Annotated in this window: 55 protein-coding genes and 1 pseudogene (1 of these 56 only partly in view); 22 read left to right on the top strand and 34 right to left on the bottom strand. The window is 70.5% G+C overall.

Annotation, left to right across the window (positions count from 1 at the left end; genetic code table 11):
* Nucleotides 1-147 precede the first annotated feature (147 nt).
* Nucleotides 148-1,068 (top strand): cytochrome P450, encoded by a 921-nt coding sequence (locus AB0M73_RS26385; RefSeq protein WP_363895378.1) that lies wholly within the window; start codon nucleotides 148-150, stop codon nucleotides 1,066-1,068.
* Here AB0M73_RS26385 and AB0M73_RS26380 read toward each other — a convergent pair.
* The gene (locus AB0M73_RS26380) at nucleotides 1,065-1,949 is read right to left on the bottom strand and encodes a sigma-70 family RNA polymerase sigma factor (protein ID WP_363895375.1); all 885 of its coding nucleotides are present in this window, start codon (nucleotides 1,947-1,949) and stop codon (nucleotides 1,065-1,067) included. The genes AB0M73_RS26385 and AB0M73_RS26380 overlap by 4 nt on opposite strands.
* Nucleotides 1,950-2,023: 74 nt before the next feature.
* Here AB0M73_RS26380 and AB0M73_RS26375 point away from each other — a divergent pair, with 74 nt between their 5' ends.
* The gene (locus tag AB0M73_RS26375) at nucleotides 2,024-2,353 is read left to right on the top strand and encodes a VOC family protein (RefSeq protein ID WP_043727821.1); all 330 of its coding nucleotides are present in this window, start codon (nucleotides 2,024-2,026) and stop codon (nucleotides 2,351-2,353) included.
* Here the strand turns inward: AB0M73_RS26375 and AB0M73_RS26370 are convergent.
* Together AB0M73_RS26370 and AB0M73_RS26365 are read right to left on the bottom strand one after the other, a co-directional pair.
* Nucleotides 2,334-2,990 carry an HAD-IA family hydrolase gene (locus AB0M73_RS26370; protein ID WP_363895371.1) on the bottom strand — a complete coding sequence of 219 codons (657 nt, stop codon included), beginning with the start codon at nucleotides 2,988-2,990 and terminating at the stop codon, nucleotides 2,334-2,336. The two genes, AB0M73_RS26375 and AB0M73_RS26370, sit on opposite strands and share 20 nt — an antisense overlap.
* Complete coding sequence (locus AB0M73_RS26365; RefSeq protein ID WP_363895368.1) at nucleotides 2,987-3,409, bottom strand: PPOX class F420-dependent oxidoreductase; 423 nt, start codon at nucleotides 3,407-3,409, stop codon at nucleotides 2,987-2,989. The genes AB0M73_RS26370 and AB0M73_RS26365 overlap by 4 nt, the downstream gene beginning before the upstream one ends.
* A 134-nt stretch (nucleotides 3,410-3,543) precedes the next feature.
* Between AB0M73_RS26365 and AB0M73_RS26360 the strand changes: the two genes are divergently transcribed.
* Nucleotides 3,544-4,713 carry an MFS transporter gene (locus AB0M73_RS26360; protein WP_363895365.1) on the top strand — a complete coding sequence of 390 codons (1,170 nt, stop codon included), beginning with the start codon at nucleotides 3,544-3,546 and terminating at the stop codon, nucleotides 4,711-4,713.
* Here AB0M73_RS26360 and AB0M73_RS26355 read toward each other — a convergent pair.
* On the bottom strand, nucleotides 4,700-5,857 hold the full coding sequence (locus AB0M73_RS26355) for a tyrosine-type recombinase/integrase (RefSeq protein WP_363895362.1): 1,158 nt from the start codon (nucleotides 5,855-5,857) through the stop codon (nucleotides 4,700-4,702). The genes AB0M73_RS26360 and AB0M73_RS26355 overlap by 14 nt on opposite strands.
* A 175-nt stretch (nucleotides 5,858-6,032) precedes the next feature.
* Here AB0M73_RS26355 and rox point away from each other — a divergent pair, with 175 nt between their 5' ends.
* Nucleotides 6,033-7,463, top strand: a complete 1,431-nt coding sequence (gene rox, locus AB0M73_RS26350) for a rifampin monooxygenase (protein WP_363895397.1) — start codon at nucleotides 6,033-6,035, stop codon at nucleotides 7,461-7,463.
* A gap of 194 nt (nucleotides 7,464-7,657) precedes the next feature.
* Here the strand turns inward: rox and AB0M73_RS26345 are convergent, their stop codons facing one another.
* Nucleotides 7,658-7,891: a hypothetical protein gene (locus AB0M73_RS26345; protein WP_363895359.1), complete on the bottom strand. Its 234-nt coding sequence runs from the start codon at nucleotides 7,889-7,891 to the stop codon at nucleotides 7,658-7,660.
* A 56-nt stretch (nucleotides 7,892-7,947) separates the two neighbouring features.
* Here AB0M73_RS26345 and AB0M73_RS26340 point away from each other — a divergent pair, with 56 nt between their 5' ends.
* On the top strand, nucleotides 7,948-8,502 hold the full coding sequence (locus AB0M73_RS26340) for a PadR family transcriptional regulator (RefSeq protein ID WP_363895356.1): 555 nt from the start codon (nucleotides 7,948-7,950) through the stop codon (nucleotides 8,500-8,502).
* 22 nt (nucleotides 8,503-8,524) lie between these two features.
* Nucleotides 8,525-9,505: an NADPH:quinone reductase gene (locus tag AB0M73_RS26335; protein WP_363895353.1), complete on the top strand. Its 981-nt coding sequence runs from the start codon at nucleotides 8,525-8,527 to the stop codon at nucleotides 9,503-9,505.
* A gap of 127 nt (nucleotides 9,506-9,632) precedes the next feature.
* On the opposite strand, the gene AB0M73_RS26330 is transcribed toward AB0M73_RS26335, so the two are convergent.
* Nucleotides 9,633-9,749, bottom strand: a complete 117-nt coding sequence (locus AB0M73_RS26330; RefSeq protein ID WP_363895350.1) for a hypothetical protein — start codon at nucleotides 9,747-9,749, stop codon at nucleotides 9,633-9,635.
* Between the two features lie 377 nt (nucleotides 9,750-10,126).
* Between AB0M73_RS26330 and AB0M73_RS26325 the strand changes: the two genes are divergently transcribed.
* The gene (locus AB0M73_RS26325; RefSeq protein ID WP_363895347.1) at nucleotides 10,127-11,257 is read left to right on the top strand and encodes a hypothetical protein; all 1,131 of its coding nucleotides are present in this window, start codon (nucleotides 10,127-10,129) and stop codon (nucleotides 11,255-11,257) included.
* Here the strand turns inward: AB0M73_RS26325 and AB0M73_RS26320 are convergent.
* Complete coding sequence (locus AB0M73_RS26320; RefSeq protein WP_363895344.1) at nucleotides 11,245-11,649, bottom strand: hypothetical protein; 405 nt, start codon at nucleotides 11,647-11,649, stop codon at nucleotides 11,245-11,247. The two genes, AB0M73_RS26325 and AB0M73_RS26320, sit on opposite strands and share 13 nt — an antisense overlap.
* A gap of 35 nt (nucleotides 11,650-11,684) precedes the next feature.
* Nucleotides 11,685-11,825, bottom strand: a pseudogene (locus AB0M73_RS26315) (hypothetical protein); the annotation flags it as partial.
* A gap of 116 nt (nucleotides 11,826-11,941) precedes the next feature.
* Between AB0M73_RS26315 and AB0M73_RS26310 the strand changes: the two are divergent.
* Together AB0M73_RS26310 and AB0M73_RS26305 are read left to right on the top strand one after the other, a co-directional pair.
* Entirely contained in the window at nucleotides 11,942-12,172 is a 231-nt protein-coding gene (locus AB0M73_RS26310) for a hypothetical protein (RefSeq protein WP_363895394.1), read from the top strand.
* Between the two features lie 44 nt (nucleotides 12,173-12,216).
* Nucleotides 12,217-13,170, top strand: coding sequence for an aminoglycoside phosphotransferase family protein (locus tag AB0M73_RS26305; protein WP_363895341.1), 954 nt, complete (start codon nucleotides 12,217-12,219; stop codon nucleotides 13,168-13,170).
* Between the two features lie 43 nt (nucleotides 13,171-13,213).
* Here AB0M73_RS26305 and AB0M73_RS26300 read toward each other — a convergent pair whose 3' ends face one another.
* From AB0M73_RS26300 to AB0M73_RS26285, 4 genes are all read right to left on the bottom strand, one after another.
* On the bottom strand, nucleotides 13,214-13,690 hold the full coding sequence (locus AB0M73_RS26300) for a DinB family protein (RefSeq protein ID WP_363895338.1): 477 nt from the start codon (nucleotides 13,688-13,690) through the stop codon (nucleotides 13,214-13,216).
* 52 nt (nucleotides 13,691-13,742) lie between these two features.
* A complete protein-coding gene (locus AB0M73_RS26295; protein WP_363895335.1) occupies nucleotides 13,743-14,111 on the bottom strand; it encodes a hypothetical protein in 369 nt (122 codons plus the stop codon).
* Between the two features lie 113 nt (nucleotides 14,112-14,224).
* The gene (locus tag AB0M73_RS26290) at nucleotides 14,225-15,040 is read right to left on the bottom strand and encodes an SDR family oxidoreductase (RefSeq protein ID WP_363895332.1); all 816 of its coding nucleotides are present in this window, start codon (nucleotides 15,038-15,040) and stop codon (nucleotides 14,225-14,227) included.
* An 18-nt stretch (nucleotides 15,041-15,058) separates the two neighbouring features.
* Nucleotides 15,059-15,643 (bottom strand): helix-turn-helix domain-containing protein, encoded by a 585-nt coding sequence (locus AB0M73_RS26285; RefSeq protein ID WP_363895329.1) that lies wholly within the window; start codon nucleotides 15,641-15,643, stop codon nucleotides 15,059-15,061.
* Nucleotides 15,644-15,704: 61 nt separating this feature from the next.
* Here AB0M73_RS26285 and AB0M73_RS26280 point away from each other — a divergent pair, with 61 nt between their 5' ends.
* Nucleotides 15,705-16,184, top strand: coding sequence for an AAA family ATPase (locus AB0M73_RS26280; RefSeq protein ID WP_363895326.1), 480 nt, complete (start codon nucleotides 15,705-15,707; stop codon nucleotides 16,182-16,184).
* A gap of 64 nt (nucleotides 16,185-16,248) precedes the next feature.
* On the opposite strand, the gene AB0M73_RS26275 is transcribed toward AB0M73_RS26280, so the two are convergent.
* Nucleotides 16,249-17,154 carry a GNAT family N-acetyltransferase gene (locus tag AB0M73_RS26275; protein WP_363895324.1) on the bottom strand — a complete coding sequence of 302 codons (906 nt, stop codon included), beginning with the start codon at nucleotides 17,152-17,154 and terminating at the stop codon, nucleotides 16,249-16,251.
* Between the two features lie 36 nt (nucleotides 17,155-17,190).
* The gene (locus AB0M73_RS26270; protein ID WP_043714273.1) at nucleotides 17,191-17,628 is read right to left on the bottom strand and encodes a nitroreductase family deazaflavin-dependent oxidoreductase; all 438 of its coding nucleotides are present in this window, start codon (nucleotides 17,626-17,628) and stop codon (nucleotides 17,191-17,193) included.
* A gap of 126 nt (nucleotides 17,629-17,754) precedes the next feature.
* Between AB0M73_RS26270 and AB0M73_RS26265 the strand changes: the two genes are divergently transcribed.
* Complete coding sequence (locus tag AB0M73_RS26265) at nucleotides 17,755-18,312, top strand: helix-turn-helix domain-containing protein (protein ID WP_363895319.1); 558 nt, start codon at nucleotides 17,755-17,757, stop codon at nucleotides 18,310-18,312.
* An 88-nt stretch (nucleotides 18,313-18,400) separates the two neighbouring features.
* Here AB0M73_RS26265 and AB0M73_RS26260 read toward each other — a convergent pair whose 3' ends face one another.
* From AB0M73_RS26260 to AB0M73_RS26225, 8 genes are all read right to left on the bottom strand, one after another.
* Complete coding sequence (locus tag AB0M73_RS26260) at nucleotides 18,401-19,216, bottom strand: pentapeptide repeat-containing protein (RefSeq protein WP_363895317.1); 816 nt, start codon at nucleotides 19,214-19,216, stop codon at nucleotides 18,401-18,403.
* A gap of 35 nt (nucleotides 19,217-19,251) precedes the next feature.
* The gene (locus AB0M73_RS26255) at nucleotides 19,252-20,163 is read right to left on the bottom strand and encodes a hypothetical protein (RefSeq protein ID WP_363895314.1); all 912 of its coding nucleotides are present in this window, start codon (nucleotides 20,161-20,163) and stop codon (nucleotides 19,252-19,254) included.
* A 73-nt stretch (nucleotides 20,164-20,236) separates the two neighbouring features.
* Nucleotides 20,237-21,142 (bottom strand): methyltransferase domain-containing protein, encoded by a 906-nt coding sequence (locus AB0M73_RS26250; RefSeq protein WP_363895311.1) that lies wholly within the window; start codon nucleotides 21,140-21,142, stop codon nucleotides 20,237-20,239.
* A gap of 96 nt (nucleotides 21,143-21,238) precedes the next feature.
* Entirely contained in the window at nucleotides 21,239-21,808 is a 570-nt protein-coding gene (locus tag AB0M73_RS26245) for a hypothetical protein (protein ID WP_363895308.1), read from the bottom strand.
* Nucleotides 21,809-21,865: 57 nt separating this feature from the next.
* Nucleotides 21,866-22,972: a macrolide family glycosyltransferase gene (locus tag AB0M73_RS26240; protein ID WP_363895305.1), complete on the bottom strand. Its 1,107-nt coding sequence runs from the start codon at nucleotides 22,970-22,972 to the stop codon at nucleotides 21,866-21,868.
* 1 nt (nucleotide 22,973) lies between these two features.
* A complete protein-coding gene (locus tag AB0M73_RS26235; protein WP_363895302.1) occupies nucleotides 22,974-24,170 on the bottom strand; it encodes a macrolide family glycosyltransferase in 1,197 nt (398 codons plus the stop codon).
* Nucleotides 24,171-24,188: 18 nt separating this feature from the next.
* Nucleotides 24,189-25,490, bottom strand: coding sequence for an amidohydrolase family protein (locus AB0M73_RS26230; RefSeq protein WP_363895299.1), 1,302 nt, complete (start codon nucleotides 25,488-25,490; stop codon nucleotides 24,189-24,191).
* Nucleotides 25,487-26,224, bottom strand: coding sequence for an alpha/beta hydrolase (locus AB0M73_RS26225; RefSeq protein WP_363895296.1), 738 nt, complete (start codon nucleotides 26,222-26,224; stop codon nucleotides 25,487-25,489). Before AB0M73_RS26225 ends, AB0M73_RS26230 begins: the two co-directional genes overlap by 4 nt.
* A 188-nt stretch (nucleotides 26,225-26,412) precedes the next feature.
* On the opposite strand from AB0M73_RS26225, the gene AB0M73_RS26220 reads away from it, so the two are divergent.
* Nucleotides 26,413-27,987, top strand: a complete 1,575-nt coding sequence (locus AB0M73_RS26220; RefSeq protein ID WP_363895293.1) for a M4 family metallopeptidase — start codon at nucleotides 26,413-26,415, stop codon at nucleotides 27,985-27,987.
* A 56-nt stretch (nucleotides 27,988-28,043) separates the two neighbouring features.
* Here AB0M73_RS26220 and AB0M73_RS26215 read toward each other — a convergent pair whose 3' ends face one another.
* From AB0M73_RS26215 to AB0M73_RS26205, 3 genes are all read right to left on the bottom strand, one after another.
* Entirely contained in the window at nucleotides 28,044-28,421 is a 378-nt protein-coding gene (locus AB0M73_RS26215; RefSeq protein ID WP_363895290.1) for a nuclear transport factor 2 family protein, read from the bottom strand.
* 96 nt (nucleotides 28,422-28,517) lie between these two features.
* Entirely contained in the window at nucleotides 28,518-29,219 is a 702-nt protein-coding gene (locus AB0M73_RS26210) for a histidine phosphatase family protein (RefSeq protein ID WP_043714284.1), read from the bottom strand.
* A 16-nt stretch (nucleotides 29,220-29,235) separates the two neighbouring features.
* Nucleotides 29,236-30,282 carry an LLM class F420-dependent oxidoreductase gene (locus AB0M73_RS26205; protein WP_363895286.1) on the bottom strand — a complete coding sequence of 349 codons (1,047 nt, stop codon included), beginning with the start codon at nucleotides 30,280-30,282 and terminating at the stop codon, nucleotides 29,236-29,238.
* A 73-nt stretch (nucleotides 30,283-30,355) separates the two neighbouring features.
* Here AB0M73_RS26205 and AB0M73_RS26200 point away from each other — a divergent pair, with 73 nt between their 5' ends.
* The 3 genes from AB0M73_RS26200 (at nucleotide 30,356) to AB0M73_RS26190 (ending at nucleotide 32,628) form a co-directional block, all read left to right on the top strand.
* Nucleotides 30,356-31,312 carry an aldo/keto reductase gene (locus AB0M73_RS26200; RefSeq protein WP_363895283.1) on the top strand — a complete coding sequence of 319 codons (957 nt, stop codon included), beginning with the start codon at nucleotides 30,356-30,358 and terminating at the stop codon, nucleotides 31,310-31,312.
* A gap of 93 nt (nucleotides 31,313-31,405) precedes the next feature.
* Nucleotides 31,406-32,407 carry a hypothetical protein gene (locus AB0M73_RS26195; protein WP_363895280.1) on the top strand — a complete coding sequence of 334 codons (1,002 nt, stop codon included), beginning with the start codon at nucleotides 31,406-31,408 and terminating at the stop codon, nucleotides 32,405-32,407.
* On the top strand, nucleotides 32,404-32,628 hold the full coding sequence (locus AB0M73_RS26190) for a DUF5703 family protein (RefSeq protein ID WP_363895277.1): 225 nt from the start codon (nucleotides 32,404-32,406) through the stop codon (nucleotides 32,626-32,628). Before AB0M73_RS26195 ends, AB0M73_RS26190 begins: the two co-directional genes overlap by 4 nt.
* On the opposite strand, the gene AB0M73_RS26185 is transcribed toward AB0M73_RS26190, so the two are convergent.
* Nucleotides 32,621-33,475, bottom strand: coding sequence for an alpha/beta fold hydrolase (locus AB0M73_RS26185; RefSeq protein WP_363895274.1), 855 nt, complete (start codon nucleotides 33,473-33,475; stop codon nucleotides 32,621-32,623). The genes AB0M73_RS26190 and AB0M73_RS26185 overlap by 8 nt on opposite strands.
* Before the next feature lie 84 nt (nucleotides 33,476-33,559).
* Between AB0M73_RS26185 and AB0M73_RS26180 the strand changes: the two genes are divergently transcribed.
* From AB0M73_RS26180 to AB0M73_RS26170, 3 genes are read left to right on the top strand one after another with little or no spacing between them, the layout of a single operon-like run.
* Entirely contained in the window at nucleotides 33,560-33,811 is a 252-nt protein-coding gene (locus tag AB0M73_RS26180; RefSeq protein ID WP_363895271.1) for a DUF6412 domain-containing protein, read from the top strand.
* A gap of 48 nt (nucleotides 33,812-33,859) precedes the next feature.
* Entirely contained in the window at nucleotides 33,860-34,459 is a 600-nt protein-coding gene (yidC, locus tag AB0M73_RS26175) for a membrane protein insertase YidC (RefSeq protein WP_363895268.1), read from the top strand.
* Nucleotides 34,456-34,947: a tetratricopeptide repeat protein gene (locus AB0M73_RS26170; RefSeq protein WP_363895265.1), complete on the top strand. Its 492-nt coding sequence runs from the start codon at nucleotides 34,456-34,458 to the stop codon at nucleotides 34,945-34,947. Before yidC ends, AB0M73_RS26170 begins: the two co-directional genes overlap by 4 nt.
* 16 nt (nucleotides 34,948-34,963) lie before the next feature.
* On the opposite strand, the gene AB0M73_RS26165 is transcribed toward AB0M73_RS26170, so the two are convergent.
* The 3 genes from AB0M73_RS26165 to AB0M73_RS26155 all read right to left on the bottom strand — a co-directional run bounded on the left by AB0M73_RS26165 (nucleotide 34,964) and on the right by AB0M73_RS26155 (nucleotide 37,344).
* Nucleotides 34,964-35,554 carry an AAA family ATPase gene (locus AB0M73_RS26165; RefSeq protein ID WP_363895262.1) on the bottom strand — a complete coding sequence of 197 codons (591 nt, stop codon included), beginning with the start codon at nucleotides 35,552-35,554 and terminating at the stop codon, nucleotides 34,964-34,966.
* Nucleotides 35,555-35,613: 59 nt separating this feature from the next.
* Nucleotides 35,614-35,835 carry a hypothetical protein gene (locus AB0M73_RS26160; RefSeq protein WP_363895259.1) on the bottom strand — a complete coding sequence of 74 codons (222 nt, stop codon included), beginning with the start codon at nucleotides 35,833-35,835 and terminating at the stop codon, nucleotides 35,614-35,616.
* Between the two features lie 189 nt (nucleotides 35,836-36,024).
* A complete protein-coding gene (locus AB0M73_RS26155) occupies nucleotides 36,025-37,344 on the bottom strand; it encodes a M20/M25/M40 family metallo-hydrolase (RefSeq protein WP_363895391.1) in 1,320 nt (439 codons plus the stop codon).
* A gap of 269 nt (nucleotides 37,345-37,613) precedes the next feature.
* Here AB0M73_RS26155 and AB0M73_RS26150 point away from each other — a divergent pair, with 269 nt between their 5' ends.
* On the top strand, nucleotides 37,614-38,366 hold the full coding sequence (locus AB0M73_RS26150; protein WP_363895256.1) for a hypothetical protein: 753 nt from the start codon (nucleotides 37,614-37,616) through the stop codon (nucleotides 38,364-38,366).
* A 156-nt stretch (nucleotides 38,367-38,522) separates the two neighbouring features.
* Nucleotides 38,523-41,639 carry a TIM-barrel domain-containing protein gene (locus AB0M73_RS26145; RefSeq protein ID WP_363895253.1) on the top strand — a complete coding sequence of 1,039 codons (3,117 nt, stop codon included), beginning with the start codon at nucleotides 38,523-38,525 and terminating at the stop codon, nucleotides 41,637-41,639.
* Nucleotides 41,640-41,881: 242 nt separating this feature from the next.
* Here AB0M73_RS26145 and AB0M73_RS26140 read toward each other — a convergent pair whose 3' ends face one another.
* Together AB0M73_RS26140 and AB0M73_RS26135 are read right to left on the bottom strand one after the other, a co-directional pair.
* Nucleotides 41,882-44,077 carry a hypothetical protein gene (locus tag AB0M73_RS26140; protein WP_363895250.1) on the bottom strand — a complete coding sequence of 732 codons (2,196 nt, stop codon included), beginning with the start codon at nucleotides 44,075-44,077 and terminating at the stop codon, nucleotides 41,882-41,884.
* Between the two features lie 121 nt (nucleotides 44,078-44,198).
* On the bottom strand, nucleotides 44,199-44,942 hold the full coding sequence (locus tag AB0M73_RS26135) for a TetR/AcrR family transcriptional regulator (protein ID WP_363895247.1): 744 nt from the start codon (nucleotides 44,940-44,942) through the stop codon (nucleotides 44,199-44,201).
* Between the two features lie 70 nt (nucleotides 44,943-45,012).
* On the opposite strand from AB0M73_RS26135, the gene AB0M73_RS26130 reads away from it, so the two are divergent.
* Together AB0M73_RS26130 and AB0M73_RS26125 are read left to right on the top strand one after the other, a co-directional pair.
* Nucleotides 45,013-45,699, top strand: a complete 687-nt coding sequence (locus AB0M73_RS26130; RefSeq protein ID WP_363895244.1) for a DUF2306 domain-containing protein — start codon at nucleotides 45,013-45,015, stop codon at nucleotides 45,697-45,699.
* Nucleotides 45,653-46,360 (top strand): SDR family NAD(P)-dependent oxidoreductase, encoded by a 708-nt coding sequence (locus AB0M73_RS26125; RefSeq protein ID WP_363895241.1) that lies wholly within the window; start codon nucleotides 45,653-45,655, stop codon nucleotides 46,358-46,360. The genes AB0M73_RS26130 and AB0M73_RS26125 overlap by 47 nt, the downstream gene beginning before the upstream one ends.
* 171 nt (nucleotides 46,361-46,531) lie before the next feature.
* Here the strand turns inward: AB0M73_RS26125 and AB0M73_RS26120 are convergent, their stop codons facing one another.
* The 3 genes from AB0M73_RS26120 to AB0M73_RS26110 all read right to left on the bottom strand — a co-directional run.
* Entirely contained in the window at nucleotides 46,532-46,795 is a 264-nt protein-coding gene (locus AB0M73_RS26120; RefSeq protein ID WP_363895388.1) for an SEC-C metal-binding domain-containing protein, read from the bottom strand.
* 162 nt (nucleotides 46,796-46,957) lie between these two features.
* Nucleotides 46,958-47,800 carry an aminoglycoside phosphotransferase family protein gene (locus AB0M73_RS26115; RefSeq protein WP_363895239.1) on the bottom strand — a complete coding sequence of 281 codons (843 nt, stop codon included), beginning with the start codon at nucleotides 47,798-47,800 and terminating at the stop codon, nucleotides 46,958-46,960.
* A protein-coding gene (locus AB0M73_RS26110; protein WP_363895236.1) for a BTAD domain-containing putative transcriptional regulator crosses the window boundary here: on the bottom strand, nucleotides 47,797-49,934 show its 3' portion. Its footprint extends 1,162 nt past the window's final position; the window shows 2,138 of its 3,300 coding nt (coding positions 1,163-3,300); its start codon lies off the right edge, out of view; it ends in the stop codon at nucleotides 47,797-47,799. The genes AB0M73_RS26115 and AB0M73_RS26110 overlap by 4 nt, the downstream gene beginning before the upstream one ends.

Genomic DNA, 49,934 nt, shown 5'->3' with positions numbered 1-49,934 from the left:
CCCGCCCTCGCGCGGGCGCCGGCCCCCGGCCTGGAGGGGACGGCTATCAGCACTTCCCGGGTGACGGTGTTCGCACCGCGAATCGACGCCGTGTTACAGAAACATGTCGGATCGGGTGTTTTCCGCCTCGAAAAGGACACGGTAGGCGTGGCCGATCCGGTGTTGATGGACGAGGTGCTCGGCGCCCGTTCCGCCACCGAATTCGAACGGCCGACGTTCAAGCCGCTCACGGGCCGGTCGATACCTCGCGGCGAGGCGTCCGCGCTGATGCAGGCGGTAGGACAGGACGTTCGCGTCGCATTGCGCACACCGATGGAGGAACGGGTCGACTTCTCGGGACAATGGCCCCAGGTCGGCCACTACTACTTGCGTGATCTGGTGTTCGGCGGCGATCCGCGGCGGATGACCGCGATGGTGCACCGCAGCCTGGAGCTGACGCCCAAGCTGACCTGGGCCGTCGTTGCCGCCGGCGCGGGGCTGCCCGGCTGGCCCTCGGTCGACACGGGCTCCGCCCTCGCCCGTCGCACCGCCGCCGCGTCGACCTATGAGGACCGCCGCCGCGCGCTCGGCCTCTACCGACGCGTCGCCGCGCCCATCTGCTTCACTGTCGCCGCCATGGTCACCGGCGCGCTCTGGCTCGGCTCGCCGTTCGACGACGAGGTGTCCAACGAGCACATCCTGCTGGAGACGTTGCGGCTGCTGCCGGTGTCGTGGAACCTGCTGCGCCGCGCCTCCCCCGAGTTCACCGCCCTGGACGACCGGTTCGGCGCGGCCGACGACCTCCTGCTGCTGCCGCTGCTCTCGCACCGTGATCCGGCGTTGTGGGAGGCCCCGGCCGAGTTCCGCCCGCAGCGCTGGCGGGACCTCGACCCCGACACCCACCCCGGCTACCTGCCGTTCGGCCACAGCAACGAACGCTGCTGGGGCCGGCACATGGTGATGCCGCTGGCGTCCCGCATGCTCGACCTGCTGCGCCGCGACGGATACGTCGTCTCGGCGCAGCAGACCAAGGCCCACGTGCCGCTGGCCGGGTTGCTGGAGGTGGTCGACGTGCGAGTCCGCCGCTAGCGCGACGGCAGCACCTCGACCTCAGCGGCCCGCACCCGATCCTGGTCGTTGACCAGCTCCAGGCCGACGACCAGGTCGTCCTCGACGGTGAACACGAACAGGCCCATGACCTGGCCCTTGTACATCCACACCGCGCCGACGTTGCCGTCGATGAGGGCGGGCAGCGCGCCACGGGCCTTGCCGGAGAACGCCGTCGCGACGGTGCGGGCCCCGGACATGCGGGCCGACAGCAGCGGCGCGCCCTTGTCCTGGTTGGCGATCGATCCGGCCACGGTCGTCTCGTCGGCGCGCAGCTCGACCTCGGGGTCGAGCAGCTCCAGCAGGGCGTCGAAGTTGCCGTCACGCGAAGCCGCGAGGAAGGCGTCGACCACACGGCGCTGGCGGCCCACGTCCGAGTCGGGCCGGTCCGCGCCCTGGACCCGCCGCCGCGCCCGGCTGGCCAGCTGCCGGGTCGCCGCCGGCGTGCGGCCGACGATCGGGGCGATCTCGTCGAACGGCACCGCGAACAGGTCGTGCAGCACGAACGCCAGCCGCTCGGCCGGGGCCAGGGTCTCCAGCACCACCAGCAGCGCGGGGCCGACCGAGTCGGCCAGCAGCGCCTCCTGCTCGGGGCCGGCCACCGCCGCGTCTGGTGCCTCGTCGATGGGGTCCTCGCGCCGTGACTTGCGGGACCGGAGCATGTCCAGGCACACCCGGGCGGTGACCGTGGTCAGCCAGCCGCCGAGGTTCTCCACCTCGCTGGTGTCCGTGCGGGACAGTCGCAGCCACGACTCCTGCACCGCGTCCTCGGCGTCGCTGGTCGAGCCGAGCATGCGGTAGGCCACCGCCCGCAGGTGGTCGCGATTGGCCTCGAACTCTCCGGCCAGCAGTTCTTCGTTCACCGTCACATCCTCCGTCCGCGCTCCGTCATAGCAGTGACGGGCCGGAGGCGCCCGATGTGACCGAGGAGGAAGCCATGCTGTCGACCATCCTGTTCCCCGTGAAGGACGTGGAGAAGGCCAAGGCCGTCTACACCGCGCTGCTGGGCGTCGCCCCGAGCGTCGAATCGCCGTACTACGTGGGCTACGACACCGACGGCCAGCACGTCGGGCTGGTGCCCAACGGCAGCACCAACGGGCCCGCCTGCTACCGGCACGTGGACGACATGGAGAAGGGCCTGGCCGCGCTGGTGGAGGCCGGCGCCTCGATCGCACAGGAGCCCAAGGAGGTCGGCAACGGCCGCACCGTCGCCAGCGTGCTCGACGCCGACGGCAACGAGGTCGGCCTCATTCAGGACCGGCACTGACCGTGACGACCAGGCCGTCCCCGACGCGGTCGACCCGGCACGACGTGAGGTCCTCGACCACCGCGTCCGCCGTGAGCTCGGCCGCGTCGTGGGAGGTCGCTACGGCCAGCGTGCGGGCGCCCGCGTCGTGGCCGGCCCGCAGCCCGGCGGGCGCGTCCTCGACGACGAGGCAGTCCTCGATGTCGTAGCCCAGCGCCGCGGCCGCCTTGAGGTAGCCCTCGGGATCGGGCTTGCCGGCGCTCACGTCGTCGGCCGCGACCAGCACCTCCGGCACCGGCAGCCCCGCGGCGGCCAGGCGGGCCCGCATCAGCTCCTGCGAGCCGGAAGTCACCGCCGCCCAACGCCCTTGCGGCAGCGCCGGCAGGAGGGTCTTGGTCGCCGGCAGCGCCACCACGTCGTCGAGGTCGTTGAGCTCCATCCAGGCCAGTTCCGCCACCGCGGCGTCCCGTTCGGCCGGCGGCAGCAGGTCGGCGATCGTGTCCTCGCTGCGCCGGCCGTGGCACACCCGGAGGATCTTTTCCGCGTCCAGGCCCCGCTCGGCCGCGAACGCCCGCCAGGTCCGCTCCACCACGCCGGTGGAGTCGACCAGCGTGCCGTCGATGTCGAACAGGATCGCCTGGACGTGGAAGGTTGTCACGCCCAAGGACCCACGCCGCCGATGCGCTCGATCTTGTACCGCACGATGAACCCGGGCCGCCGCTCCACCGGGAACGTCGCCTCCGGGCCGATGTACACCTTCGCCAGCCGGTCGAGCAGGTCCCAGGCGTTGTCCGTCGGCTCCACCACCGCCCGCGCCCGCAGCACCGCGTTCTCGTCCAGGAACGTGCCCGGCACCCTCGGCGCGTCGAACGACAGCACCACCCTCGGGTCCCGCTCCATGTTCCGGATCTTCACCCCGGTGTGCTGGTGCCCGCTGACCAGGTCGTGGCCGTCCAGCCCGATCCAGATCACCGACACCTGCGGGCTGCCGTCCGCGTTCACGGTGCTCAGGTGGGCCATCGGCCCGCTCTCGACCAGGGCGCGCAGCGACGCGGGAAGCATGATCGTTTCAGACACTCCGCCACCGTACCAACCGCCCCGCCCCGCCACCCGGGAAACGGACCCTGCCCCGAACCGGCTTTCGCCCTGACGCCGGGCGGGACTCGCGGGGGTCTGACCGCACCCCGTGACATGGTCGGTACGTTCGGCGCATGACGACCCTCGCGCGGCACCCGGCGTTCGTGCGGCTGTGGTTGTCGGGGCTGTTCGCGGAGACCGCGGAGTGGATGCTCCAGGTGGCGCTGCCGGTGTACGTCTACCGGGCGACCGGCTCGGCGGGATCGACGGCGCTGGTGATGGTGACGGGCATCCTGCCGATGCTGCTGGTGAGCCCGGCGGCCGGGGTGATCGCGGACCGGTTCGACCGGCGGCGGGTGCTGGTCGTGGTGTGCCTGGCGCAGGCGGTGGTGTCGGTGCCGCTGCTGGCGGCGGGCGGGCACCAGGCGCTGATCTACGTGGTGATGGCGGCCCAGTCGGCGCTGGCGTCGCTGTTCGAGCCGACCCGCAACGCCCTGGTGCCGGCGCTGGTGGGGGCGGAGCGGCTGGCGTCGGCCAACGGGCTGATGGGCTTCAACAGCAGCATTTCCCGCCTGGCCGGAAGTTCGCTCGGCGGGCTGGTGCTCGGGGTGTGGGGCCTGGGCTGGGTGATCGTCGGCTACCTGGCGGCGCTGGTCATCGCCGCCCTGCTGCTGGTCCCCCGGTTCGGCGTGCACGTGGAGCCGTCCGGCGGCGAGGCGGGCTCGTGGCTGGACGGCGTCAGGGCGTTTCGGGATCCCTCGCTGCGGGCCACGGCCGTGACGTTGGGGCTGATCGCGCTGGGGCAGGGCATGTTCCTGGTCCTGTTCGTGGTGTTCGTGACGGGCCCGCTGCGCGGCGGGGACGCGGATGTCGGTCTGCTGCGTGGAATCCAGGCCGTCGGCGGGGTCGGGGCCGGGTTGCTGATCGCGGCCGTGGCCAACCGGGTCAGCGCGGTGCGGATGATGGGTCTGGGCATTCTCACGCTGGGCCTGTGCTCGGCGCTGATCTGGAACCTGCCCAGCGTGACCACGGAGTTTTGGCTCTACGTGGTGCTTTTCGCCCTAGTCGGGGCCCCGGCCGTGGTGGCGAGCTCGTCCGCGCTGACCGCAGTACAGCTGCGGGTGCCGGATGAACAGGCCGGGCGGGTGCTGGCCACCGTGTACGCCGGCTTCGCCGGGCTGAACACCGTCGGCACCTTGGTCGCCGGTTTCCTGGTCGGCACGGTCGGTCTGGACGTGCTGCTGGACGTGCAGGCGGGAATGCTGGTGCTGGCCGGGATCGCGGCGTTGCTCAGGAGGAAGTAGCCAGCCAGCCGCGGTGCAGGGCCGGGGCCAGCTCGTGGGCGGCGGAGTTGCGGACGTTGTCCTCGTCGTGCAGGTAGCCCTCGGTCGTGGCCAGCACGGAGTGGCCTAGGTCGCGCTGCACCTGCCGCGGCGGCACGCCCCGTTCGACGGCGTGGGTGGCGTAGGAGTGGCGGGCCGAGTGGGGGTGGATCGCGTCGCGCAGCGGGCCCAGGTGGGTGGCGATGAACTCCGCGTCCGGGGTGGCCAGCAGGTCCCGCATCCACTGCTGCCTGGACGACGTCTCGGTGAACGCCTTGCACAGCCTCGTCAGCACGGCCTGGAGATGCGAGTTGTGGACGCGTTTTCCGGCGCTGGTGATGAAGATCGGCCGGGTGCCGTTGCCGACCTGGCCCAGCAGAGCCGGCACCGCGGGCTCGACCCGGACGCGCAGGTAGTCCTCCAGCGCGTCGGCCACGGGCGGCGCGAGCGCCACTTCCCGGTCCTTGCCGCCTTTGCCGTGCACGCGCAGGATCCCGATGTCGTGGGCGGCCGCCCGCCGGTAGTCGTCGAGGTTCACGCCGGTGAGCTCGTCGGCCCGGATGCCGGTGCCGATCAGGATCTCGACCATGGCCCGGTCCCGCAGCCCGTCCCGGCGGTGGTCCTTGAGCAGGTAAGCCGCCATCAGCAGCGCCCGGCAGGCCTGGAACGACCAGCGTTTGGTCGTCGACGGCGTGCCGGACGGCTTGTTCAGGTGCTGGGCCCGGCGGTCCACAAGGGACACCGGGTTCTGCGTGGCGAGGCCTTCGCGCAGCAGGTACTTGGCGTAGAAGGCCGAGACGGCCGACAGCATCCGGCCGCGGGTGGCGTCGCTGTAGCCGGCCTCGGCCAGCTCGTCCAGCCAGCGCTCCACGTGCTCCACCCGGACCTCGGCGAACCGCATTCCGTTGCTGGAGCACCAGTTCAGCCACTCCAGCCCGGTCGGCCGGGCCCGTTTGCGGCCGCGACGGCGGCTCGGATCGGGCGCGACGTAGCCCGGCACCCAGTCCAGGGGAATGCCCAGATCCGTAGCGTAGGCCAGGCGTGTGTTGACGGAGGTGTAGATCCGCAGGAACTCCCGCAGCCGCTCACGGGCGGTCTTGTCCTCGCCGACCAGCGCCAGCGTCACGCGCGACTCCCCTCGTCTTGATCAAGGGAAAGTCTGCCACGTCGGCGGTCATCGGGGGCGCGAGCCATCCCCCTCCACTTTCAACTTATAGCGGACAGGGGGTCTTGCGGCAAGGCCCCCTCCATGCCGCAGAATGGCCGGCCGACGTCAGGACCAGCCGAAACAGGGGGAACTTTTGTACGACGTGATCATCGTCGGGGCCGGGCCCGCCGGCCTGGCGCTGGCCGGCGAACTGCGGCTGCACGACGTGGACGTGGTCGTGCTGGAGCGCGACACGGAACCGACGAAGGTGGTCCGCGCGCTGGGCATGCACGCCCGCTCCATCGAGCTGATGGACCAGCGCGGCCTGCTGGACCGGTTCCTCGAGGTCGGCACGAAGCACCCGGTCGGGGGATTTTTCGCCGGCATCCAGAAGCCCGTGCCGGAGCGGTTGGACACCGCGCACAACTTCGTCCTCGGCCTCCAGCAGCCGGTGATCGACCGCCTGCTGGAGGAGCGAGCCGTCGAGGTCGGGACCGAGATCCGGCGTGGCGCCGAGGTTGTCGGGCTTGAGCAGGACGAGGACGGGGTGACCGTCACGCTGGCCGACGGCGCCCAGCTGCGTTCGCGGTACGCCGTGGGCTGCGACGGCGGCCGCAGCACCGTGCGGAAGCTGCTGGGCATCGGCTTTCCCGGCGAGCCCTCCACCGTGGACACGCTCGTCGGCGAGATGGAGGTGACGATGCCTCAGGATGAGCTGACCGCCGTGATGATGAGGGTCCGGGAGACCCAGAAGCGCTTCGGCATCGGGCCGGTCGGCAACGAGGGGCTGTACCGGGCGGTGGTGCCGGCGGCGGGCGTGGCCGAGGATCGCGGCACCCCGCCGACGTTCGAGGAGTTCCGGCAGCAGCTGTCGGCCACCGCCGGCACCGACTTCGGCGCGCACTCGCCACGGTGGCTGTCCCGGTTCGGCGACGCCACCCGTCAGGCCGAGCGGTACCGGGAGGGGCGGGTGTTCTTGGCCGGCGACGCCGCGCACGTCCACCCGCCGATGGGCGGCCAGGGCCTCAACTTGGGCGTGCAGGACGCCTTCAACCTGGGCTGGAAGCTCGCCGCCGCCCTCGCCGGCTGGGCGCCGGCGGATCTGCTGGACACCTACCAGACCGAGCGCCATCCCGTCGGCGACGACGTCCTCAACAACACCCGGGCGCAGATGCAGCTGGTCGCCACCGAGCCCGGTCCGCAGGCCGTGCGCCGGCTGTTCGCGGAGCTGATGGACTTCGAGGAGGTCCGCCGGCACCTCATCTCGAAGATCATGGGCATCGCCATCCGCTACGACTTCGGCGACCCGCATCCCCTGGTGGGACGCCGACTTCGCGACATCGCCCTCAAGCGGGGCCGGCTGTTCGACCTCCAGCACGCCGGCCGTGGGCTGCTGCTCGACCAGACCGGGCGGCTGTCCGTGGCGGGGTGGGCGGATCGGGTCGACCACGTCGTCGACGTGAGCGAGGAGCTGGAGGTGCCCGCCGTGCTGCTCCGCCCCGACGGGCACGTGGCGTGGGTCGGCGAGGACCAGTCTTCGCTGCTCGACCACCTGCCCCGCTGGTTCGGGGCCGCGACCAGCTGATTCCGCCCTGTCGTCTGCCGCCAGGACCGGGCGGCAGACGACAGGTTCTATGGCACGACCAGCGCGTAGTCGGCCTCGGTCGCGGGCGTTTCGACGTTGACCGCCGTGGCTGTCGCCTGAGCGGGCGGGGCGGGTATTCCGTGATGTGCCGTGCGGGAGGGCGGCTGCGCGGGAAGAGGAGGCGCCTGTCTGTCTCACGGCGCCGGCACCGCGCCGATCTGCTGCATGAGCCCGAGGAGATCGGGCTGACCACGCTCTTTGACGATGCGTCTGTCGGCCAGGTAGGAGAAGTTCATGGCCTGGACCGCGATCTTGTTGCCGGTGGTGATGCCCTCCTCCAGCGTCCACCGGACGTCGGGGAATGCGCTGCGCACCATCGCGATGATCTCTGCCTGCGTGGTGGCGTTCGAAGCGAAGGGCAGGGCCATGACGACCGTAACATCGGATCGATGTAAACCTCGTTTCGATATGCCATCCTGAAGGGGTGCTGGAACTCTCCATACTCGGCTTCCTGGCCGCAGGCCCCCTTCCCGGACATGAGCTGCGCCGCCGCATCACGCACCTCACCGGATACAGCCGACCGGTCAGCGACGGCACCCTCTACCCGGCGATCAACCGCCTGACCGAGGCCGGACTGATTCAGCGGCGACCCGCGCCGGATGCAGGAGGCGGCCGGTATGTGCTGAACCTGACCGACGCGGGCCGCGAGGACATGCTCCGGCGGCTGCGCGAGCCGGCCGAGCACGAACTCACCGACTTACCCCGCTGGTTCACGATCCTGGCCTTCCTCTCCCTGCTCCCGGACGTGGCCGACCAGCACGCGGTGCTCCGCCGCCGGCTCGCCTTCCTGGAGGAATCGGCGAGCTTCTTCTACGACGGAGAGACGCCGCTGCGCGCCGAGGAGGTCGCCGACCCCTACCGGCGCGGCATGCTGCTCATCGCCCGCGCCACCAGCCAGGCCGAACGCACCTGGATCCGCGAGTCCCTCGGCCAGGACGTCCCCCGGCCCGGCCGCACGCTCGACGCATCGGTGAGCTGACAGACAACGAAAGGCGCCCCCCATGCTTGCTTCCTGGTACGACGCACAAGGTCCGGCCACCGAGGTACTGCAGGTCGGTGAACTGCCCGACCCCGCCCCCGGCCCCGGAGAGGTCCGCGTCCGCGTCACTGTCTCGGGAGTGAACCCCGGCGACACCAAGAAGCGCACTGGCTGGACCGGTTCCGGCATGCCCTACCCGCGGGTGATCCCGCACAGCGACGCAGCCGGCGTCATCGACGCGGTCGGCGACGGCGTGGACGCGCGCCGCAGCGGGCAGCGCGTGTGGGTGTACGGCGCCCAGTCCTACCGGGCCTTCGGTACCGCCGCCCAGTACACCGTCGTGCCTGCCGGCCTCGCCGTCCCGCTGCCCGATCATCTCTCCGACGATCTCGGCGCGAGCCTGGGCATCCCCGGCATCACCGCGCACCGCAGCGTGTTCACCGACGGCCCCATCGATGGCAAGGTCGTCCTGGTCAACGGTGTCCTGGGTGGGGTGGGTTCGCTGGCCGCCCAGCTCGCCGCCTGGGGTGGGGCCACCGTCATCGGCACCGTCCGCCGCGCAGCCGACCTGGGCCGGGTCGATCCGGCGGTCATCTCCCACGCCGTCGCCCTCGACGCCGCCGACCCGGCCGCTGAGATCCGCGCGTACGCCCCCGCCGGTGTGGACCGGATCATCGAGGTGTCCCTGTCCGACAACGCCGACCTCGACAACGCCGTCGCCGCCAACGGCGCGATCATCGTCGCCTACGCCACCCGGGCCGACCGCACCGAAATCCCCTTCTGGACCCTGCTGTTCAACAACATCACCCTGCGCCTGATCGGCAGCGACGACTTCCCCACCGACGCCAAACTCCAGGCCGCCCGCCACCTGACCTCCGCGGCTGCCGTCGGCGCGCTTACCGTCGAGATCGGTGACCGCTACCCGCTCGCCGACATCGCCAAGGCGCACGACCGCGTCGACGCCGGCGGCCGCGGCCGCGTTCTGATCGACATCCCCCGATAAGGCCCCGGGGAGCCGCCCTAGCAGTAGCCGCTGCCGTCTGTCGCCCCTGACGCGTCTCAGCCCTCCGCACCGTCATCATCGTCATCGAGGTCGACCGGGTCCGGGTCGTCCAGAGGGACTACCGCGTTCAGCACTGGCCCAGCGAGCCGAGCCAGTCCTCCATCCCATCCCGGTACGCCTGGTGAATGGTGCCCTTCTTGCCGTGGCAGATGTCGCGGACGAGCTTGTGGCGGGACTCCTCCACCAGCAGGTGCAGGATCTTGACGCTCCGCCGGCACTAGGCGAACGCTGCCCCCAGAGGGGGTCGGATTGCCCTCGCGTCCGACATCCGCAGCAAGTCGTACGCCCTGACCTGGTTGGTGACCAGGGAGCCGCCCCCGGAAGGCCCATCCCGTCCGCGCGCCTCCCGATGGCGTCGGCACGGGCCCTGTCGATTCGTCACCGTGACGATCGCGGGCCTAGTGATCCTCTTCGCCCCACCCGTAGCACCTCATGTGATCGTCATATCAATAATCTCACTTATCCATATGACTCTGTTCACTCCGCCTGATCACCAGTTAGGGTTTAGTAAGCCAAACCCACCGGTTTTGGTTCTGAAACCTATTGCTGTAGGGTATCCGGGTGAGCGTTGACGCTGGTGAACGGCCCCTCTCCCCTCCGGTGCGCCGTGGGGGACGCGATGAGCGACGCGAGGCGACTCTGCGGGCGCTGACGGCGGGCATGGGGGTGGCGCACTGCGCGTACTGCGGGCGGGTGCTGCCGGAGTTGTCGCCGCGTGGAGGGAGGCCGACGCCCTACTGCGCGGCGGACCCGAAGCGGTACGGGAACTGGGGGGCCAAGGTGATCACCTGCGCGATGCTCGACGAGCAGCGCGAGATCTGGGTGCACCTGTACGGGCCGGACCAGTCGATCACGCCAATGGATCTCGGGGCGCTGGACGGGAGTCTGACCACGGTCCTGGCGGCGTTGGATCCGCTGCGCTCGGTGGTCGGGGAACTGAGTAGCCGCATCACCGGTGAGGCGGCGGATGCCTTGGCCGCCAAGGAAACCGCCGAGGACCAGCAGCGGGAGGCCCGGGCCGAGACCGAACGGGCCGTCGCCGAGCGGGACCGCGCCCTGGCCGAGGCCTCCGAGGCCCGCCAGCAGACCGCCGACGCCATCGCCGCCCGCGAGGCCGCCGAACGCGTCGCCGCCGACGCCCTCACCGCCCGCGACCAAGCGCTGGCCGATCAGCGCGCCGCCGAGCAGGTCCGTGACGACGCCGTCCGCACCAAGCAGGAGGCCTTGGACAAGGTCGCCCAGGCCCAGGACCGCGTCGCCGACCTCCAGCAGGTCCTCGAACGCGAACGCCAGGAGTCCGCCCAGCAGCGCGAGCAGCTCCGCGTCGACCACCTGCGGGCGCTACAGGACCTCCAGGCCTCGCTGGCCCAGCGCCACGACGAACGCCTCCAGGCCCAGGCGGCCGAGCTCCGCCAACAGGCCCAGTCGGCAACCACCGCCGCCGAGGCCCGGATCGACGCCCTCACCACGCAGTTGGCCGCCGCCAGCCAGACCTATGCGCAGTCCCTGGCGCCCCTGCACGAGCAGATCGCCGCGCTACGCCAGGAGCTCGCCGGTGAGAAGGCGAAAACCCAGGAGGCGAGGCAGCGTTGGGACCAACTCCGGGCGGATCTTCGCGCCGAGATCGCCGAGGAGGACGAGGCCGGGTTCCGTGAGCGGGTACGGCTGGCGGTCACCGATCACGAGGCCTGAGTTTCGCCCCGCCACCGAAACAGCGCCAACGGAATCCCCGTGCCGGTGAGGCTGCTGACGATGGGCTCGCCGCCGGCGCTCTTATAGGTCACATCGGCGACATGGTCGTTGGACAGATACACCATCTCCACCGGGAAGTTCGCGCTCCGGCTTCGGCGAGACAGCTCGCGGCCGAGGTACTGCGCGAAGCTGACATGGCTGCCCGTGCCTTCGCCACCGATCTTCACGCCGAGTGCCTGTCTGACCTCGGGGTGGTCGCGGTCGACCTTGATCGCCAGCTGATAGGCGGTGAGGTAGGCCAGACCCGAGCCGTTCGGTGCCGGCTTCGCCTCGCGGAGCGCAGCGGACACACAGTTCAGGATCTCGGCGTTCTCCCAGATGCTCTCTTCCACGACCCACAGTCGGCCGATCCGCTGAGTCCGTTACCTCACGGGGTCGGCGCTGAACACGCGGGCGACCAGTTCGCGGCGGCTCCGCACGCCGGTCTTGGCGAAGATGGACTTGAGGTGCTGCTGCACGGTGTCGGGGAGATGAACAGCCGCGCGGCGATGTCCTTGGTCGGCAGGCCCTGGTAGACGAGGTCGGCGAGTTCGCGTTCACGGGGCGTGAGGCCGTAGGCGGCGGGCCGGCCCGGTCACCGACTCGACGCGTCGGCAACGGCGACCCACTGGTCGGCGGGAGGCGATTCTGGCCGGCAACATCGCGTTCCTCGGCTATGCCAAGGGGTTACGGCACGAGATCCGTCGGGAGTGGACGGTCGGGGACACGACGGTCGCGGAGACCGATGTGACCTACACGCGCCGGGACGACAAGCGGGTGACCGTCCCGACGGTGTCGATCTGGCGGGTCGGTGGGGGTGGCCTGATCACCGACTTCCGGGTGTTCTACGACCCGGCGCCGGTGTTCGCGCCGTAGGCAACTCGCTCGCGGCCCGGCGGCGGGCGTGGCAGGGTCGGCGGGTGCGCTACGAGTCGATCACCCGCCCGGACGGGGCGTTCCAGCAGGCGTTGACCGCGCCACAGGTCGTGGCGGTGTGCCGGCGGGGGTTCGGGCGGGAGCCGGTGTCCGCGGTGGAGCTCGGCGGCGGCTCGTTCAACACGACCTACCGGGTGGATCTCGGCGGGGAGACCGTGATCCTGCGGGTGGCGCCGGCGCGGTCGTACCGGATCGAGCGGGACTTCATGCGGCACGAGCACGCGTCGCTGCCGTTCTTCGCGCCCATCGCCGACCTGATGCCGCGCACCCTGTTCGTCGACTTCACGCATGATCTCGTGCCGAGGGACTACACGTTCCAGACGATGCTGGGCGGTGTGTCCGGTGCGGAGGGGTTCCGGGCGCTGACCGACAAACCGGGGTTCTTCCGGCAGGTGGGCGAGATCGTGCGGGTCGTGCACGAGGTGCGCGGCGAGCGGTTCGGCCGCCCTGCCGGCCCGACGCACGCAACGTGGAGCGAAGCGGTGCTGTCCACTGTGGACGACACCGTCGCCGACATCCGCGATGCCGGGCTGGACGACTCCGACATGCGGGAGGTCGGTGTCCTGGCCGCGAAGAACGCGGCCGTGCTGGACGGGGTCACCGAGCCCCGGCTGCTGCACGGCGACCTGTGGGTACCGAACGTGCGGCTGGACGGGGAGCGGATCGTCGGGGTGTTCGACCACGACCGGGCGTCGTGGGGCGATCCGGCGGCGGACTGGAGCGTCTACGAGGCGGGGCGCAAGCCCGGCACCGCCCGGGACGCGTTCTGGGACACCTACGGCCGCCCGTCGACGTCGCCGGGCGCGGTGTGGCGCTCGGCGCTGTACCGGGCGGTTCACCTCGGCGCGGTGCGGATCGAGCGGCACCGGCTCGGGCTGGCCGACACCATCCCGGCCAACTACGAGGACATGGCTCGGGTGTTGGCGGAGCTGCGTTAGAGCGGGTTTCGGTGTGACGCTGGGCGGGACTCGCGGGGGTGGGTCAGTGTTCGGGGCGTTCGCCGGTGGAGCCGTCGGCCTGTTCGCGCATGAGGTCGAGGTGTCCGAGGTGGCGGGCGGTCTCCTCGATCATGTGCAGCAGGATCCAGCGCAGGCTCCTGGCGCGGTGGACGGCCTGGTCGTCGAGGGACTCGGCGGCGAGGATGACCTCGTCGGAGCGCTTGGTCTCGGCGGCGTAGTCGGCCAGCAGTTGGGCCAGGGTGAGGTCGGGGGCCGGCTTGAAGTCGGCGTCGGGATCCTCGGTGTCGTCGAACATGGGGGGCGCCTGGTCGGCGAAGGCCCAGCGGAACCAGCCGCGTTCGCAGCTGCTCAGGTGCAGCACGATGCCGTGGGCGGTGAGGCCGGTGGGGGTGCCGATCGCGCGCAGGGCGTCGTCGGGTGCGTCCTGGAGCTTCCACTGCACCAGGTCCCGCTGTCGTTGCAGGAACTCCAGCAGTGACTCACGTTCGATGTCGCTCATGGCCGTGCACGCTACGGCGATCGGCCCACGGCCACGACCGAGTTTTCGGTTTTCAGCCCAGGAAGCGCAGGAACTCGTTGCTGACCATGACCAGGCCCAGCAGCAGGGCCAGGCCGGACAGCAGCAGGCCGATGACGGCGGTGGTGGTGCCGCGGCGGTGCCCGGACAGGCACATGATCGACAGCACGATTCCGCCGATCGCGAAGGGGAACGGCAGATAGTGCCGGAGGTTGGCCTCGTAGATCGGCAGCAGCCACACGACGCAGCCGAACATGCCCACCAGCAGCGCGATCACGGCGAGCCCGCTGCCACCCGGCTGGGCGGCCGGCGGCTGCGGTGGCGCCCAGGGCTGCTGGTGCTGCGCCGTCGGATCGAACCGGGGGTCCGGTGTGGTCGGTTCGGACGGCGGACCGTACGTCATGTGGACCCCCTCGCAGTGGCATTCCGAGCAGGGCACACCGTACTGGTCGGTGCGGCCGGGCTGATCTCCTCACCCGTGACTCGTCGTGGGGGTGAGGAGATCAGCCCGCCAGATCAGGCCGAGCGGGAGGTCTCTTCCCAGTCCGACCAGGTCTTGACCCGGTCGGCGTAGACGCTCTGCGCGATGTCGAACGCGGTGCCGGACAGCAGCAGCCGCTTGGGCGGGTTCTCGGCGTCGATGGCCGCGAACACCGCGGCGGTGGTGTCGTCCGGGCCGGGCGCGGTGGTGGCCATGGCCGCGCGGCGCGAGGCCTGGGCGTCCCGCATCGCCTGGTAGGCCGGGTGCGGCTCGGAGCGCACGGCCGAGGCGCCGCTCCAGTCGGTGGCGTAGCCGCCGGGCTCGATCAGGGTGGTCTTGATGCCGAAGCCACCGACCTCCTGGGCCAGGGCCTCGGTGAAGCCCTCCAGCGCCCACTTGGAGGCGTTGTAGATGCCGACGGTCGGGAACGCGGCGACGCCCCCGATGCTGGAGATCTGCACGATGTGGCCGGAGCCCTGCTCGCGCATCAGCGGGATCGCGGCCTGCGTGATCCACAGCGCGCCGAACAGGTTGGTATCGAACTGGGCACGCGCCTCGGCCTCGGTGACCTCCTCGATGAAGCCGAAGTGGCCGTAGCCGGCGTTGTTGACCACCACGTCGAGGCGGCCGAAGTGGGCGTGGGCCTGCTGCACGGCGGCGAAGTCGGCGTCGCGGTCGGTCACGTCGAGCTGGATCGGCAGCAGGGCGTCGCCGTAGGTCTCGGCGAGGTCCTTGAGCGTCGAGGTGTCACGGGCGGTGGCGGCGACCTTGTCGCCGCGCTGCAGGGCGGCGATGGTCCAGCTGCGGCCGAAGCCGCGGGAGGCGCCGGTGATGAACCAGGTCTTGCTCATGGGGTTTGTCCTTAGCGGTCAGGCGAATCCGTTGCTGGCCCGCGCGAAGCAGTCGCGGGTGATGTCGAGCAGTCGGTCGAAGCCGTCGTCCGGCGACCACAGGGCGTAGGCCGTGCCGACCACGGCCTGGGCGGTGTTGAGCATGAGGGTGGCCTCGAGCTCGCGGCCGGGCTCGGTGCGCTCGGCCACCCAGGCGTGCAGCTCGATGCCGAACTGCTCGCCGTGGTCGCGGACCGACTCCTTGAGCTTGGGGTAGGTGGCCTTGAGCCGTTTCTGCACGGCCAGGCTGTCCGAGAACGTGCCCATGTAGCCGAGGAACACGTTCTGCAGCGCCGTCCACAGCGGCTCGTCGTCGCGGTGGTCGCGCAGTAGCGCCCGCCACACCGACGGCGCCTCCGGGTCGGGGTCGAGCACGATCGCTTCCTTGCTGGGGAAGTAGTTGAACATCGTGCTGCGGGACACCTCGGCCGCGGCCGCGATGTCCTCCACGCTCACCGCGTCGTAGCCGCGCTCCTCGATCAGCCGGAACGCGGCCGCGCGGATGTTCCTCCAGGTCTGCAGCTTCTTGCGTTCCCGCAGCCCCTGGTGCTCGGTGTCGGCCACGTCCCCAACCTACGAGCAATTTGGACTCAGTGCAAGTTTGATCGGCGTGTAAGTTTGTCGGATGCTGGTGGTGCTGCGGGGGAACTCCGGGTCGGGCAAGTCGGCGGTCGCTCGGGCGGTGCGGGAGCGGGTCGAGCGGGTGGCGCTGGTGCAGCAGGACGTGGTCCGCCGGCACGTGCTGGGCGAGGGCGACGTGGCCGGCGGCGTGAACATCGGGCTGTTGGAGGCGATGGCGCGGTATGCGCTTTCCCACCGCTATGCCGTGATCCTGGAAGGCATCCTGAACGCCGCTCGCTACGGGGACATGCTGCGGCGACTGGCCCTCGACCACCCGGCGGCCTTCTTCTACCTCGACGTGTCGTTCGAGGAGACCGCCCGCCGGCACGGCACCCGCCCGGAGGCCGCAAAATTCACCGTCGAAGCCATGCGCCGCTGGTACCGGACGCGGGCCCTGCTCGGGTATCCCGTGGAGCGGATCATCCCCGAGTCGAGCTCCCTGACCGCCACCGCCGACCTCCTGCCGGCCGCACTGGTGGTGTGAAAGCGCCCTTCCTACACCCCGAGTAGAGGAAAGCCCCCTTCCAAACGTCAGATGGGGGCGGGCGTCAGGGGTGGGGGAGGTAGGGGGTGAGGTCGTCGGGGGCGGTGGCGGCGTCGAAGTCGGCCGGGGTGGCGGCGGTGTTGTCGTAGTCGACGGCGATGCGCCAGTGGCCGTAGATCTTGCGGGCGAAGGTGTGGAAGTGGCCGTGGAGGATCTTCCGGTCGCCGTCGGCGCGGGTGGCGGTGAGGCGGTAGACGCCGCGCTCGCTGGCCAGCTCGCCGTCGGTGATGCGTTCGGTGAAGCGGAACTCGATGGCCACACTGCTGCCGCGGGCGTCCATGTCGGCCCGCCAGGAGCGGCCGGCGGCGGCGTACTCGTCGAAGCCCTGCACGGTTTTCGCGGGGCCGCCGGCGCGGATGAGCTCCGGGTGGTGCAGGGCGAGAAACGCCTCGGTGTCGCCGGCAGCGTAGGAGTCGCGGTAGGGCTGCCAGATGTCGGCGTTGAGCTCGGTCAGGAACCGCGCGGTGGGACCGACATGAACCATGGTCAGCCGGTCACCCGCCTGGTGGTCGTCGACGAAACCGTTGCGGCGGTACAGGTCCCGGGCGCGGGTGTTGGTCGTGACGACCTCCAGCCGCACGGTCCGCTCCCCCGCCCAGTCGACCAGGGCGTCGATGAGGGACTCGCCGACGTTCTGGCCGCGGGCGAACGGCGCGACCCACATCGAGATCAGCTGCGCGGCGCCGTCGGGGTCGTCGAGGGCGCCGACCATGCCGGCGGGCTTGTCGTCGAGCTCGGCGACAAGGTGCAGGGCGCCGGCGGCGAGTCGCTCACGCCAGCGCGCCTCGTCGGCGTCCCGCCACTGCTCCAGGGTCGCCCCGAACGCGTCCGGGGCGTCGGCGAGCGCGGCCAGCCGCAGCTCACGCCAGGTGGCCCAGTCGTCGGCGCCCACGGCGCGCACGGAGATCATGCCGGCAACCCTAGCCGGATCGGCCAGCGGTTTTCCTCAGTTCACGGGCTCGAGGACGAACACCGGAATGAGGCGATCCGTCTTCTTGGTGTACTCGGCGTAGTCCGGCCAGACCTGGACGGCGCGGTCCCACCACAGCTCGCGCTCGGCGCCTTCGAGCTCGCGGGCGCGGTAGTCCTTCTTGACGGTCTTGTCCTGCACCTCGACCAGCGGGTTGGCCTTGAAGTTGTGGTACCAGACCGGGTGCTTGGGCGCGCCGCCGTAGGAGGCGACCGCGGCGTACACGCCGTCGTGCTCGACGCGCATGACCGGGCTCTTGCGCAGCTTGCCCGACTTGGCGCCGACCGAGGTGACCACGATGATCGGCACGCCGCGCAGCTCGGTGCCTTCGGCACCGCCGGTCTGCTCGACCTTCTCGACCTGCTCGCGCACCCAGTCCTGGGCGCTGGCCTCGTACTCGCCCTGCAAAGGCATGACTTCTGCTCCATCGTGTGAGGGGGTGACCCGAAAGGAATCGGCACTGCAACCTTGCTCCGTTCACCTGCCGGGCGTCAAGTGACTCACTTGTCGCCCGGCAGGTGAAAGTGGGATGCTGGCCGGGTGAGTCCAGGAGTCAGGGCCGAGCAGGCCCGCCGCACGCGGGCCGGCATCCAGCACGTCGCGCTGACGCTGTTCGCCGCGCGGGGTTACGACGCCACCTCGTTGCAGGACATCGCCGACGAGCTCGGGCTGACCAAAGCCGCCGTGTACTACCACTTTCCCTCGAAGTTGGAGCTGTTGCAGTCCATCTGCGAGCCCGTGTACGAGGGCGTGACGGCGATCATCGAGCAGGCCGCCGCCCAGACCACCCGGTCGGGTCGCATCGACGCCGTGGCCGAGGGCTTCGCCGACCTGACCGTCTCCCGGCGCGCCACCATCAGCGTGTTGGCGGCGGATCCGGTGATGCACGGGCGGATGAAGGCCGCGAGCCAGATGTCCGACCTGCTCGACCGGCTCGCCCGCGTGGTCTACGGCGACTGCCCCTCGCCCGATCAGCTGTTCGCGGTGCGGGCCATCGCCGTGCTCAGCGACACCATCTCCACCCTGCCGGCCCTGGACGACGTCGAGGCCCGGGAAGTGTTGTCCCGCGCCGTGAAAAGGCTACTGCCCCGCCGCTGACCCACCCGACTTTTTTGCCACATGCGCTTCCTGTGTGGCACCTGGGCGCAAATGGGAAGCGCATGTGGCACAAAGCCGGGGTGGCCGGTCAGTGGGTGGGTAGGGTCCAGTGGGGCGGGCGGGTGAGGGTGGCGGGGATGCGGGTGGCCTGGTCGCCGCGGGCGGCGTTGACCTGGGACTGGGTGAGGAACAGGGCGTCGGTGAGGTCCGCGCCGCGCAGGTCGGTGTCGCGGAAGTCGGCGCCGATGACGTCGGCCAGCCGCAGGTCGGCCTGGCGGAGGTCGGCGGCGATCAGGTAGGCGCCGCGCAGGTTGGCGCCGGCGAGCACCGCGCCCTTGAGCTTGGCGCCCATGAGGTCGGCCCCGCGCCGGTCGGCCTTGCGGCCCTTGACGGTGGCGCGGGTCAGTTCGCTGGCCCGCAACAGAAGTTCGTTGACCTTCTCGCGGTGGGCGGGGACGTCGACGGCGAGCAGAGTGTCCGGTTCGGACAGTGTGACCTTCTCGACCTCGGTGTAGGCGGCGGAGATGCGATCGTGCAGGGGGCGGGCGGCCGGCAGCGCACGGGCCTCGGCGAGATACCAGAGCAGCTCCTGCAGCTGGAGCATGATCATGAAGCCGCTGAACATGCGCTGCCGGCCGTCCTCGCCGGCGTCACGCCACCCCTGGCCGCCGAAGGTGACCTGCGAGACCTTCTGGCCGGCGCCGAAGCAGTCGAACACGGTGCAGCCGGGGAATCCCTTGGCGCGCAGGTCGGTGTGGATGCCGCAGCCGTGGTCGGCGAGCAGGTTGCGGCAGGGCGTGCCGGCGCTCTTCGTGATGGCGAAGTCGCTGGAGGCGGTGAAGGGCAGCGCGACGCAGCACAGGGCGAAGCAGTTGGAGCAGTCGGCGCGCAGATCGTCGGTCACGCCCCCTAGTCAACCCCACGCCCGGCGGCCGCGGCTCAGAGGTACTCGCTGAGCCGGTAGACGACCGAGGTCAGGGCGGTGATACGGCCGGCCGAAGCCTCCCATGACGTGTCGACGGGCTCCAGCGTCAGCACGACCATGATCTTGTCGTCGTGGGGGCCGACGGTGCCGGTGGTGTGCGTGGCGCGGCGCGTGAGATCGAGCCCGTCGCCGGCGGTGGCTTTGGCGGTCAGCTGCTCGCCGGAGCCGACCTGGGCCGACGAGTGGGCGGCCGAGCCGGGGGTGGGCGGCACGGGGTTGGCAGGGCTGCACACCTTGTCGGGTGCGGGGTTGGCGCCGAAGCCGGACCAGCCCTGCTTGGCCGCCCACGGCCGGTTCACGGCGCCGGGGATGCCGAAGGACTGGTCGAAGCCGTCGTTGCCGCACCTGGTGGACTGCCGCAGGTTGCCCATGATGAAGTCGCGCACGCCCGGCTCGGCCCTGGTCAGGATGTAGTCGTAGATCTTGACGACGTCGGCCGCGCTGATGGCGGTGTAGCCCCAGATGCCGCGGTTGACCGGGGGCGCGGTGTCGGTGAGGCCGATCTTGGCGACCATGCGCCGCACGATGGTCTCCCAGCCGTCCTTGACCCACAGGTAGCTGGCGGCGTCGTCGTCGCTGGAGCGCAGCATGGGCTGCAGCTGCGCCAGGTCCTCCGGCGGCACGTCGACGCCGTTGGCCTCGAGGTAGTCCAGGGCTATGAGCAGCTTCACCACGGACGCGGAGCGGAACTGCTGGTGGGCGTTGAGCTGGAGGTCGGCGGAGCGGGTGTGTCTGTCGTAGACCATGATCCCGGCGGTGATGCTGTCGGGCACGGTGAGGGTCTGCGCCACGGCGGGGCCGGTGGCGGCGGCGGCGGCGCTCAGGCTGGCGGCAAGTGTGCTGGCCAGGGCCGGGATTGTCCTCATGGCACGGAATCTAGGACCCACCACAGTGGACTTGAGCGGTCGTCGGCCCTTTCCTGCCTCAACTGTCGGGAATTCACTCGGCGACGATCGTGAGCACGGGCAGGGCGGCGTTGCCGCGGTCGCGGGCGGTGGCGCTGATCACGTCGGCCTGGGTGACGACGAGGCGGCGGATGTCGTTGGGTAGCACGGACATCCGCTCATGGTCGTCCACGTAGTCCAGGCAGGCGGCGATCTCCCAGTCGGCGTCCTGCATGCCGTCGGCGACGACGGTGTGCGAGTCCTGCACGGTCCACCCGGCTTCGGCCAGCGCGCGGTACACGTCGTCGCGTCCGAAGACCGTGCGGACGTTGCCCTGGCCGCGCGAGCCGGCGGCCTCGATCTGGCCCTGGGTGAGCACGGCCAGCAGGTGCGGCGTCTGTTCGACCGCCGTCGGCCGCAGGTCCCATTCGGAGAAGCACAGCCGCCGGGCCCAGGGGCGGACGCGGGCAAGGGTGTCGCGGAGCTGCTCGTACGAGGCGAAGTACCAGGAGCACTGGGACAGCACGACGCAGTCGAAGGCGCCCTCGGGGAAGTCGGCCGTCAGCACGTCGGTGGTGAAGCGGATCTCGATGCGGCGGCCGAGGTCGGTGGCCAGCAGGTGCTCGGCCGACTGGCCGAGGGTGACCGGGGCGCCGTAGGACGGGTCGGCGATGTCGATGCCGAGCACGTGCCCGTCCGGGCCGACGGCGTCGGCCAGCACGGCGGTCATGTCGCCCTGGCCGCAGCCGATCTCCAGCACCGACGCGCCCGGCTCGATCCCCCACGTCTCGGCCAGCGCCATCCGGAAGCGGGTCTGCACGACCTGGCCCGCCAGGTCGGCGGCGCCGGTGGCCATGAGCGCGGCGATCGACTCGGCACGATCCACCGCATCGGATTCCGCGGGGTCGGATTGTGCGGCGTCAGCTTGTGCGGGGTCGGATCCCAGGGGGTCAGCTTCCATGGGGTCGGACGCTATCCAGGCCGAGCCCGCGCAGCACAGCGAATATGCCGGGCAGTGGGTCGCAGTCGGGCATGGGCATGGCGATCTGGGGCAGGATCACCCCTTCGGTGCGCTGGGCACGGGCCCGATCAGGTAGGCGAGGGTCTCGGGGACCTCGCGTGTGGTGACGCTGCGGTGCAGGAGTTCGAGGTCCGCACCGTGGGTCTTGAGGTGGGCCAAGAGCGGCTTGTAGCGGTCGGAGCGGCCGCGAAGGAGCTCGGTGGTCAGGCGGAGTTCCAACCGCACGCAGTCGATGCCGTCCACGGTGACGTAGTGCTGCCACGGCCCCGGACCCTGGCACTCCCAGCCGTCGTCGAGGCACGGTGTCTCCACGGTGCTGACGGAGAACTCGACGCCGTCGATGAGGTGAGCGGCGAAGTACTGGTGGGAGGCCGGCAGCCAGCGCGGCTCGGCGATGCACGGGAACCCGGCCAGCGCGTGGGCGATGGCGTCGACGTCGCGGCGGTGTTGGACGAGGAGGTCGATGTCCCCCACCGGCAGGTCGACTCCCTGTAGGCAGGCCGCGGCCGTGCCGACCAGGCGGTGCCGGACGCCGCCGAGGTAGGTGAAGGCGGTGCGGAGCACCGCCTTCAGGTCGTCGCGGTCCCGCACCGGTCGAGTCTGCATGGTCACAAGCATGCCGGCGGGGTCTGACAGTTTTGATCCCGCTTTGATCCCGCGCCGTCAGGGCAGCGCCGCCTCCACGGCGTCGGCCGCGGCCCGGGCGCCGCCGGCTGCGCGGAGGTCGGCGGCCATGGCGGCGAGGTTGGCGCGGATGTCCTGGTCGCCGGCCACTTCCGTCACGGTGACGGCCAGGTCGTCGAGGTCGGTGAGGATCCGGCCGAGGCCGAGTTCCTCGACCCGTTGGGCGTTGGCGGCCTGTTCGGGGGTCTGCGGGTAGGTGATCATCGGGACCTGGCGGGCGAGGGACTCCATGACGGAGTTCATGCCGGCGTGGGTGAGGAACGCGGCCGCGTACTTGAGGACGTTCTGTTGGGGGAAGTAGGGCCGGACCTCGAAGTTGACGGGGATGGCGCCGAGCTTGACGGGGTCGACGCGGTCGCCGAGGGCCATGGCGACGTGCCACTCGGTGCCGGCGAAGGCCCGCACGACGGCGTGGAAGAAGTCCGGGCGGTTGTTGACGACGGTGCCCAGCGACACCAGCAGCACCCGCCGCCCGGCCGGGGGCCGCCAGTCCTCGTGCTGGTCGGCCAGGGTCGGGCCGACGAACGCGTAGGAGTCGTCGAAGGTGTCGCCGGCGATCTGGAAGCGGCGCGGCAGGAACACGATCTGCCGTTTCGCGACCGGCGGGTCGACCGGGATGCCGAGGTCGGCGGCGAGCTTCGCCCGCGCGGCGACGTACTCGGTCGGGTCGAAGTCGGCGGGGATGAGCAGCTTCATCAGGTCGAACGAGTCGTTGCTGGCATGGGTGGGGACCGTGACCACGGTCGGCACCCCGAGCCGGTGGGCCAGCGCCGGCGCGTACGGGGTGAGCACGTCGTAGCAGAGCAGGTCGGGCGGATCCTCGCGGAACACCTTCTCCAGCACGGGCACCACCATCCGGCACGTCTCGACCCCGGCCAGCAGCATCTCGTTGAGGCTGCCCGTGGGCCGCACCGACCCCGACCGTGACGACAGGGCGGTGGCGCCGGCGGCGGTGATGGCCTCGGCGTGGTCGGCGCCGGCGGAGTAGGTGACGCGATGCCCGCGCCGCACGAGCTCGGCCACCAGCGGCAGGGTCGGGTTGACGTGCCCGGCCGCCGGCAGCACGACGAAGGCGATGTGGGCCATGTCAGCGCACCGCCGTGCGGGAGGCGACGAGCTGCTCGATGGCGTCGGCGCCGGCCGGTGGGCCGCCGGCGTTGCGGATGTGCTCGGCCATCGCGGCGAGGTTGACGGGAATGTCCTCGTCCGCGGCCACCTCCTCGACCGTGCGGCGCAGCTCGTCGGGGTCGGTGTCCCGGCTGATGTCGAGCAGCCGGCCCATGCCGAGTTCCTGCACGCGGCGGCCGTTGGCCGACTGCTCGGCGATCTGCGGGAAGGACACGATGGGCACCTGCCGCATGATGGCCTCCATGGTGGAGCCCATGCCGCTGTGGGAGAGGAACACGTCGGCGTGGCGCAGCACCGCGGGCTGCGGGAAGAAGGCCCGGACGTCGAAGTTGGCCGGGATCTCCCCCAGCCCGGCGATGTCGACCTGGTCGCCGACGGCCATCGCCACGTGCCAGTCGCTGCCGCCGAAGGCCTTGATCACGGTGGTGAAGAAGTCGGCGCGGTCGTTGACGACGGTCCCGAGCGCCACGAACAGCACCCGCCGGCCGGCCGGCGGCTGCCACTCGTCCGGGTTGTCGCGGTTGCCGAAGGAGGGGCCGATGAAGCGGAACTCGTCGCCGAACACCTCGCCCCGGATCTGGAACTCGCGCGGCAGCAGCACGAGGTTGAGCTCGGCGGTCTTGGCCGGGCCGGCCACGGTCTCCACCGGCACGCCGAAGTCGGCGGCCAGCCGGCGCATCTCGGTGAGGAACTGCTGGAACGTCGGGTGCGACGGGTCGAAGTCCGGCGGCACCAGGACCTGGGCGATGTCGAACTTGTCGTTGCCGGCGAAGTTCGGGTACGTCGTGGCCGACGGCAGCCCGAACTTGCTGGCGATCATCGAGCCGAGCACCGTGACGGCGTCGTGGACGATCACGTCGGGCCGGTCGGCGGTGATCCAGTCGGCCACGGCCGGCAGCACGTGCTTGGTGGAGCGGATGCTGGCCACGAGCATGTCGGCCAGCTCGCCGGTCTTCTGCCCGCCCTTGCTGGCGGCGACCTTGCCGGGCGACCAGTCCAGCGCCACCAGCTGCGCGCCGGATGCGGCGATCATGTCGGCGAAGGCGGGCGAGGTGGCGTAGCTGACCCGGTGGCCGCGCCGGGTCAGCTCCTGCACCAGCGGCAGCGTCGGATAGACGTGGCCGGGCGCGGGCGCGGTGATGAACGCGATGTGCATGTGGTGTCCCCCAGACGGTTACTCCGATTCTGTCGGGGGACGCCAGCTGCCGTCGACCGGTATACCGGCGGCCGCGGCGATGCGGTTGCGGGATTCGAGGAGGCGAGCCCGCAGCGCCGGCAGGTCGACGCCGACCAGCGCGCCGTCGCGTTTGACCACGTGGCCGGCCACGATGACCGTGTCGACCAGGCCGGGATGGCCGGCGGCGACGAGGGTGCCGGCGGGGTTGTTGAACGGGAACACGCTCGGGTCGTCGGCCCGCAGCAGGATTACGTCGGCGTCCTTGCCGGGGGTGAGGCTGCCCGTTCGGGTGGAAAGTCCGCACGCTCGGGCGCCGTCGACGGTGGCGAATTCCAGCACGTCGCGCGACGCGAGGCCGCCGTCCAGGCCGCGCTGCACGACGAGGGCGGTGCGCATGGTGGCGAACATGTCGCCGCCGGCGGACGGGCAGTCGTCGATGGAGAACGTCGGCCGCAGCCCGGCGGCCAGCATGCGGCCGGTCATGGGCCAGCCGAAGCCCATCCTCAGCTCCACGTCCGGACTGACCGACACCGAGCAGCCGGCGTCGGCCAGCATCCGCAGCTCGTCGTCCTCGATTCCGTTGGCGTGCACGAAGGTCATGCTGTCTAGGAGCAGCCCGTGCTCGCGGTAGGCGTCGACCGGGCGGCTGCCGCGAGCGCCGCCGGATCCGATGTGGACACTGGAGCGGAGCCCGAATTCGGCGGCCAGCTTCAGATCCGCGGCGACGATGTCCATTGTGGTCAGTTGGGCGCCGCGCAGCCCCAACGCCATGGTCACCAGGCCGTCGTCGACGCGGTCACGGACCCGCCGCAGCTCGGCCGCGTCGACCGGGACGGTGACGTTTCCCTCGCAGTAGCAGAAGACTGAGCGGGCCGGCGCGTCCCGCAGCGCCTGGACGGCGGCGTCGACGTGCGCGGGGCTCTGCGCGCAGTGGAACCAGTCCAGCATCGTGGTCACGCCCGAGTGCAGGGCCTCCAGCCGCCCGAGCAGGTTGCCGAGATAGACGTCGTCGGGCGTGTAGTGGGGTTTGAGCGTGCCGTGCATGGCGGCCCGGTACTCGGCGAACGTCCAGTCCGCGCCGATGCCGCGGAACGCCGTCTGCCAGGTGTGGCGGTGGGTGTCGACGAAGCCGGGCAGCACGATCCGGTCGGTCGCGTCGATCACCTCGGCGTCGGGGGCGTCGACGCGCGCCGCGATCTCGGTGATCACGCCGTCGGTGATGAGCACGTCGCCACGCGTGAGATCGCCGACGGCCGGGTCCATGCTGACAACGACGCCACCGGTGATGAGTGTCCTCATCGGCTCAGGGCCTCCACGAACGCCTTCGGGTTGTCCAGCATCATGTTGTGCCCGCCGTCCGGGATCACCGTCACGGTGACGCCGGCCTCGACCAGCGCCTGGTGGTCGGGCAGCGGGTCGCTGTTCTGGCCGAGCAGGAACGTGCGTGGGATAGTCAGCGCGCACAGGCTGTGCAGGAACCATCGGTCCCGCTCGCCGGCCAGCGACACCGCGCTGCGGTGCATCGCCGCCGCGTCGGCCTGCCTCGCGGTGGCCGCCCACTCGGTGCCGATCACCGACAGGATCCGGCCGTGCATGGTCTGCACGTACTCCTCCTCCCGGTAGCGCGCAATGCGGGCACTCAGCGCACGCGGTTCGGCCGGACGGAGGTTCGGCTCGGCCAGCACGAGCTCCCCGACCAGCCCGGGGTGACGCTCCGCAAGCACGATGGCGACCGCCCCGCCCATGCTGTGCGCGACCACCCGCACGCCGTCCAGATCCACGGCCCGTAGCAGCGTGGCGACCGTGTCGGCGTGGTCCTCCATGGTGTAGCCGAAGCCGGCCGGCCGGTCGCTCAGGCCGAACCCGAGCAGGTCCACCAGCAGCGACCGGCGGCCCGTCGCCGCCGCGACCTGCCCGAAGTAGGCCGGTGACGACGAGCCGAGGCCGTGCAGGTAGACGGTCGGCGGCTGCGCCCCGGGCAGCTCCACCCACCGCATGCGGGCCCCGTCCGGACCCACCTCCAGGTGACGCACAGTGATCCCCCTCCGGGTAAACAACATTTTAACTGTCAACGAACGCCGATCACTGCAAGGGATTCCCCTATTACGTACCGTGTTCGACTCTCGGCAGGATCGATCTCGTTCCCGATGTCCGATCCGTCCGATCCGGCCAGCGCCGGATCGCTCGGACGTACGCCCTGCACCAGGAACGAGGAGACTCGATGAAACGTGTGACCCTGTGCTGCGCCGCGGCCGTGACCGCGGCCCTGCTCAGCTCCGTCGCCGGGTACACCACCGCCACCGCGGCTCCCGTGAACCCGCTCGTCGCCCACCAGGCGGCGCTGCAGTCGGCCGCCGACCAGGCGCCCGCACTGGCGGGCACGCTCGGACTCGGCAGCCAGGAGAAGCTGGTCGTCAAGGACGTCGTCACCGACGCGAACGGTACTAGGCACCTGCGCTACGACCGCACCTACGCCGGCATGAAGGTGCTCGGCGGCGACCTGGTCGTCGACCAGTCCGCGGCCGGCGCGGTCAGCCACGTGACCTACGCCAACACCGCCCGCATCGCGCCCGCCGCCACCCCGAAGCTGTCGGCCAACGCCGCCGCCTCGGACGCGCTGGCCTCGGTGACCGGCACCGGCCTGACCAAGTCGGCGCAGACCCTGGTCGTCTACGCGGTCGACACCGCCCCCACCCTGGCCTACGAGACCGTGGTCACCGGCGTGCAGGCCGACCAGACGCCGATCCAGCAGCACGTGTTCACCGACGCCGCCAGCGGCAAGGTGCTGTACTCGTACAACGGGATCGAGGAGGCCGCCGGCACCGGCAACACCGAGTACTCCGGCACGGTCGCCCTGACCACGACCCAGTCCGGCAGCACCTACCAGCTCAAGGACGGCTCGCGGGGCAACCAGCAGGTCAACACCCTCAACCACGGCTCCGGCACCGGGACCCTGGTGACCAGCGCGAACAACGTCTTCGGCGACGGCAAGGCCACCACGGTCAACACCGCCGCGGCCGACGCCGCCTACGGCGCCGCCGAGACGTGGGACTTCTACAAGAACACCTTCGGCCGCAACGGCATCAAGAACAACGGTGTCGGCGCGCTGAGCAAGGTCCACTACGGCAGCGGCTACGTCAACGCCTTCTGGGACGACAGCTGCTTCTGCATGACCTACGGCGACGGCTCGGGCAACGCCCACCCGCTGACCGCCATCGACGTGGCCGGCCACGAGATGTCGCACGGCGTCACCTCCGCCACCGCCGGCCTGGTCTACTCCGGCGAGTCCGGCGGCCTCAACGAGGGCACCAGCGACATCTTCGGCACCGCCGTGGAGTTCTTCGCCAAGAACGCCTCCGACCAGGGCGACTACCTGATCGGCGAGAAGATCGACATCTTCGGCAACGGCAAGCCGCTGCGCTACATGGACCAGCCCTCCAAGGACGGCAACTCGGCCGACTACTGGTCCTCCACCGTCGGCAACAAGGACGTGCACTACTCGTCCGGCGTCGCCAACCACTTCTTCTACCTGCTGGCCGAGGGCAGCGGCGCCAAGACCATCAACGGCGTCAACTACAACAGCCCGACCTCCAACGGCTCGAAGCTGACCGGCATCGGCATCGCCAAGGCCCAGGCCATCTGGTTCCGCGCCCTGACCACGAAGTTCGTCTCCACCACCAAGTACGCCCAGGCCCGCACCGGCACGCTGGCCGCCGCGGCCGACCTGTACGGCGGCACCGGCAGCGCCGAGTACAAGGCCGTCGCCGCCGCGTGGAGCGGCGTCAACGTCAACTAGTCCCGGCGCTGAGCGCAGTGCCCCGGTCCTGCCCTGGGACCGGGGCACTGCCGTGCTCAGAACTGGACGTAGTCGCGGAAGTTGAGGATCTTGCCGTCACGCACCCGCAGGACCGCCACGCACGGCTTGGTCACGGTCTCGCCGGTGTCCACGGCGGTCATGTCGCGGACGTACTCGGCGATCACCACCTCCGGGTCCGTGCTCTCGTGCAGCACGACGTCCCGGTAGGTGCTGCGGTGGCTGCCCACCCGCGCGGACTGCCGGCCGTAGAACTTCCGCAGCTGCTCCCGGCCTCGCATCTGCCCCGGGAAGCCGGGAATCGGGTACATCCACTCCATCAGCACGTCGTCGGCCAGCAGGTCGAGGAAGCCCTCGACGTCACTGCGCTCGCCGGCCAGCCGGAACTGCTCGAACACCTCTGCCGGAGTCGGCATGCCTGTTCCCCCTGAGTTCGACGACGAACCCAGCATACGGAGTGCGCGTTCCGTTTATCAAGAGAGCGCTCGACCGGCCAGTGCCGCGCCCGGTTATCAAGCCCCTGTTGTGCCACCGACAACGGCGTCGGAGGTGGCCTTGGCTTCTTCCTCGGTCTTCGGCTTCACGGGGACGATGGCGGCGTACTCGGAGCCGTGGTCGTTCATGCGCACCACGAACGGGCGAGTGTGGGTGTAGCGGACGACGGAGACCGAGCAGGGGTCGGCGACGATGCGCTGGAACGAGTCCAGGTGGGTGCCCAGGGCGTCGGCCAGAACGGACTTGATCACGTCGCCGTGGCTGCACGCCAACCACACGGCCTCGTCACCGTGCTCGGCGGTGATCCGGGCGTCGTGACGGCGCACGGCGGCGACGGCACGAGCCTGCACGGAGGCCAGGCCCTCGCCGGCCGGGAACACGGCGGCGGAAGGATGCTGCTGGACCACGGTCCACAGTGGCTCCTTGAGCAGGTCCTTGATCGCCTTGCCGGTCCACTCGCCGTAGTCCACCTCGGACAGGTCGTCCTCGATCACCGGCTCGATGCCGCGCGCGGACGTCAACGGCGCGATGGTCTGCTGGCAGCGCAGCAGAGGCGACGACACCACGCCGGCCAGCTCCACACCGGCCAGCCGTTCCACCAGCTTGGCCGCCTGGGCCTGGCCGGACTCGGCCAACTGCACACCGGGAGACCGACCGGCCAACACCCCGGAACCGTTCGCGGTGGACTGCGCGTGCCGCAGGAGAATCAGAGTCGCCACACGGGCCAGCCTACGGTCAGGCCACGCCCGACTTGTCCAGCGCCTCCGCCGCCGCGCGCAGCGCCTTCACGTTGAGGTCGAGATCGAAGTGCATCGGCGACACGGTCAACGTCGTCACCCCGGCCCCGGCCAACGCCTGCATGCCGTCGGCGATGCGCTCCACCGGGCCCAGCAGCGAGGTGGCGTCCAGCAGCTCCACCGGCAACGCGGCCATGGCGCCGGCGTAGTCGCGGGCCAGGTACTTCTCCTGCACCTCGGCCGCCTGCGCCTCGTAGCCCATCCGGCAGGCCAGGTTGTTGTAGAAGTTCTTGTCCCGGCTGCCCATGCCGCCCACGTACAGCGCCGCGTACGGCCGCACCTGGTCGGCGGCGGCCTGCCAGTCGTCGCCGAGCACCAGTGGCGCGGTCGGCACGACGTCGAACCCCTCAAGGGTCTTGCCGACCTTCGCCCGACCCGCCGCGACCTGCGCCAGCGACTCGGAGGCGAACTCGGCCGAGTAGAACACCGCCAGCCAGCCGTCGGCGATCTCGCCGGTCAGCTCCAGGTTCTTCGGGCCCACCGCGGCCAGGTAGATCGGGATCTGCTCCCGCACCGGGTGCACGGTCAGCGTCAGCGCCTTGCCCGGCCCGTCGGGCAGCGGCAGCGTGTAGTGCTTGCCCTCGTAGCGCAGCTTCTCCCGCTTCAACGCCGACTTCACGATGTCGACGTACTCCCGGGTGCGCGCCAGCGGCTTGTCGAACCGGACGCCGTGCCAGCCCTCCGACACCTGCGGACCCGACACGCCCAGGCCCAGCCGGAACCGGCCGCCCGACAACGTGTCCAAGGTCGCGGCCGTCATCGCGGCCATGGCCGGGGTGCGAGCCGGGATCTGGAAGATCGCGCTGCCCACGTCGATGGTGGAGGTGTGAGCGGCCACCCACGACAACACCGTCGGCGCGTCGGAGCCGTAGGCCTCGGCGGCCCACACCACCGAGAAGCCCAGCCGCTCGGCCTCCCTGGCCAGCTCCAGGTTGTCGGCGTCGTTACCCGCGCCCCAGTATCCGAGGTTCAGCCCAAGTCGCACGAACCGGACCCTACCCGCCAGTAACCTCTACGGCAACAGGCCCAACGGCCAAGATCGGCATAGGCTCGCACCCGTGCAGCAAAGACACCTCGGCCGCAGCGGCCTTCGCGTCTCACGGCTGGCGCTGGGCACCATGACCTGGGGCAAGGACACCGAGCCCGAAGTAGCCACCAGGCAGCTCACCGCCTACATCGAGGCCGGCGGCACCCTCGTCGACACCGCCGACGTCCACCCCGACGCCGAAGAGATCCTCGGCGCCCTCGTGGGCGACGTCGTCGAACGCGACGACATCATCATCGCCACCAAAGCCGTCGCCCGCCGCGACGACGGCCCCTTCGGCGGCGGCGCCAGCCGCGGCGCCCTGCTCACCGCCCTCGACGGCTCCCTGCGCCGACTCGCCGTCGACCACATCGACCTCTGGCAGCTGCACGCCTGGGACAACTCCGTCCCGCTGGAGGAAACCCTCAGCGCCGTCGATGCCGCCGCCCGCGCCGGCAAGATCCGCTACGCCGGCATCTCCAACTACACCGGCTGGCAACTGGCCACCGCCGCCGCCACCAGCCCCTTCCCCCTGGTGTCCACCCAGGTCGAGTACTCCCTGCTCGAACGCGGCGTCGAACGCGAAGTCCTGCCGGCCGCCAAACACCACGGCCTCGGCACCCTGTGCTGGGCCCCCATCGGACGCGGCGTGCTCACCGGCAAATACCGCAACGCCACCCCGTCGGACAGCCGCGGCGCATCCCCGCACTACGCCCCCTACGTCGAACACCACCGCAGCGAACGCGCGGCCCGCATCGTGCAGGCCGTCGTCACCGCCGCCGACGGACTGGGCACCACTCCCCTCGCCGTCGCCCTGGCCTGGGTCCGCGACCGCCCCGGAGTCGTCGCCCCGGTCGTCGGCGCGAGGGACACAGCGCAGCTGCACGCCAGCCTCGCCAGCGAAGACCTCGACCTCCCGCCGGCCATCCGCGCCGCCCTCGACGACGTGAGCGATATCGAACTCGGCTATCCCGAACGGCCGCTCGGCTGACCGGGTGTCGTACATGACACGCAAGTGACCCCCACGTGACCACAACGCGCCGGTCGGGGATGCTGGAGACAGCACAGCACAAGGAGGCACCCGTTGCGCCGGCTCGCCGTCGTCCTGATCGCCGGAACAACCCTGGTCGCGGGCTGTTCGACCGGCAACAACACGGGGGACGACCTCCAGATCGCCGACACCGTCACCGCCGCGACACCGGCCGACTCGCCGTCGCCCGCGAAGGACCCCGCCGGCACCGTCCTGCCCCTGAGCCAGAACGCCACGGCCATCGCCGTCGACACCGCACAGCACACCGCCGCGGTCGCCGTCGACAACCCGCCCGCGCTCCGCCTCTACGACCTGACCAGCATCGATGCCCCTCCCAAGACCATCGACCTGCCCGGCCGAGTCGACAACCTCAGCACCACCGGCGACATCGTCCTCGCCCCCGTCCGCACGGCCAACCAGCTCCTGCGCATCACCCTGCCCACCGGCGCCGTGGACAAGATCACACTCCCCGGCGGACCCGTCGCCGCCAACACCAAGGGCAACCAGACCCTCGTCGCCCTCCACGACACCAAATCCGTCGCGGTCATGACCGGCGACAAGACCGACCGCACCATCACCGGCCTCGCCAGCGCCGACCAGGCCCTCCCCGTCGACGACGGCAAAGCCGTCGTCCTCGACCGCCTCCGCACCGCCGTCTTCGACCTCGACCCCGCCGCCGGCACCGTCGGCGCCGGCCTACGCGCCGGCGACGGCGCCACCAACGCCGTCACCGACAAGTACGGCCGGGTCCTCGTCACCGACAGCCGCGGCGGCGAACTCCTCGTCTACAAACCCGACACCCTCGTCGAACTCCAGCGCTACCCCGTCGCCGGCGCCCCCTACGGCATCGCCTACGACCCCCAGCGCGACCTCGCCTGGATCACCCTCACCGCGGTCAACCAGGTCGTCGCCTACGACGTCGCCGGCGGCGAACCCGTCGAGCGCCACCGCGTCCCCAGCGTCCGCCAACCCAACTCGGTGGCGGTCGACCCCAGCACCGGACGCGTCCTCGTCGCGTCCGCCGACGGCGCAGGAGTACAGGTGATCAACCCATGACAGCAGCCACCAACGAGGTGGTCGACGGCGACTGGGAGTACCGCGGCCTGCGACTGCCGCCCGCCGTCTCCCGCCGCACCGCCGCCACCCAACTCGCCATCCACGCCGAGTTCGCCGGCTGGGAACTCGCCCGCGTCCTGCTCTACGGCGACGGCACCCGCAAGGTCTGGCTCCGCCGCAAGCGCAGAGCCGCCTCCCTCGCACCCGGCCCGATCACGTAACCAGACCGCGTACCAACCGAACCACCTCGGCGGGACGCTCCAACGGCACCATGTGCCCGGCGCCCGGCAGCACAACCGCGTCCCCGGACCCCACCGCCTTCACCAACGCCTGCGCGTTCGAAGACGGACACAACCGGTCCCGCTCACCCACCGCGGCCACCACCGGCACCCGAGCCGCCACCGTCAACGCCGCCTCCCGGTCATACCGGTCGAAGGCCGGACGGAACAACGCCACCGTGGCCGGCCAGTGCTCGGCCACCATCTCCGCCGTCAACGCCGCATCCGCCTCGTCCGGGTCGTCCCCGAACAGCCACCACTTCAGCCCGGCGGCCTTGGCCGGCTCGATCCGACCGCGAATATGCCGCACCACCGGCCCGAAGACCTTCTCCAACTCCTCCACGAGCTTGCCGACCGCCTGCGGCCACGCCAACGACGTCTCACCCCGGCGTCCCACGGCCGTCGACAGGAACACCAGCCCCGACACCCGCTGAGCGGACAGCCGCGGATGCCGCTCCACCAACGCCATCGCCGCCATGCCACCCATCGAATGACCGACCACGACCACCCGCTCGGAGTCCACCCCACGCTCGATCAACTCGGCCAGATCATCACCCAGCTGCTCGATCGACGCGGTCTCCGGCGTCGCCGGCCCCGACTGCCCGTGACCACGATGGTCATAGGCCACCACCTGCACCTCGTCATGCGCCAACTCCGGGACCACCCGATGCCAACTGCGGTGGTCCAACGCGTAACCGTGAGCCAACACCACGGTCACCGGTGCGTCCGGAGCACCGGACCGAACCACGTTCAGCCCGACTCCGTCTTCCAGCGGGAAGACTTCATCCATTCGTGAATCGTGTCATGTAGTCATGACACCTGCGACCGATGTCGTACGCTCAAGGCAGGACCGAGACAGATCCGGGGGTGGAACGTGCACGACCTCGTCACCGCGTTCGCCACCCTCATGACCGTCGGCCCCGGCCTCGCCGGCCTCATCCTGTTCGCCGGCGTCCTCGTCGCCGCACTGGCCATCCACCTCTGCTCCACCCGCCACGCCGACCACGCCATCCCGCGCACCGTCGGCCTCGCCACCCGCGAGCAGGCCCGCAGCCGCCGCGTCCTGCGCCAACAGGACCCCGACGCGGCCGGACACACCCGGTCACGAGCACCTTCAGCCGCCTGACCCCACCTCAGGCACCCCTTTTCCCACCCTCCGCTGAAGGGCTCCCCCATGCTGTCCTTTCTCGACCCGTTCATCACGGCCGCCTACCACCTGGTCGCGTTCCTCGCGCCGCTCACCGGCACCGCCGGCGCCATCGTCGCGTTCGTCCTGATCATCCGCCTCGGCCTGCACCCCCTGGCCCGCATCCAGATCCGCGGCGAGAAGGCCCGCGCCGAGATCATGCCCAAACTCAAGGACATCCAGGACAAGCACCGCGACAACCCCGAACGCCTCAACCAGGAACTCGCCACCTTCTACGGCGGCGAGGGCAAGGGCATGTTCGCCGGCTGCCTGCCCATGCTCATCCAGCTGCCGATCTTCTCCGTCATGTACCGGCTGTTCCTGTCGCCCACCGTCGCCGGACAGCCCAACCAGCTGCTCACCCACACCCTGCTCGGCACGCCCCTCGGCACCGTCTTCATCAGCTCGCCGACCATTGCCGCCGTCTGCATGACCGGCCCCACGTACCTCCGGATCCTGCCGTACGCCTCGATCGCGTTCGCCATGTTCGTGCCACTGGCCGCCGGGCTCTACCTGCTCACCACCACCGCCTGGACCGCCGCCGAACGCGCCCTGCTGACCGGCCGGCGTGAGAAGGTCACCGTGTGATCGAAGCTGAACTCGCCCGGGCCGTGTCGCTGCGGGAGTCCGGAGCCCTCGACGAGGCCCGGGACCTGCTCCTGGAGCTGTCGGCGGCCGCCCCCGACGACGCCCGCGTCGCCTACCAGACCGCCTGGGTGCACGACGCCCTCGGCCTGGAGCGCGAAGCCGTCCCCTTCTACGTCCAGGCGCTCGACGGCGACGGCCTCACCGCCGTCGAGCGCCGCGGCGCGACACTGGGCCTCGGCAGCACCTACCGCACCCTCGGCCAGTACGCCGAAGCCGTGAACGTGCTGTCCGCCGGCGCCCTCGAATACCCCGCCGACCGCGCCCTGGCCGTCTTCCTCGCCATGGCCCGCTACAACCTCGGCGACGCCAAGCAGGCCATCGCCGGGCTGCTTGACCTCCTCGTCGACACCAGCTCCGACCCGGAGATCCAGCGCTACCAACGGGCCATCCGCCTCTACGCCGAGGACCTGGACCGCATCTGGTCCTGAACCCTTTTCGCGGACATCACCTTCTGACGGCCAACAGGGCGAGGACCGCCGCCTCGACCTCCTCCACCGTCGGCGGACCCGCCTCCGATGTGTCGATCTTGACGACAGCGTCGACGCCGGCCGGCGGCTCGAAGAGCGAGGCCGGCATCTCGCCCCGCCGGAACAGCTCCGCCAACTGTGCGTCGACGGCTGCGCCCCTGGTTCTCAGCCGCTGGGCGATGACCGCTTCGTCGGCGACGACGTGCACCGCCAACACCCTGGCGTCGGCGGCGCGCAGCCCGTCCACCAGCTGACCGGACAGCACCGACGACTCGGCCACGAAGCTCACCCCCGCCCCGGCGAGCTTCGTGGCCAGATCGATCATCACTGCCTCGGCCCTGACACTCACCGGACCGCCCGCGATGTGGAAGTCCTCGGGGAACTGAATGCCCTCCGTGCCGACGGATGCCGAGGACAGCCCCAGACCGGCCTTGATCTCGTCACGGATGAGCAGTGGCACACCGAGGCGGTGCGCCACTGCTCGGGCAACCGTGGTCTTCCCGGTGCCTGGACACCCGCACACGGCGACGACTACGGGCTTGTCTTGGCTGGCCTTTGGCTTGTGCATGGTTAGGATTAGTGTTTTTAGTCGTCACTGAAACTATAGTGGTACTATCTATGGCGTATTCAGACCTGACTGCGATACAGGTCGGACCGACCGCCTGGGCGATTCACGCAGTAGTAGTCGATGGGCGGCGTGGCATGGAGGTTGAGATAGGACGCGGTCGCGATGCAGCCGGCACGGCTGTATGTGCCGATGAACTTGGGGGGCTTGGCGGCAGAGGCCGTGCCTGCGGATACGAGCGCACCGCCGGTCATGAGCCCGGCGAGCGCGGCGGCGGCCACCATTTTCCGAATCATTTGTCACCCTTTTCTCCGGAGGCGGGAACAACGCCACCGTACGCCGACATTCCGCCACTCCCCCGGCGCGCGATCGTTGATGAAGGCAGCGTTACCCGCACGACCGATAGACCACATAACCGGTCGACAATGGCGGCAAATTCGAAACGTGTCTTGCGCTCACGTCTCGAACAGTCCCTACGCCTCCTGGATGAAGCGGTCCAGGACCCGGGTGCCGAACTCCAGGGCCTCGACCGGCACCCGCTCGTCCACGCCGTGGAACAGCGCGGTGAAGTCCAGGTCCTCGGGCAGCTTGAGCGGCGAGAAGCCGAAGTTGCGGATCCCCAGGCGCTGGAAGGACTTGGCGTCGGTGCCGGCCGACAACATGTACGGCAACAGCTTGGCCTCGGGGTCCTCGGCCAGGATCGAGCGGTGCATGTGGTCGACGATGGCCCCGTCGAAGGTCGTCTCCACGGGCGGCAGGCTCAGCCACTCCCGCTCGATGTCGGGGCCGAGGATCTCGGCCAGCTCCCGCTGGAACGCCTCCTCCCGGCCGGGCAGGATGCGGCAGTCGACGCTGGCCTCGGCGATCGACGGGATGACGTTGGCCTTGTAGCCGGCGGTGAGCATCGTCGGGTTGGCGGTGTCGCGGAGGGTGGCGCCGACGATCCGGGAGATGCCGCCCAGCTTGGCGATCGCGCCGTCCAGGTCGTCCTCGGGGAACTCGATGCCGGTCAGCTCGGTGACGCCGGCCAGGAACTCCCGCACGGAGTCGGTCAGCACCAACGGGAACCGGTGCCGGCCCAGCCGCGCCACGGCCTCGGCCAGCTTCGTGACGGCGTTGTCCTCGTGCACCATCGAGCCGTGCCCGGCGCGGCCGCGGACCCGCAGCTTCAGCCAGGCGATGCCCTTCTCGGCCGTCTCCACCAGGTACGCCCGGACGCCGTCCTTGAGCGTGATCGAATAGCCGCCGACCTCGCTGATCGCCTCGGTGCAGCCCTCGAACAGCTCCGGCCGGTGGTCCACCAGCCAGCTGGCGCCCTGCTGGCCGCCCGCCTCCTCGTCGGCCAGGAAGGCGAAGACGATGTCCCGCCGCGGGGTGATGCCGTCCCGCTTGAGCCGGCGGGCGACCGCCAGGCTCATCGCCACCATGTCCTTCATGTCCACCGCGCCTCGGCCCCACACGTAGCCGTCCTGGACCGCGCCCGAGAACGGGTGCACCGACCAGTCCGACGCCTCCGCCGGCACCACGTCCAGGTGGCCGTGGACCAGCAGCGCTCCCCGGCTGCGGTCCGCGCCGGCCAGCCGCACCACCACGTTGCCACGGCCCGGGCCCTGGTCCCCCGACTCCACGTAGGTCGTCTCGTAGCCGACCTCGGCGAGCTTGCCGGCCACGTACTCGGCGGCCGCCCGCTCCCCCACCAGCGTCGCGGGATCCCCGGTGTTGGTGGTGTCGATCTGGATCAGCTCACTGGCCAGCTCGACCGCTTCGCGCTCGGCCAGCCGCAGGCCGTCCATGTCCGTGCTCCGGTGCTCGCTCACCAGCCATTCCTACCACCGCCGGGCCGCCGTCCCGATCTTCGGGAAGCTCATGCCGTCGGGGCGGGGTGGTTCTTGGTTGTGGGTTTGATGGCTATTCTTTAGTCGTCACTGAAGTCATAGTGACTTGTACTTCACGGGCATCACGAGCCGCGGGTAACACCTCGCGGAGTCGATCGATGACAGAGGGGCTGAGTCCGGCTGTCGGGCCGCTCAGGCATAGAACGTGACGACTCAAGGAGCTCGGTGTGACCTCTGACGCCCTGGAAGGCCCGGTCCCGGCATCGAGCGGACGGGGCCAGGCGATTCTCCACTTGCTGGACAAGGCCATCGGCGTGCAGACACCGCTGGTCCGCAAGAACATCGCCCGTGCCCGCCAGCGCAACCCGGAGGCGACACCGGCGGAGGTCGTCCGCACCCTGGAGCGGATGTACGTCAGCGCCCTGGCGGGAACGGGAGCCGCGGTCGGGGCCACTGCGGCCGCGCCCGCCGTCGGCACCGGGATCGCGCTGGCGCTGTCGGCGGGCGAGATGTTCTCCTCGTTCGAGCTGAGCACCCTGTTCGTGCTCTCGCTCGCCGAGGTCCACGGGGTCCAGCTGGACGAGATCGAACGCCGCCGCACGCTCGTCATGGGGGTTCTGCTCGGCGAGTCCGGCTCCACGACCATCGGCAAGGCCGCTGAGCGCACCGGTCAGCACTGGGCCCGTCAGCTCGTCAGCAAAGTGCCCATGTCGACGCTGAAACAGATCAACAAGGTCCTCGGCAGGAACTTCGTGACCAAGTACGGCACCAAGCAGGGGATCATCGTGCTCGGCCGGGTGGTCCCGTTCGGCATCGGCGCGGTGATCGGCGGCGGGGCCAACGCCACCGTCGGTGCCCTGGCCGTCCGGGCCGCCCGGCGCGCGTTCGGCCCGGCACCGCAGGCGTGGCCCGAGACACCGCTGGAGCCCGTGCTTCCGACGCCGGACGCCCAGCTCGTTCCTCCTGATCAGCACCTCTGACCGGCACCGTCGCAGCTGGCGCGGACATCGGGACGTCCCTGACATTTCCCCCGCGTCAGCTTCCTGTCCATGCCGGACAGAATGCTTTACAACGTTGTGCGGAGGCCGTAGACCGGACTGCAGCGTCACCTCGAACCCTGCTGCCGAGGAGTGACCTTGCGCCGACTCGCCCTGACCGCGGCCCTGCTCATGGCCGTCGCCACCGTGCAGACGCCGGCCACGGCCGCCGTGCACCCACATGCCGTGACCTCGGGAAACGCCCGATTCGAGGTGTTGTCGCCGACGCTGGTCCGCACCGAGTACGCCGGCGACGCGCACTTCGTGGACGCGCCGACCTTCAACGCGATCGGGCGGGACTCGTTCACCGCTCCCCCGTTCACGTCGACCACCGCGGACGGCTGGCTGACCATCCAGACAAGCGCCTTGACGCTGCGGTACAAGGTCGGCTCGGGCGCGTTCAACACCGACAACCTCCAGGTGCAGGAGAAGGCCGGCGCGCAGAACGTGACCGCGCGGCCGTGGATCGTGCCGGCCTGCTCCCCCGGCGTGCTGTGCGAGGCGGAGAACCTCACGCTGAACGGCATCGCGGTGGCCAGCGACCACACCGGCTACACGGGCCGAGGCTTCGCCGCGGGCTTCCAGGGCAGTGGCAACTCGGTGTCGTTCCAGGTCACGGTGCCGGCTGACGGCAGCTATCAACTCGACGCCCGCTACGCCAACTCCACCGGCGGCGACGGGCAGAACGTCACCCGGACCTTGACCGCCTCGGCTGACGGCGTCTCGCACGGGTTGACGCTGCCGACGACCGCCGACTGGAACACCTGGGCGCTGGCGTCGACCACGTTCACGCTCACGGCCGGCACCCACACCGTGGCCATCTCCCGTGGCGCCAACGACTCCGGCAACGTCAACATCGACAGCCTGGCCCTGGTGACGCCGGGCTCCGGCTACCCCGCTCCGCCCCCGCCGGCTGCCAGCAACTGCCCGTACGGCGGCGTCTGCGAGGCCGAAGGCGGCACGCTGGGCGGCTCCGCCGCGGCGGCCACCGACCACAACGACTACTCCGGGGCAGGCTTCGTCGCCGGGCTGGGCACCGGGGCCAGCGACAAGATCCACGTCACGGGCGTGCCCGCCGCCGGCACGTACTCGTTGCAGCTGCGGTACTCCAACGCCCAGTCGGCCGCGCGGCCGGTCTCCGTGCAGGGCGCCTCGGTGTCGTTGCCGACGACGAGCAGCTGGGACGCCTGGCGGACCATCGCCACGCCGGTGACGCTCGGCGCCGGCGCCAATGACGTGACCATCGGCTGCCCGGATGATTCGAGCTGCCAACTGAACATCGACACCGTCGCCGTGGTGGCCAACGGCTCGCCGCTGCTGGCCCCGCACGCTCCCCTGGGCGGCTACCGGCGTGGTCTCGACGGCGTGAACGGATACGCCGTGACCACACCGGGTCTGCTCTACCAGGACGGCTGGAGCCTGCTCGACGACACCACCTCGGCCCTCTACGCCAACGGCGCCGTCACCCAGCGCCCCGCGCACGGCGGCCTGCCCTACCAGGACGGCTACGTCTTCGGTTACGGGCACGACTACCAACGGGGGCTGGCCGACCTGGCCAAGCTGACCGGGCCCTCGAAGCTCCTCCCCCGCTGGGCCTACGGCGTCTGGTACTCCGAGTACTACGACCGGACCGCCGCCCAGTACGAGAACACCATCCTGCCCAAGTTCCGGGCCGACGGCGTGCCGCTCGACGTGCTGGTGACCGACACCGACTTCAAGTCACCGTCCACTTGGGACGGTTGGGAGTTCGACACGTCGAAGTTCCCCGACCCCAAGGCGTTCTTCGACTGGTCGGCGGCGCAGGGCCTGCACAACACGCTGAACATCCACTCCAGCATCGTGCCCGACGACACCCAGTACGCGCAGGCGCAGGCCACCGCCCACAACGGACTGGCCAAGTCGGGCGACAACTACGTCTTCGACTGGGGCAAGGCCGACCAGCTCAAGGCGTACTTCGACCTGCACCAGACGATGGAGGGACAGGGCGCGGACTTCTGGTGGCTGGACTGGTGCTGCGACAACTCCTTCTCGTCGCTGCCGGGTGTCACGCCGGACGCGTGGATCAACCAGCAGTACGCCACCGACAGCAACAAGACGATCGGCCGCGGTTTCGCCTTCTCACGGGCGTACGGGTCGCTCCAGGCCGGCGGCTACAGCGGACAGGCCGGGCTGCCGACCGGGCCGTGGGCCGACAAGCGCTCCACCGTGCACTTCACCGGCGACACCACCTCCAACTGGACCGTGCTGAAGTGGGAAGTCGGCTACACGCCAGGGGAATCGGCGTCCACCGGGCTGTCCGCGGTCAGCCACGACATCGGCGGCTTCAACAACGACGGCACCCAGGCCGCCGGCGCGGAGCCCGGCAGCACGCGGGAGGCCGACGACCTCTACGCCCGGTGGGTGCAGCTCGGGACGTTCCAGCCCATCGACCGCTTGCACGGCAACCACAGCGACCGTCTGCCGTGGCAGTACGGGACGGACGCCAAGAACTCCGCCGAGAAGTTCCTCAACCTGCGTGAGAACCTCCTGCCGTACACGTACACCCTGGCGCAGCAGGCTTCCGCGACCGGCGTTCCCGTCGTTCGGCCGCTGTACCTCCAGTACCCCGATTCGCAGGACGCCTACGCCCAGTCCGGCGGGGAGTACCTGTACGGGCCCGATGTGCTCGTCGCCCCCGTGACGACGCCGGGCAGCTCGGCCACGACCTCCGTCTGGTTCCCGCCCGGCAACAGCTGGACCGACTACTTCACCGGCAAGACCTATGCCGGCGGCACGACTCAGTCCGTGACCACCGATCTCGGCACCATGCCGGTGTTCCTGCGCTCCGGCGGCATCATGACCACCCGGTCCGCGAACGTCGCCAATGACGTGCAGAACCCGTTGGCCCGTGCCACCGTCACAGTCGCCGCCGGCGCCAACGGCTCGACCGCTCTGTACGAGGACAACGGCACCGATGCCTCGCGGAGCTCGTCCACCCCCATCCAGTACTCCGACAGCCGGCACGAAGTGCGCGTCGGGCCGGCTGTCGGGACCTTCCCCGGTCAGGTAACGCAACGCCAGTGGACCGTCGCCTTCACAAACGCGTCGGCGCCCACGTCGGTGACGGTCAACGGCCAGTCGGTCAGCACGTGGACGTGGGACAGCGCCCGGCGAACCGTCACCGTCACCACTCCCACGCAGTCGACCGGCCAGCCCTTGGTAGTCGCCTATCAATGATCACCGCTTGATTCGGGGTCCGGCCGGGCCGCGCGGCCGGCCGGACCACCCGCGGTTCTGGGGCTTGAGCCGCGGTCGCCGGACCTTTCCACCGTCGAGGCCCGGCGACCGCACTGTTGTTGTCGGGCAGCCCCGGTTCAAGCCTGGACCCCGAATCTCGGCACCCCGGTCGTCGTGATCTTGGCCGACCTCGGCCGACCGGGCTTCCCCGGTTGGTCTGGTTGGACTGATTTCGGGGGCTGCTAGATCCGCGGGCCTGAGGCCGCCATGACGGCCTTCGCCGCGGGCGGCCAGTTGCCGTCCGTGACCACCGTCGTGTTGGTGATGACCACGTTGGTGCCGAGATTCTTCACCACGGTGTTGTCAGTGAAGTTGTCGTGGATCGCGATGTCGTGGATGGTCGGCGTCCACATGCCGACCCACCGGCCGGTCTGGTTGCTGACCACGTTGTCGTGGGTGTCCCAGTAGGAACTGCCCTCGTCGTGGTAGAGCATGTTGTTGTTGTGCGGGGCGTCGTGCACCCAGTTGCCGACGACGGTGCTGGGGGCCTTGGGGTCCTGGCCGCCGAGCGTGTAGATGGGCCCGCCGTCGAGCAGGGTGCGCATGACGTCGTGGATGTTGTTGCCGAGGATGTGGTTGTCGCCGGAGTAGATGGTGCCCCGCCGGCAGACGGCCAGCCCCTGCTTGGCCTGGAGCTCGCACGGCGACGCCCAACCCCAGCCCCAGCCGAGCGAGATCCCGGAGTACGGGGTGTGGGCGATCTCGTTGTGGTCGATGACGGTCTGCCGGCCGTGCCCCACCCAGATGCCGACGGCGTCGTGGTAGTCCCGCCCCACGGTGGTGATGGTGTTGTCGGCGATGGTGGTGTCGAGCGTCATCCGCGACGGATCGCTGAGGTAGTAGTCGTCGACCTCGCCGACGGCCACTCCCCCGGCGCTGGTGTCGGTGATGAGGTTGCGGGTGATGGACGAGTCCTGGGTGCCGTCGGTGAAGGCGACGCCGACGTCGCCGAGGTGGGTGAAGGTGTTGCCGGTGACGCTGATGTTCTTGCCACGGTGGAATTCCAGCGCGGCCGGCGGGCGCAGCGGCGCGTGCGGGGCCTTGACCGCCCACTGGACGCCGGCCTGGTTGTCGATGTAGCCGACGTGCGAGGGCAGCGTCCAGGTGGTGCCGGTGAAGGTCAGCCCGGAGACGGACACGTCGTGCACCGGGCGGACCGCTTGCGGTGTGACGGCGAACGCGTCGACCAGGAGGTTCGGCCCGGCGTTGGTCAGGGTGACGGTGTGGCGTCCGGGGTGGAGATTCCGCGCCGAGTAGAGCACCTGCTGGGCCAGGCGGACGTCGCCGTGCGAGGAATGTGCCGCGGGGTCACGCTTTCCGTCCACGGTGACGGTGAACGCGCCGCCGTCGGCGGTGGTCTCGCCGAGAACGTCGAGCCCCGCGCCGGTGAAGGTGTAGCTGATCGAGGCGCCGGCGGCCTGGGTGGCGTGCACGCCGTCCTGGAAGTCGCCGAGCTGCCGGCCGGTCGAGTTGGTCCAAGCGCCGGAGTACGTGCCGGCGGAGTCGTCGACCGGGGCGATGTGGCCGGGCGTGCCGCTGGCCTCGACGAGCGTGTCCAGCAGGGGAAGTTCGACGTCGGCCTGGGCGATGTTCTGCCCGGGCAACGGCATGTAGTAGAGCTTGCCGGCACCGCGGTCGAGGTACCACTGGCCCGGCTCGGTCAGGAACTGGTAGGCGTTCTCCAGCCAGCTGACGCCGTCCAGCTTGGGCAACCCGTTGCCGTTGAACGGGAACTGGCTGTTGATCACGGAGACGTTGTTGTCCTGCCAGCAGTCCGGCTGCACGGTCAGCGCGGACCCGGTTCCCGCGGCGGTGATCGAGGAGAGCGGGCAGCGCATGTGCTTCCACTTGTTCTCCTGCACCACCTCCACATCACCCTGGTTGGTCACCTTGGCCAAGGACGGATCCGGGGTGGTGAACCCGGTCGCCGTCGCGGTGAAGGTCGCCGAGTTCAGGGCGGTGCGGGCCCGCTCTGCCCGTGCGCCATCGACGAACAGCTGCCGCGTGTCGGTGCCGCGCGGCACCCGGGCGACGTAGATGTTCTTGGCCGGATCGGACAGGGTGAAGCCGGTGATCCGCCTGGCGCCGGTCAGGACGGGCGTCTCGCCGGGGTAGGCCCGGATGGAGACGTTGCTCTGGTTCAGCTCGATGGTCCGGGACAGGCGGTAGGTGCCGCCGCGCAGGTAGAGGACGGAGCCGCTGTGCAGGCGGTCGAGGGCCGTCTCCAGGGTGCAGGGCTGGTGTTTCACGCAGGTTCTGCCGAAGCCGCCGGGGGCGGCGTAGAAAGCGGTGTCGGGTGCGGCGGTTGCCGGCACGGCCAGGCCCGCGGTCGTCACAACCGCCGCAGCCAAGCCCAAAGCCAGCCGTAAGTGCCTCATGACCAGCGCCTTTCGCCAAGTCGCAGTGCAGGGTCACGAGCGGCGGCGTCACCACGCTAGGGAGCTAGACATCCGATGTCAAGAACGTTTACATCGGTTACAACCGGCGATTCACGGTCCTCTAGGGGCCAGTCATCTGATGATTCGCCCGCACGGCGATGGCGTCCAGGATCAGTCGCAGGCCGTAGGTGAAGTGGTCGAAGTCGAACGGCGCCGACGTGAACGCGCCCGACTCGACGATCTCGGACAGGGCCGGGAACCGCTGCGGGTCGATCAGCCTCGCCACCTGCTCGACCGTCTCCCGCGCGCTGTCCGGGCCGACGTCGCGGCGCACCTCGTCGCCGACGATGGCCATCGTGGCCTCGGTGCGCACGTAGCCCGCCACCAGCAGCATCACCGACATGCGCTCGATCGGCTGCAACGCCGTGTCGTGCAGCAGGACCAGGCCGGCCTCCAGCCAGCCGAGCTGCCCCGGCGAGAGCGGCGGGCCGGTGATCTCCATGCGAGGCATCCAGGGATGCCGCCGGTACACCGCGAGCAGCGTGCGCGCCCATGTCTCCAGGCCGGCCCGCCAGCCGTCGTTCGGGTCGTCCTGTCGCGGGGGCTCCGCCAGGCCGGCGTCCAGCATCACCGCCTGGAGCTCGTCCTTGCTGGCCACGTGCCGGTAGAGGGACATCGTGGCGCAGCCGAGCCGCTCGGCGAGCCGGGCCATGGACAGCGCGTCCATGCCCTGTTCGTCGACGAGCTCGATGGCGGCGCGCACGATCCGCTCCCGACTGAGGGCCGGGCCGGTCGACCTGGTCGGCTTCGGCTCCAGGTCCCACAGCACACGCAGCGTGCGCGGCAACTGATCCACGAGCGACATCGTAACGAAGCGTACTTGCTACGCTCCGCGTATGGCATACGCTCGCGGTCGCCGATGGCCGTTTGTCCTGATGATCTTGGCTGTCGCCTTCGTAGCCTTCGAGATCCCGCCCTACTTCACCGGTGACCCTACGCAGTCGCGCATCCAGCCCGAGCCCCAGCTGGCGGCCTATTTCCCGGTCCTCACCGCGCACGTCATTCTCGGCTGCAGCGCCCTGCTGGCCGGCTGCCTCCAGGTGTGGCCGTGGCTGCGCGCCCGTCACCCACGCGTGCACCGCATCACCGGGCGCGTCTACGTCGGGCTGTGCATCGTCGCCGGGATCATGGCGCTCTACCTGGCCACCAACACGCCGTACGGGCCGGTCGCCCGGGCCAGCAGCACCGTGTTGGCCACGCTGTGGATCGCGACGTCCCTGGCCGGATTGCTCGCCGCACGACGCAAGGACTTCGCCGCCCACCGGCGGTGGATGATCCGCAGCTTCGTGCTGGCCTGCTCCATCGCGACCAACCGCATCTGGGTGGTCGTCCTCGTGATCACGCTGACGCCCAGCTTCCCCAGCGACAACCTCGCGCTGCTGATCACCACCGCCGGCCTGTCGTCGTGGCTCGGCTGGACCCTGCCGCTGCTGGGCGCGCAGCTGTGGCTGGACCGCGACTACCGGCGTCGCGCCGTTGACCTGGACCGCACTCCAGGGCCTACGGTGGGCGATCATGACGGCAATCCTGATCACCGGAGCGAACAAGGGTCTCGGGCTTGAGACCGCCCGCCAGCTCGCCGCCGCCGGCCACCAGGTCTGGCTCGGCAGCCGGGACGCCGACCGTGGCCGCCGGGCCGCCGCCGAGGTCGGGGCCGTGTTCGTGCAGCTCGACGTCACCGACGACGCCTCCGTAGCCGCCGCGGCGGACACCGTCGCCGCGGGCGGCGGCCTCGACGTGCTGGTCAACAACGCCGGCGTCCAGGTCGAGATGGGTCCGGACGGCGTGCTGGCCACCGGCGACCACACCGGCGAGGTCATGCGGACCACCCTGGACACCAACGTCGTCGGCCCCGTCCGGGTGCTGCACGCCTTCCTTCCCCTGCTGCAGCGGTCCGCCTCGCCCGTCGTGGTCAACGTCAGCAGCGGGCTCGCGTCCCTGACCCACGTCAGCTCCCCCGACTTCCAGGCCTACGGCTACCCCGGCGTCGCCTACCCGACCTCCAAGGCCGCCCTCAACATGATCACCATCCAGTACGCCAAGGCCTTCCCGTCCATGCGCATCAACTCCGTCGAGCCCGGTTTCACCAGGACCGACCTCAACCACAACACCGGCACCCAGTCCGTCGAGGACGGCGCCCGCGTCATCATCGGCCTCGCCCTCCTCGGCCCCGACGGCCCCACCGGCGGCTACTTCGACGCCAACGGCCCGCTCCCCTGGTAGCCACCAACCGCGAGTCCCGCTCTCCGGCACCCATGTGTCGACTTCCGGCACATGGGTGCCGGCTCTCGGCCGGGCCGCGCCGTGTCAGGTCTCGTCCTGATAGACCCGAACATCGACCGGGATGGTGTCCCTGAACACCAGTCAGGACGGCGCCGTATCTTCTGGCTCCACTCACGAAGCAGGCCTGACTCCTTGCCGCGCAACGCCGACGGCCCCGGTGCCAACCTTCGACCGCCACATGTGCGCGCCACATTCGACTCCCAGCGCCACATGCGCTCCACATGTGGCATCGGGCGGGTGGGGTGGGTGGGGCGTCAGTCGCGGATGTAGTAGTGGCCGAGGGTGTCGTCGAAGCGGCCGTGGGGGCGGCAGCAGCGCTTGAAAGCGGCGCCCGGAACCACAGGGGCAGGGGTCGTTGCCGCCGAGCTTCTCGATCAGCTCGGTGTCCTCGCCGACGACGCGGGAGCCGCGTTTGACCCGGGCCTCGCTAGAGGGAACCCCCGGCGGCGCTTGCTGGTCGGCTCAAAACGGCACCTCGAACTCGTAGCGGTCCATGACTGCCTCCCTGGGTTCGGCGGAACCGTAGCGGGTGGGCCGTCACGAGGGCGAAGGGAATTTCGCGGTGCGGCGGAGCCATGCGGCGGCGGTGGCGCAGCGCTGGGCGACGGAATCCTCGGGCTCGCCGTTGAGGACGGCGAAGGCGACCTGTTCGAGGCCGAAGGTGCGGTACCAGGTGTGGGCCCGGCGCAGGGTGTCGGCCGGGACTGCCGAGGCGACGGTTTCCCAGCCGTACCAGGCGAGGCAGGCGGCGTCGGTGGCCGGGTCGAAGGGCTGGGCGAGGTCCCAGTCGAGCACGCCGACCAGGCGGTGATCGGCGGACCAGTGCATGTTGTCGCCGGCAAGGTCGTTGTGCACCAACGAAGGCGTCACGGCAGGCAAGGTAAGGGCGTCCTCGATGCGGCGACGGGCGTCGGAGCGCACGTCTGCGGGCAGGCGAGGGACGACCTCGTCCAGCATGAGCGAGGGCCAACGGGAGCCGCCGGCGTACTCGTGCGGTTCGCCGAGGAGGCCGTCCAAGAGGGCCAAGTCGATGCCGCGCAAGGCATCGAGCAGGCGAACGAGCTCGGCGGGGTCGACGGCCGTGCCGCGCGGAAGCCCAGAACCGGGAAGCCAGGACAGGACGACGACGGTGTGGCCGTCCACTTCGACCACCTCGGTCAACGGAACGGGCACGGCGAACGGCAGGTCCATGGAGTTCAAACGCCGCAACAACTCCGTACGCCGCGGCAACAACGAGACAGCGGTCGGCTTGCGGGCGATACGCACGACGGCCACGTCGGGGATCACCACGGCGCTGTGCGAGCCGCCGTGGGCCACAAAAGCGCCGTGGAGGGACTGACCGGGCAGAACGGCGGAGGCAACGTCGAGCAAGTCGGTCATTGGAGTGGCTCCTGGGCAAGTGCGGCCAGGCGGGGCATGCCGAGGCGCGCGGCGATGGCGTTGGCCTCGCGAGCATGGGGCAACGCCTCGGCCCGAGGGAGCAACAGGGCGAGCTGGTAGTGCCCCCCGGCGACACGCGGCGCGAGGCCGGCCGCGGCGTTGGAAGCGTTGGCGGCACGGAAGTGGTCGACGGCAACGGACGTCCAGCCGCAGCAAGCGGCGGCGAGGCCGAGGTAGAGGTGCACGGACCCGCCGGTGATCACGGCGTTGGAGCCGGTGGTCATATGCAGCGCGGCATACGGCAGCAGGCGCTCGTACGCCTCGGCGCAGGCCGTTGTGTCGCCGAGGGCGGCGCCCACCTGGGCGTAGGAGCCGTAGACAGAGAGCCGGTACCACTCCTGCACCTGGGCCTCGGCGATCGGCGGCCAGGTGTCGAACTGCTCCCGCGCCCGGTCGAGGTCGCCGATCATGCCGTAGAGGTTGGCCAGTGTGAACCGGGCCATCAGCGACGAGCCGAAGCCACGGGTGATGGCAGCCACGGCGTCGCCGACCTCGGTGCTGATGGAGGCGGTGTAGTAGGCCCGGGTGATCTCGGTGCCGGCATGGGCGTGTGGGTTGTTGCCGCGCTCGGCCAGCCGGCTCGCCCGGTCGAGCAGGGCGTTGGCCTCGGCGAACCGGCCCCGTCCGTGGGCGATCGCGGCCCGGCCGAGGCTCAGGTGCCAGCGCACCAGCTGCCAGTTGAGCCGCGTGGCCACTCGCTCGCACAGGTCGAGCTCGCCTTCGGCCTCGTGCACGCGGCCGAGCTGCATGAACGCGTCGTACCGCCACAGGTGCCCCCAGCACGCCGCCGCGTCACCGGCCCGGGCGCTCAGCGCCACGGCCCGGCTGCCGAGTTCGAGCCGTACGACGGCGCCGCCGGGACCGGAGTGGGCGTGCTTGTGCGCCCGCAGGGCTTCGATCAGGGTGGTGGGGTCGTCGAGCCGTTCGGCCATGGCCAGCGCGGCGCTGCTGGTGCGCATGGCCTCATCCGCGGCGTAGTCCGTGACCTCGATGACCGCGCGCATCGCCAGCAGTCTCGACCGCAGCACGCTGTCCTCGGCCGGGAGCTCGGCCAGCGCCTGCTCACACCACGGCTTGATCGTGGGCAACCACAGGGGGTCGGCCTGTTCGGGCATCACGAGCGCGGCCCGCGCGAGTCCGATCGGATCGCCTGTGCGCCGCGCCAGTTCGGCCGCCTGCTCACTGGTCCGTTGAGCCAGCTCGATGGCGTTCGACAGGTACTGGGCGGTGGCCTTGCCGATCAACAGGTCGCCGTCCGGCCGGCCGAGCGCCGCCAGCGCCTGGTCGAACAGCCGCGCGGCCTCCTCGTACGCGAACTGGCTCAACGCCTGCTCGGCGGCACGGGAAGCGGCCAGCGCGGCCGCATCGGGATCGCCCAGCGGCAGCGCCGCCAGGCGGTGATGCGCGATCTGGGCCAGGCCGTCGAAGTGCTCGGCCGCACGGAGATGGATCCGGGCCCGGTCGACGGGCGTGAGATCGAGCATCAGGCTGTCCCGCACGAGGTCGTGCGCGAAGCGGAAGCCCGGCAACACCACTGACGCGGCAACGGCTTCGGCCAAGGCGTCCAAGGCGTCCTCGATGGACGATCCGGAGACGGCGGCCAGCGAGACGGGGTCGATCTCCACCGACAGCACGGAAGCCGCGCTCAGCAGCGTGCGGCAGGACGGCGACAGGACGCTCAGGTACTGCCGGATCGCGTCCCGGGCGCCGGTGGGCACCTCGGTGATCGGGGCCTTCGGGTCCGTGCGCCGGAGCCGGCCGATTTCCCGGACGAACAAAGGGTTTCCGCCGGTGCGGTGGGCCACTGTGGCCACCTCGTGCGGATCGCACGGCCGCCCGAGCTCGGCGGTCAGCTGCTGGCCGACCTCGTCCACCGACAGCCCCGACAGCTCCAGCCGACTGGCCCCGGGGAGCCGGGTGATCTCCGCCAGCGTCTCCCCGCCGCGCGGTGTCTGCCGCAGCTCGTACGGGCGAAAGGCGCCGACCAGCATCAACGGGGCCCCGACGACACCACGGGCGAGGTGGCTGAACAGCAGCAAGGAAGCGGGATCGGCCCAGTGCAGGTCGTCGACGA

This window comes from Kutzneria sp. NPDC051319 (assembly GCF_040682195.1).
Taxonomy (GTDB): Bacteria; Actinomycetota; Actinomycetes; order Mycobacteriales; family Pseudonocardiaceae; genus Kutzneria.
The sequence above is the reverse complement of the archived record's forward strand: the minus strand, read 5'-3'. Positions and strand labels throughout refer to the sequence as shown.

Coding starts and splice junctions, on each gene's coding strand:
- AB0M73_RS26155 (WP_363895391.1), bottom strand. CDS start 37,344: ATGGACGGCCTGCGGCTGGCCGAGCGCGAAGCGGTCGAGCTGGCCAGT.
- AB0M73_RS26140 (WP_363895250.1), bottom strand. CDS start 44,077: ATGAGGCACTTACGGCTGGCTTTGGGCTTGGCTGCGGCGGTTGTGACG.
- AB0M73_RS26275 (WP_363895324.1), bottom strand. CDS start 17,154: ATGATCTCCGTGCGCGCCGTGGGCGCCGACGACTGGGCCACCTGGCGT.
- AB0M73_RS26295 (WP_363895335.1), bottom strand. CDS start 14,111: ATGACGTACGGTCCGCCGTCCGAACCGACCACACCGGACCCCCGGTTC.
- AB0M73_RS26165 (WP_363895262.1), bottom strand. CDS start 35,554: ATGCACAAGCCAAAGGCCAGCCAAGACAAGCCCGTAGTCGTCGCCGTG.
- AB0M73_RS26235 (WP_363895302.1), bottom strand. CDS start 24,170: ATGCACATCGCGTTCATCACCGCGCCCGCGCCCGGCCACGTCTATCCG.
- AB0M73_RS26130 (WP_363895244.1), top strand. CDS start 45,013: ATGATCTTGGCTGTCGCCTTCGTAGCCTTCGAGATCCCGCCCTACTTC.
- yidC (WP_363895268.1), top strand. CDS start 33,860: ATGCTGTCCTTTCTCGACCCGTTCATCACGGCCGCCTACCACCTGGTC.
- AB0M73_RS26185 (WP_363895274.1), bottom strand. CDS start 33,475: ATGGATGAAGTCTTCCCGCTGGAAGACGGAGTCGGGCTGAACGTGGTT.
- AB0M73_RS26290 (WP_363895332.1), bottom strand. CDS start 15,040: ATGAGCAAGACCTGGTTCATCACCGGCGCCTCCCGCGGCTTCGGCCGC.
- AB0M73_RS26250 (WP_363895311.1), bottom strand. CDS start 21,142: ATGGAAGCTGACCCCCTGGGATCCGACCCCGCACAAGCTGACGCCGCA.
- AB0M73_RS26230 (WP_363895299.1), bottom strand. CDS start 25,490: ATGAGGACACTCATCACCGGTGGCGTCGTTGTCAGCATGGACCCGGCC.
- AB0M73_RS26335 (WP_363895353.1), top strand. CDS start 8,525: ATGCTTGCTTCCTGGTACGACGCACAAGGTCCGGCCACCGAGGTACTG.
- AB0M73_RS26240 (WP_363895305.1), bottom strand. CDS start 22,972: ATGGCCCACATCGCCTTCGTCGTGCTGCCGGCGGCCGGGCACGTCAAC.
- AB0M73_RS26115 (WP_363895239.1), bottom strand. CDS start 47,800: ATGACCGACTTGCTCGACGTTGCCTCCGCCGTTCTGCCCGGTCAGTCC.
- AB0M73_RS26215 (WP_363895290.1), bottom strand. CDS start 28,421: ATGCCGACTCCGGCAGAGGTGTTCGAGCAGTTCCGGCTGGCCGGCGAG.
- AB0M73_RS26125 (WP_363895241.1), top strand. CDS start 45,653: ATGACGGCAATCCTGATCACCGGAGCGAACAAGGGTCTCGGGCTTGAG.
- AB0M73_RS26270 (WP_043714273.1), bottom strand. CDS start 17,628: ATGCCTTTGCAGGGCGAGTACGAGGCCAGCGCCCAGGACTGGGTGCGC.
- AB0M73_RS26255 (WP_363895314.1), bottom strand. CDS start 20,163: ATGAGGACAATCCCGGCCCTGGCCAGCACACTTGCCGCCAGCCTGAGC.
- AB0M73_RS26300 (WP_363895338.1), bottom strand. CDS start 13,690: ATGAGCGACATCGAACGTGAGTCACTGCTGGAGTTCCTGCAACGACAG.
- AB0M73_RS26375 (WP_043727821.1), top strand. CDS start 2,024: ATGCTGTCGACCATCCTGTTCCCCGTGAAGGACGTGGAGAAGGCCAAG.
- AB0M73_RS26220 (WP_363895293.1), top strand. CDS start 26,413: ATGAAACGTGTGACCCTGTGCTGCGCCGCGGCCGTGACCGCGGCCCTG.
- AB0M73_RS26360 (WP_363895365.1), top strand. CDS start 3,544: ATGACGACCCTCGCGCGGCACCCGGCGTTCGTGCGGCTGTGGTTGTCG.
- AB0M73_RS26245 (WP_363895308.1), bottom strand. CDS start 21,808: ATGCAGACTCGACCGGTGCGGGACCGCGACGACCTGAAGGCGGTGCTC.
- AB0M73_RS26280 (WP_363895326.1), top strand. CDS start 15,705: ATGCTGGTGGTGCTGCGGGGGAACTCCGGGTCGGGCAAGTCGGCGGTC.
- AB0M73_RS26160 (WP_363895259.1), bottom strand. CDS start 35,835: ATGGTGGCCGCCGCCGCGCTCGCCGGGCTCATGACCGGCGGTGCGCTC.
- AB0M73_RS26345 (WP_363895359.1), bottom strand. CDS start 7,891: ATGGCCCTGCCCTTCGCTTCGAACGCCACCACGCAGGCAGAGATCATC.
- AB0M73_RS26135 (WP_363895247.1), bottom strand. CDS start 44,942: ATGTCGCTCGTGGATCAGTTGCCGCGCACGCTGCGTGTGCTGTGGGAC.
- AB0M73_RS26190 (WP_363895277.1), top strand. CDS start 32,404: ATGACAGCAGCCACCAACGAGGTGGTCGACGGCGACTGGGAGTACCGC.